This window comes from Shewanella sp. SM101 (genome assembly GCF_025654465.1).
In the GTDB taxonomy this organism is placed as follows: domain Bacteria; phylum Pseudomonadota; class Gammaproteobacteria; order Enterobacterales; family Shewanellaceae; genus Shewanella; species Shewanella oncorhynchi.
The window spans coordinates 57,672-115,342 of the sequence record NZ_JAKKRH010000010.1 but is presented as its reverse complement, the minus strand read 5'-3'; the positions used below and the strand labels follow the sequence as shown (position 1 = coordinate 115,342).

Sequence of the window (57,671 nt, the reverse complement as noted above, 5' to 3'; positions counted from 1 at the left end):
TGCAGTCGCAAGCCGAGGGCTTAAGGATTGATAAATATGGCGGTTTTTTAAGGTATCGACGATCATCGGCTACTCGACATGGTGGAAGTGAAATGGGCGAATGGTAAAGATTATAATCCGATCACCACAGTTAGGACATAAGCTTTGTCGATTGGAAGCAGGTCTAAACATGTCGGCATAAAAAACAGGCCATTGAATGACCTGTTTCTACATCAAGTATTATTAAACTTAGCTAAAACGAGTTTAGTAAGTGTATTTGGCTTCTAAGAAGTAGTAGCCACCATTAAAGCCAAAGGGGGTATTGGTTAATGGGTATACGAAGATACCATTGAAGTTATTGTTATCTGGTCGTTTTTCTGGATACACATCAAACAAGTTTTGCACCCCAGCGGTAAAGCTTAGCGCATCAGTGGCGGCGTATCTTACCGACAGATCCATCACCCACTGATCGCTATAGTTCACATCACCCGTTGAATAACCTTCACTGTAGTCACCAAAGTAGTTTAAGCGGATATTGGTTTTAAAATCCCCGAGTTCATGGGTCAGCCCAATGCTACCCGTGTTATGCGGCGTAGCAGACGTCATGCGGGTTCTTTCTATACCATCAAAGAGTTTCTTTTCTAATCCGCCTAAAATAGACGGCAGATTGATGTCTTGGATCTCGGTTTTATTATAGGCATAGGCTAAGTTCGCCCGTAAATCGCCCCAAGTGCCAATATCAAAGTCTTGGCTAACAACAAGATCGACTCCGCGAGTTCGGCTATCGACGGCATTGACGAAGAAGCGTGCTGAATCAGCATTGGTACCTGCTAGTGCGGTCGCAACCGCGGGGCTATCAGCGGGTCTTAGAGCGCCAGATAAAATGATGCGGTCATCAATCTCTATTTGGTAAGTGTCGAGCGTTACCGCTAGACCAGCGTTATTGGTATAAACAAGACCGAGACTAAATGATTGAGATATTTCAGGTTCTAGCTCGTTAATCCCAAGTGCCTTTGTTACTGGTGATAAGGTGTTGAAAGTACCTGATTCAATAGGAACCAGTTGCCCCGTCACTGGATCGGGATTAAATAACGTCGAGATATTGCTGAAGTACAGCTGTTGTACGCTCGGCGCTCTAAAGCCTGTATTGATAGTGCCACGCAGGGCTAAGTTGTCGGTAAAATCGTAACGACCCGCGAGTTTCCAGCTCGTGTTGCCGCCAAAGTCAGAGTAGTTTTCGTAGCGTAGCGCTGCCGCCCAGTAAAACTCGTTGGTTAATTGGTTTTCAAGTTCGGCATAAATGCCTGTGTTATCGCGCGTTTCATCAACCTCAGACTCAGGGGTAAAACCGGTGAAGCCTTGGCTACCCGCCGCTTTGCCATTATAGCCACCATTGATATACGAATCTTCTTCTCCGGCTTCAATTTCATAGCCGTTTTGGCGCCATGAAACACCGGTCGCAAACAGAATTTCAGAATCGTTTATAAAGGCAAAATAACGGGAAATATCTAAATTGATATTGGCTTCACGGGTCGATAACGTTCCTGCGTCGAACTCGGTAGGAGTTTCAGGGCCTAAGGAAGCATTTAAGGTATTGACGATATTATAGTTAAATGAATTCTTGCCATATCCCACTGAGGCATCAATATCCCAGTCACTCAGGTTGAATTCATAGCCTAGGGTAAGAGATGAATCGATAATTTGGGGGTTAATTTGCGGTAAAAAACCGTCAGGATACACTTCGGGTAAGTTACGGGCATCGAGAGCTAAACGGTAAAAAGCACCCGATTTAGTTTCACGTTGGCTAATACCACCAAAGGCATACAGTTTTCCGTCGGTAGATATTGGCTGAGCCGCATTGATAAATAAACCGACATTATCATATTCGGCATCACCAACGTGGTGGCTCTTACGGTTAAATGTCGCTTCGCGCGGATCTGCTGGGCCATCTGCTAACTTAGGGTATTGCTGTCGTGGATCTAACCCTGCGCGGTTTGTGCTGTCTTTGTGATGCGCTTCGAGGGCGACATTGACAAAGCCATCATTGCTTAAACTGATCCCATGGTTAACGCCTACACGCCATTGCTCACCGTCACCTTGGTAGGTTTGTCCGGCTTGCGCCGAGACGCTTCCCCCTTGATCGCTGTCCTTGAGTACCACGTTAATCACGCCAGCAATCGCATCTGAACCGTATTGTGCCGAGGCTCCATCTCGGAGAATTTCAATGCGTTTTATCGCTGTCATTGGAATCGCATTTAAATCGACGTTAGAGGAGCCTTTTCCCATAGTGCCGCTTAAATGTACTAGGGCAGAACCATGGCGACGCTTGCCATTTACGAGTACTAAGGTGTGATCTGGCGAAAGGCCGCGCAAGCTCGCGGGGCGTACCGCATCTGAACCGTCAGTCACCGAGGAGAATGGGAAGCTATAGCTTGGCGCAGCAAATTGCAGCGCTTTAGCGGTTTCCGTCATACCTGTTGATTCGAGTTGTTCGGCAGTAATGATATCGACCGGCGCAACACTGTCAGTTGCCGTGCGTAGTGCTATGCGTGAGCCTATGATCTCGATTTTTTCGAAGCCTGTTTGTTGCTCTTCGGCTTGGACTGCTGGAATAACCAGTGTGGATGACACTGCCAATGCGATAACGGCTAGACGCATAAAAACCTCTCAATGATGTTTGTGACCCAATACTCGAACTTAGGTGTGCAGATAAAATAACAATCTGATGCCGAGAAGGTTATCATTGTAACAATTGTTACATTTAGACGTAAATGTGCTAACTCAGAGCCTAGTGTTCTAAATAATATTCAAAATGCAGTTGAATATATTGATGAAAACCTCCCTATCGACCTGCGTGCTTTTGAGGCATCGTACGGCACAATACACGTTGTCGCATGCACATTGCGACTGAGTTAAGTTGATGATATGAATTGTTTATTGACGTATACCTTCGTGGTTTACTATTTTATTTTGCTCTAATGGCATTGGTTTTAAGGTACATAGAATTGTCAGCGTTACGATTTCTTGCAGGACCAACTGCATTTAACACCTTGGTAGAACAAGGCCTTAAAGCTGAGCATTTTACCCAGTTGCTTGCCGCCTCTGGTGGACCTAAGTGGCTTGGTATCGCAGGGCTAGATAAGTATTTGTTTGCTGAATTTTTCAAAGACAGGCAAACGCCTTTATATACATTAGGCGCTTCCTCTGGGGCTTGGCGTTTAGCGTGTTTGGCGCAGCAAGATCCCCTCATAGCCTATGGCCGCTTAGAGGATTTTTATATTGGTCAGCGTTACGACAGTATGCCAACACCGCAGGAAGTCAGTGCGCAAGTTAAAGGCGTAGTGCAGGGCATTTTAGGGGCAAACGGTGGCAGGGAAATCGTTAATAACGTTCATATTCACAGTCATTTCGTCGTGTGCCGAGCTAAACATTTAAATCGTTTAACGGCAAAGCTTCCGCTTGCGGCGGGGCTGGCGATGACGGCGGCGACCAACTTAGTGAGCCGCCGGAGTTTAGGTTGGCATTTTGAGCGTGTGGTCTTTAGCCAACAAGCTGCAGCATCTCCCTTTTTGCAACTCAACGATTTACCCAGTCAGCAGGTCGAATTAACCGAGGCTAATGTCGATGCTGTGATGTTAGCAACGGGGTCGATTCCTTTGTTGCTGGCCCCAGTGTCCCAAATTGAAGGCGTTGCCGATGGGCAGTATTACGATGGCGGCATTACCGACTATCATTTTGATTTGCCTTTATCCCGTGCTAAGGGGCTGACGCTGTATCCGCATTTTTATCCGACTATCAGCCCAGGATGGTTCGATAAATCCTTGAAGTGGCGCCAAGGTCGCGCTAATTATCACAATGCGCTAGTGTTGGCGCCATCGGCCGAATTTGTTGCTTCATTGCCCTTTGGCAAAATCCCTGACCGTGAAGATTTTAAGCAACTGGACACGGCGCAGCGGATGCAATATTGGCGCACGTCTGTGGCTTTGAGTGAACGTCTGGCCGAGGAGTTTGCTGAGGTTGTCGTAAGGGGAAATGTGCTGGATCGGCTAGAACACTTTTAGGTTGAATTGATTTTGTCTCGAAAACTGGGTTTGGCATGACGTGGTTGAAATGCCCTGATTCAAAATAGCGGGGTCGCAAATTTCTTTGTGCGCTCAGCGGCTTCAGGAAGGAAATTCTTTCACCTGCTACACTCTACAATAATAGGAAATACGAATGCATTGAGTTCGTTTCCTTCTATTTGGGGCAGGAGGTTGCTATGCAAACACGAGAAATGGCGTTACTCATGCGCGATGCCTTGTTACTGCCACAGGGACGGGTGGAGGTTCGTGTGGTTGACCCCGGTCATCTGCGCATGGTGGCCGATGTATTCAAGGGCAAGTATGTGCTCGCCTTTGCCACCATTAGACCCAGTGGTAGTCCGCCCTGTTATCCCACAGCCACCCAATGTGACATTATCGATTTTAATCAGCTAGAAGATGATTCACTCAGCATAGTGCTCGAAGGGCGTCAACGCGTCAGCATCCTCTCGGCGGCGCAGGCCAAAGATAAGCTGTGGATGGCGCGTACTTTACCTTGCCGTAACTGGCAAGAAGAGCCGATTAAAGGTGAATTTGAGTTGATAAGCGCCGCATTAGAGCAATTTTATGAAGTGAATCCCGATCTGTTTGAGCTCTATTCTCAAGTGCATTTGGAAGACGCCGCTTGGGTGAGCCAACGCTGGCTCGAGGTTTTGCCTATGTATAACAAAGATAAATTAGTATTAGTGAATCAGCCAGATTGCCACAAAACCTTGGACTTCGTGCTGCAACTCATCAAGTCCCATGTGGACTGAAAAACCACAAAAAGGCTAGAATAGCGGCTTTCTATAGCCGCTTTTTTTGTGATATGACTGCATCTGCCCGCGCCGCCCAACCTTCTTACATAGTGCTTCCTGTGAATGTCACAGATAAACCCACAGTGTTTGCCTTTCTTGCACAACATTTTGCCCGTATAGGTGAAGATGTATGGCGTCAGCGGATCCTCGATGGAAAAGTGCATTGGCGGGATGGCAGTTTGATCGACTTGGACACTGAATATCGTCCAGCGGCGCGGGTGTATTACTACCGTGAAGTGCCGGTTGAAGCGAAAATTCCCTTCGAAGAACAGATCCTATTCCAAGATGACAATGTCATTTTGGCCTACAAGCCGCACTTTTTGCCTGTGACGCCAAGTGGCAACTATGTGAACGAATGTTTGGTGCATAGACTAAGATTGCGTACTGGCATTGATACTATCGCGCCCGCTCATAGGCTTGATCGTGAAACCGCTGGAGTGATCCTAATGACGGTCGCGCCTGAAACCCGCGCGCTCTATCATCAACTCTTTATCGACGATGCGATTCGTAAAGACTATCAAGCGATTGCCAAGTTGACTCCTGAGATTATTGAACAATATCAACAGGGCTGCTTAACTTTGCCATTGCACTGGACGGTAACAAACCGTATGCAACCGAGCGACCCGAGTTTTACCATGAAAATCGTGGAAGGTGAGTTGAATACCCATTCCGAAATCAGTTTAGTGGCGGTAAAAGGCGATGTCGGTTTATTTCATTTGAGCCCGATTACCGGTAAAACTCACCAACTTCGTGTGCATATGCAAAGCTTAGGTATGCCATTGTTAAACGACAGATTTTATCCAAGCTTATTACCCAAAGGACCGGATAACTTTGCGACGCCTCTTAAGTTGATGGCACAGCGTTTACGTTTTATTGACCCAGTGAGCGGGATGCACCACGACATGCAATGTCAAGGTTTTGAGTTTTAGTCAGCGGAAAGCATTATTTCCAGTCTGTTTAAAGGAAATAATCGGGTGCAATTGTGTGCTTGGCCCTGTGATGGTATGAATACAATCTGCAGTATCTGAGTCTCTGCCATAGGGAGCCATATTACGATTGTTTAAAGGAAGTCCATTATGACCAAATCTGCGATCTTCTCTATCTTGCTTTGCGCTGCAGTATTAGCGGGGGCCATGTATTTTGGTGACTGGACTAAGCAGCCTTATCTGAATGACATTGCCGCCGAGATCCGTAAGGCGAGTTCGGTGATTGAACCGAAGAAACCGAGTTCGTCTGGCACATCGACAGCAGAAGTCGATGCCGAGCGGGATCAAAGCCCTAAGAGCATTTGGGATCAAATGGCGCATGAAAAACCGTCGAATAAGTCGCAGCCAGAAGCACTGATTTTCAATCAGGCTCAGCCAAAACCTGCCAAAACCGATGAGGCGTTATCCAAAAATACGCCCTTGATGGATTCAGGCTCTGGTGCCACTCAACCTGAAACGGTTAAACATCATAAACCTGTTTAAGCTGTTATTCCTGTTTGGGCGGTTCGAACAAGGTTTCGCTCATATCACCATGTAAAACCGCAATTTTTGTTGGTGCACCATCATCTGCTAATTCCAACATACCTATTCCGCTTTTATTCACTAGACGTTTACTCGGCTCACCATTTGGTCGCCTGCCACGCAGCAACATACGTTTACGTTTTGTCAGTAAGTTAAGTGGTGAAAAGTGGCCATAAAACCAGCCATTGAGTTTATCGAAAATCGGTAACAGCTTCTCGGGGAAGTGATTTTTAATACCGCTGCAGGTGATTTGGTAGATGTTAGGACTACTGCGTCTAAAACGAATACTGATGTCGTAACTAAAGGAGTAATGCACATCGCCGGAGAGGATCACAAACTCCTCAGGGGTTTTTCGGTGCATAAAAATACTCAGCAGTGCATTGGCGGCGCCCGGGTGGGCCATCCAGTTTTCGGCGTCTACTAACAGGGAACCGCCGATCAGAGTGGCTGTACGCTGCACAGCTTCAATCAACTTGACCCCAAACATGGGCGCAGGTGAGACGATAATGACCTTCGACTGGCCGAGTAACTCTTGCTGCAAATCCATTAACGCCTCCCAATCCATCAAGCCGGAAGGTTTTGCAAGATTAGATTCACTGCGCCAGCGGCGGGTACGGGTATCGAGCACGACCAGTTTGGGCGAGGACTCTAAGGTGTAATGCCACTGCTCAAATTTAAGTAATTCATCGATGAGCAGATCCTGACTTTCGCTTTCTTGTCGCGTAAAAAACGCATCGAGCAGCGGGCGGATATCGGCGGCAAATTTATCAGGCGCGTTGCCAAGTCCTTGGAATAAGGTGTAGCCGATTAAGGCATTACCAATAATGCGTTTCGAAAATGCGTGTTCGTAGGCCGCTTGTTCCCATTTAGCAGTCAGGTTCCAATCATCGGTGACGTCGTGGTCGTCAAACATCATGTAAACGGGAATGTGCGCCATAAAGCGCCTCACCTGCGTCAGCCCAGCTTTAAAGCCGAGCAAATGTTGCCATTCATTCTGCCAGCGGGCGTTATTTGCGGGCGTTAAGCCGTCGACATCCTTCGAGATATTCACTAATTCCCACAGTTCAGGTGACCAAGTGAGTAAATACAGGGCGATGATTTCATTTAGGCTCACCAAATGATTTACGGCGATGGAGGAGGTAAAAATGGGGTGATTGCGATACCAACGCCAAAGCGCAGTTTTGGCCGGATATTGGGTATGAGGCAACAGGTTTTTATGCCGTTGATACAAATATGCGGGCTGATAATGAATGTCTTCACTAGTGGTGATGCTCGCGCCTTCAAATTGCTCATGTTTAAGACCAAGCAAATTGATGACTTGCCCTATGGCGCTTAACATAGGTCCCGCAACATCATCAATATAGACCTGATCACCACTCATTATGATAAGTGCAGGGCGATCATCCTCCGCACCCCTGTTGATTATCTTGGCTAAATGGGTATCGGCGGCTACCAGTGCATCGTCACTGTGGTGATGCGGATTGCGGCAGGAACCGTGGAATACTTGGGTTAATTCAGGGGTAAAACGTACACTTGGCGTCGACGCATCGCCGTAGTTTAGCTGGCTTATCGTGGCAAAAATATCACCATGCTGAGCGGCAGACACTTGGTAAGGTGTGACGATATTGGGCGCGAGCAACTCTGGGCGCGACAGTATTATTAGATATTGATGGGCATGTTGCCCAAGTGGCACATAGTGTAAATCGGCATCCTGCAATAGGTTCTCTTGCTCACCAAGACGCAGCTTAAGTTCAGTTAATGGCTCACGACTTACAAACCACAGGGTAAAGTGTGAGGCATCGCAGTGGCGCAGCATGGGGCCAGCTAATATCAGAGGAAGTGTCGTACTCAAATTCTGCCTATGGGTATTTGGGTTAATCTTGCATGAGTTAACCCTAAGTAAGTTTGGTTTAGAAGAGTAAACAAGTGCGTTGAATATGAAAAGCTTTTAGAATTGTTAGCCATAAATATGCGTTGAAACTGAATGGGGCGATATGGCTAAGATTATGGTCACGGGGGCGACTGGGCTACTCGGTAGAGCTGTCGTAAAACAGCTTGAATTAACAGGACATGAGGTTATCGCCACGGGTTTTAGCCGCGCAAGTGAACGAGTGCATAAACTCGATCTTACCGCCCCTTCGGATGTCGAGGCATTTATCGCCCGCGAGCAACCGCAAGTGATAGTGCACTGCGCCGCCGAGCGTCGCCCCGATGTTTCCGAGCAAAATCCGCAGGCGGCATTGGCGCTTAACTTAACCGCGAGCCAAGCCTTAGCTATGGCAGCTAAGGCCAATAACGCTTGGCTTATCTATATTTCCACTGACTATGTGTTCGATGGCACTCAACCTAAATACGCTGAAGATGCAGTCACTCATCCGGTTAATTTTTATGGTGAATCTAAGCTAAAGGGCGAAGAAATCGTGCTAGACACTAGCGCTGATTTTGCCGTGCTACGCTTGCCAATCCTTTACGGCCAAGTAGAAAAGCTGAGTGAATCTGCTGTGCTAGTGCTGGTTAACCAATTGATTGAGCGTCGCGCTCAGGGTGTTGATCATTGGGCGATACGCAGTCCAACCTCGACCGCCGATATTGCCCAAGCCATAGACAAGATGATTGCACAGCATATTGAACATTCTACCGTGCAGGGGATTTATCATTTTAGCGCCGCAGAGACTATGACTAAGTATCAGATGTTGTTGACCTTAGGGGATATTCTCCAACTCAGTACCGCGCACTTAACGCCTGAGTCTACGCCGACAGATAACGCCAAGCGGCCAAGGGATTGCACCTTAAGCTGTGCGCGTTTAGCTGCGCTGGGGATTAGTTCTGAAATCAATTTTGCCACAGGCGTGTGCCAAGCATTAACACTATCGAGTGGTGCACTTGCCACGCTCGGACTCACTCTGTAGGAATCGCCATGGCTAAGATCTTAGGGACCAGTCTACAGGCTGCCGACCAAGTCGCATTACTGCGAACCTTAGGTTTGCTGCTGCAAATAGGCTTAACCACGTTTGCCGCCGATACTTTTGGTCTTAGCCTGCAAATGGAGCCGTTAGTGCATGTGTTAGTGCTAGAGGTGTTATACCTTTCGCTCACATTGGCGCTACGTAAACCCTTATTTGCTAAGGAGCGCGGCCTCTTTATTGCGCTCAGCTTAGACACGCTATTTTGGATATCTTGGTTGCACTTTTCCGGCGGCGCGACCAATGCGTTTATCTCGTTATTACTGTTGCCGATTGCACTTGCTGCTGTGACTTTGCCGATCTGGGCGCCTTGGGCACTGACGGCTATTTCAACCTTTGCCTACAGCCTGATGATCTTTACTGTGCCCGAATCCCCCATGCAGCACCACGGTATGGACATGAGTTCCCACTATTTAGGCATGTGGTTCAACTTTGTGATTTCAGCTTTGGTGATGACAACCAGCGTAGCGTTAATCACTAAGCGTATGCGCCGCCAAGATGCGCAGTTAGCTTATATGCGCGAAGGGCAATTGCGTCAGGAGCAACTCTTAGCCCTAGGTACAGTATCGGCGCAGATGGCGCATCAATTGGCCACGCCGCTCTCGAGTCTGAGGTTATTACTCGATGAAGTAAAAGAAGACATGAGCGATACCTCGATAACGATTGTCGAGATGGAAACTGCGTTAGGTCGCTGTGAACATACCCTTGCCGAGCTGAGATTAGCGACGGAGTCGATCCGCGATCGCCGCCAGCGCCCACTAAAGATCATTGAGCTGGTGGACAGTTTAAAGCAAAAAACCTTGTTGTTAATGCCGCAAACTGAACTGAATTGGTTGATCACTTGTATGCCTGAACAACTGGCAGAGCAAAGTATTCTGACTGATATGAGTTTAACGCCAGCCATCATGGCCTTGATTGAAAATGCTGCCCGCGCTAGCGCCGAAACCATAGGTGCGCCGCAGGTGGATATCAGTTTAGATATAGCGCCAAACGAAGAGCAGATCTACTTGCAGATCCGCGATTATGGCACTGGTATCGCGCCCGATTTATTGCCACAGTTGGGCACCTTACTCATAGAAAGTCCCAAGGGTTTAGGTGTCGCTTTGCTACTCAGTCATGCCAGTTTAGAGCGTTTGGGTGCAGAGTTGATTTTGGCTAATCATCCCCAAGGTGGCACTGTGGCACAAATTCGTTTCACTATATTAAGGGGGCTGGCGTCGTCTGTATCGCACAAGACTAAGGTTAGTGACGAGGTAAGTTCATGAAACGTTTGTTGATTGTTGAGGATGACCTTTCCCTTGCGAGTATTTTAGGCCGCCGATTAACACGCCATGGCTTTGAATGCCGATTAACACATGATGCCAGTGATGCTCTGCTGGTGGCGCGGGAATTTCGTCCTAGCCATATTCTTTTAGATATGAAGCTTGCCGAAGCCAATGGCCTAGGATTAATTGTGCCGCTGCGTCATCTGCTGCCCAAGGTGACTATGGTGTTACTCACCGGCTACGCCAGTATCGCCACTGCGGTGGAAGCGATTCGTCTCGGCGCCGATAATTATTTAGCTAAACCTGTGGATACCCAAACCTTGCTCGCCGCACTGGAAATGGATGGGCATTCCCATACTCTTCAAGAAGATGAAGTCGACGATTCGCCACTTAATCCTAAGCGTTTGGAGTGGGAGCATATTCAGCAAGTGCTCAATGCTAACCAAGGCAATGTGTCCGCCACGGCTCGCCAATTGGGAATGCATCGTCGGACGTTACAACGTAAATTGCTGAAGAAACCAGTGGGTGAAAGTGGACATTTGAAGTAACGATTCATCCACGTGTGGGCAAGGGGCAAGGGGCAAGGGGCAAGGAGCAACAGGCAACAGCTTAAGGCAAACCTTATGAGGTACTGAGGCTGAGCCGTTTGACCATAAAAAATGCCACTCAAAAGGGCTGAGTGGCATTAACAAGAAAACGAGAAGTGAATCGATGAATTAGCGCTAGGATTTTACGCTAGCGCCACTGCACGATTAGGTTATGCGATTAAAAATTAACGGTTTCTTCGTTTGAGCAAGGGCCGTTAGTTTCACACACTTTATAGGTGAAGCTTGCGCCAGCTAGGTCAGTGAAGCGGTCAATAAACGATGAACTGCTTGAAGTACCCACCGCAACACCGTTACGGAAGATAGTATATTCATCAGCGTTGTGACCTTCCCATTCGAGTGCAACACGAATGCTGCCGCGACGAGATTTGTTCGCATTTTTTACTGCCATTTCTAATGCGACTTCAGGGACTTCAACCGCAAATTCTGCCGAAGTGCTTGCTGTTGCGCCATCGTTGTCAGTTACAGTCAGTGTCACTGTGTAGCTGCCTGACTGGGCATACTGATGATTGACACTCGCACCTGCGGCATTTGTACCATCACCAAAATCCCAGTTCCATGACGTCAGGTCGCCATCGCTGTCAGTACTGGTGCTTGTGAAGCTACCGTTACCGTTAGCAAAGCTTGCAGTAAAGCCTGCGGTTGGAGCTTGGTTTGGTGTGTCATCGCCGTCATAAGCACCCACTAGGCTCACACCTGTGTAGCTGCTATAGCCGCTGACCATCACCCAATAAGTTCCCGTTTGAGCAGGATCAATAGCACAGCTTTCGGCATTACCTGACTTGTATGGACGGCAATCATAGCTGCTAGACGTCGGCGCTTGACCAAATTTAACATACATGTCCGCATCACCTGTGCCGCCTGACATATTGAAGCTCAGGTTAGTTGCACCGCTAGCGACGTCTAGTTTGTAGTATTTTTTGCTACCTGACGCACCCGCCAAACCTGTCACAGCAACACCGTTGGCGAGCTCAGTGGCTTCTGGTGGTGGCGGTGGTGGTGGGGTTTCGCAAGGGGTGATACCCACAGCGGCAAACGCAGTGACCACATCGCTAGCATTTAAGCCTAAGTCAGTTGCGGCCGATTTAACACCACAGGCGCCTTGCCAGAATAAGCTGTCCGCCGTCCAATATAATTGGTTAGCGACTACAAATGTTTGGAATGCTTTGCGTGTATCCCAACCCGGTAAGTTAGCTAAAGTGTAGAAAGCTTTATTGAATACACCTGAACTGTGGTGCACATCGATGCCATCATAGTAATCGTCGATATGACCGATTGAGATACCGTCTAAGGTTGGATCTGCCATGTAGCGCAGTGCACCGCTGCCTTTAAAGATATCGGCGCCGACTAACCAGTCGTTTGTGCCGTGCATGTAAAATTCAGCAGCTTCACCCGCCATATCTGAGAAGGCTTCGTTCATGCCGCCAGATTGATCTGCGTAAACCAGCCCTGAGTTTTGTTCAGTGAACCCGTGGCTCACTTCGTGTGCCGAGACATCTAAGCTCACTAATGGGTGGAAGGTTGTTGCGCCATCACCGAAGGTCATAGCGCTGCCGTCCCAGAAAGCGTTTTCGTAGTTGTTGCTGTAGTGAACTCGCATCGTTAACTGGAAAGTTAACGGCGCAGTGTTGTACCACTCGCTATACATCTTGTAGATCACGTTACCGAAGTAGTGCGCATCGTTTAATGGCGAGTAAGCACCGTTGATCTCTTTAACTGTATTGCGTGGGCAAGTATAAGAGAAGGCTGTTGCGCCTGATGTAGCACCGTTTAAGTTAACGGTTTTCACGTTAGGTGAGTTCATGGTGCAGGTGTCACCGCTCACTTCAACGTCTAAGTAAGAGAAATCTGTACCGTATTCGTATTGGCCAGTCTTGATGTTACCGCCAGGACCTGTACCGCTCGCGGCGTGGTTAATCCCTTCCCAACGCTTGAGCACTTCACCTGAGTGTGCGTCAATCATAGTGAATGGACGGCTTGGCTCATCGCCATATACAACAAAAGACGTCACATAAACGAGGCGAGTTTTAGCCGCATCATCAAGGTAAAGCCATAATTTTGCTTGTTTGTTTTCAGCTTTTAGGCCGGCAACAGCTTTCTCTGACTTGCCACGAATGGCAATATCTAACGCTTTGTTAGCCGTTAAAGTGGGTTTGACAAAATCAGCCGACTTTTCAATATTTTTTAATACGCGGCCAGACATGTCGCTGTAGAAGCCCATGCTCGATTGTGACGTTGCAACAGAGAAACCATAAACAGGCACGTCATGGAAATATTGTTGTAAACGTTGTTTCTGCTTGCCTTGACCTAGGTCGAGTTTTTTCTCGACTTTGAGTTGGCTACCTGCGTCTAAGTTGAACTGAGACACTAAGTTATTGCTTGAAGACGCGCTTCTAAGAGTACCGACATCGACAACATCGGCAGCAAATGCGGATGTGCCTAACGTGGCCGACACAGCAATGAAGAGTAGCGACAGTTTTTTGTTTAGCATCATGCTTAAAATCCTTTTTCCGTTTGTCATTAACGTTGGAATGCCATACTGCTTAACTGGCTCGGGCGAGCGTTTTTTTATTGTAATTTCTACAGGGTCGTCGGCATCCCTCTGCCATGGCCGAATAGAATGAGCTGTTGCTCAGGCGGAAATTCTCAGATTTTTATTCTGTGTAAAGCGTGAATAACCGCATGACCTTATATGTTATTTAAATGTAAAAGTGTTAACAATCGTACAAAGGAACTATCTTCAGCATTCATTTAGGTGCTTTTAAATTTGAATTAGGACTTTTGGGTAATAGCGATTTAGCCTAGTCAAATGGCGGGTTTTGTGAGTCGTAAAAAGTGCTTTATTGATGAATTTTCATTGGGTTAGGTTGGAATTGTTAGCGAGGTTAAGCGGGTTGTTTCTAGGCGGGTGATTTTTGAGCGGGTGGCTTTAAGGATTAGTGGTGCTTTTGGGCATAACCCTTTTTTAAGGGCAAAGATCCATCGCTTTGCCGGATTCATTTTGAAAAATGTACTTTGCAAGAGCCATTTGAAAGATGGCCTTTGAAATATGTACGTTGCAAGAGCCCGTACGCATCGCGCGACTTGGCTTACTGTTCAGCTTATTTCACCAAGGTAACTCAGTGCCATCGTAGGCGAAAAAGCACCCTGTTTGTGCCGGAGTGGCATTGGCAATGATCGGCAGCAAGCAGTTGGCGACATACTCAGGTGTAAACAGTTTGCTTTTAGGCACACTCTGTTGAAAGGGTTGAGATAATGGCGTATCTGTGGTGCCCGGATGCATGGCTAATACTACGCAGTGTTTCATATTCCGCTGCCACTCAATCGACAGTGTTTTGAGAAACATATTCAGCGCAGCTTTTGAGGCGCGATAGCTGTACCAGCCACCTAATCTATTATCGGTAATGCTGCCGACTTTTGCCGATATCACGGCAAATCTTGCCGAGTCACTTTGTTTTAAGGCATGGCAGAAGTGCTTCGCCAGCATGACGCTGGGCAGGGTGTTGAGCGTTAAATTGTGCTGGAAAAAGGCGATATCCAATGACTGTAGGCTTTTTTCTGGCCCTTTATCTTGGGTGTGCAAAATCCCGACACAGTTAATCATCCAGTCTAATTCAGTGAGTTGTTCACTCAGCTGTTTAATCTCGGCCTCATTGGTCACATCTAGCGCATGCCATTGGATATTATTCTGCGTGTCTTGAGGAAGATGATGCCTGTAGGTGGCGTGCACGGTTGCGTCGGGATATGTCTCTTGGACTCGCTTAACCATGGCTTGACCAATACCCCCACTTCCACCGACGATAAGTACTTTCATGGCAAATTCTCCCTATCCAAATATCTATATCAAATTCTTTATATCAAACTCTTTATATCAATGAGTCACGCTTAACATTACTCAGCTACAAACGGTTTAGGTGAACGAGGTTGTGTTCCGCTGTGGCTAATATGGCGCTTCTTACGGACTCGTCCATTTTGTCCCAAGTTTGGTATAGCATGCCGATCCTAGGATTTTGCGATAATCGCGCGCGGTGTTTGTCCATAAAGCGCCAATAAAAGCTATTGAACGGGCAGGCGAGTGTGCCGCTGCGCTCTTTTATCTTGTAATGACAGCCGCTGCAGTAATCACTCATTTTATTAATGTAAGAGCCGCTGGCGGCGTAGGGTTTAGTACCGACAATGCCGCCGTCGGCAAACAATGCCATGCCGCGGGTGTTGGGCATTTCAACCCATTCGATGGCGTCAACATACACGCCTAAATACCACTCATCGACTTGATTTGGCTCGATTTCGGTTAATAAGCAGAAATTGCCGATCACCATTAAGCGCTGAATATGATGGGCGTAGGCAAAATCTAATGATTGGGATAAGGCTTGTCGCATGCAGTTCATTTTAGTGTCGCCATGCCAAAAATAATCGGGCAGCGTCCCATGGACATCGAGCGCATTAGTGCTGGCGTAATGCGGCATATTCGCCCAGTAAATGCCGCGAACGTATTCTCGCCAACCTAATATCTGCCGCACAAATCCTTCGACTTGAGCGATATCAATCTCAGCATTCGTTTGATAACTTTCGATGGCCGTATTGATGACTTCTAACGGGCTGATTAATTTACTGTTAAGGCTGAATGATAGTCGACTATGGTACAAGCTCCACTTGGCAGGATGTTGCGCTGTCATGGCATCTTGAAAACGGCCAAAGGAAGGCAAGCAAACCTGACAAAAATACGTTAATAATTCGAGGCTTTGCGCACGGTTTATCGGCCACAGCAATGGCGCATCAATACGACCCATGGTCGGAATTTGATGACGTTCAAGACGTGCGAGAATTTCCGTCACATCGAAGCTAAACATTAATGGCTCAGGCAAGACTTTTATATCTTGAGTTTTAAGTTTCTGACGGTTGCTGACATCAAAGTTCCATTGCCCGCCGAGTGGTTTTGCGTCATGCATCAAGATGTTGTAACGCTTACGCATGCGGCGATAAAAGTGCTCCATCATAATGTGTTTGCCGACGGGGAACTGCGCATCGATTTCGTCAAAGGGCAAGATAAAGTGCTCAGTATCGACACAGTTCACCACGGCTGTGTTGAGTTTAAGCTGACTTAATTGCTCAAGTAAGCGGTATTCATCAGGCCTTTGGTATTCAAACTTGATCGCGCCAACCTGTGTCACTTGATGTTGAATTAGAGTCAGTAGATCGCTATAGCCTTGGGTGCCATCATGAGTGTCATCTAGATTCAAATAAAGCACTTGATGCCCTTGCGCACGCAGCTCTTTGGCAAATTGCGCCATTGCCGCAAAGAAGGCACATATCTTTTGCACATGATGGGTCACATAAGTGTTTTCTTGGTGCAGTTCTGCAATCAAATACAGTACTTGGTCATCAACACGGTTAAACCAAGAATGCTGGGCATTGAGTTGATCGCCTAAAATTAGTCTAACTGTATGGAATTGCTGTAATTGCATTAAGTGGACTCGTTGAATGACTTTCGCGGTTAAGCATTTCGCGATGGGATATTGCCTGACATTACGAATTGGGTTGCAGTGAGGATCACAAAGCAGGGTATTTGTCGTGATTTCGACAAGGAGGTTTATCTAAGCTTGGTTTGATAGCTTTTAAAGCAAAGTCAAAGTCGTGGGGCTTCCCCCCTTGATTTCAATCAAGAGCCCTTGCCGAACAACGTCCATGTCTAACCGCCAGTTCGTCATCTTTGGCTCTCGTTTGTACCGCTGTTTCGCAGCACTCACCCTAGCGAAGTTACATGCATTAACTCTTTATTTATAAGCAGGGCTTCGTGCTTATTCAAAATCGCTAACGCTTACGGTGGTACATCCCTATTAATTAAATAAAGAATACGAAAGCTAACTTGGCATCCATGCCTCGCTCATGCGATTTTCTTCAACGCCCTTCAGCAACTTCGCAGGGGAAGGTAAACTTCTGAAGTTTTAGGGTTGTTTGTTAGTATTTAAAAAGAGTACTAACACTCCATTTTTAAAATTTAACAATGGGAGTCTAAATAACAAGAGCTAATTCATATAATAAGGCTGGTGGAGCACGTTTTATATTACAAAAATGAGATTGGGTATCCTTAGATATAAAAACATCGGCCTAGACCGATGTTTTGGGGTTGTCTGATGCAATAAAATTCACATAAACAGTGAGATAGCTAACCACTAATCCCAATATACTGTATAGACATGATAGCCAGCATACGGCTTAGGGGATAGTTGATGTTCGCCATAGGGCCAGCCTGTCCCCATTCCATCTGCCGCGATTCCTTCAATCCATTCTTCCACTTCCGCCAGAGGCGCACAGGTAAGAATATGAATGTTCTCAGCTGCAGGCCATAGCTCATCATCCTCAAGTGCTTCGGACCATTCATCGTGCATCCCAACATAAACACCTTGCACATCTGACCTATGTTCGATTTCTTTCAAGCAACGATAGATTTCTTTGATGGATGGTCGACCATAACCCCAATTATTGGGTGCGATAGACTCTTCATCTTCGTTTTCTAAAAAGTACTCATTTAATGTCACTACAGGACAGTGCTCTGGATCGGCGGTCGATAAGGCGCTTAATTTATTGAGTAATTCCGTTCTCGTTGTCACTGACAATACTCCATTTCTAAGATTTGTTTCCAGCGAAGGTTTAACTGTTTTATCACATATGCAGGGCAAATAATAAATCTGGCCATCCATTTTAGAGCAACAATATAATGCACTTTCAGGTTGCCTACAAAGAAGCTGTTTTCAAGACACCCAGCTTAAATGGCGTGGTAGTTAACCTCCGACTATAAGCATTAAACAAGGAGGTTTATATGCCGCGTCCTCTCAGAACTCAATAAGCCTTGAAGACATTCCCTATTACCATTGCTATAGCCGCGTTGTGCGGCGTGCTTTTTTATGTGGCGATGATGCCTATTCTGGGAAAAATTATGACCATCGCCGTAGTTGGGTTGAGTCACTACTGTTTGAACTTGAAGCCGTTTTTGCTATCGATGTTGCAGCCTTTGCGGTGATGTCGAATTATCTGCATGTGGTGTTGCCAGCCGATATCGACAGTGCCAATCGTTGGACTGACCGCGAAGTACTTGAGCAGTGACATAAGTTGTTTAAAGGCGATAAGTTAACGCAAAAATCCGTTTAAGGAGAGCTAGTTGAGGCGCATGAGGTCAACCGATTAAAGCATTCAATCGCAATTTACCGCAGCCGATTATGCGATATATCATGCCTAAGTTTTCAAAAGAGTGCGATGTTTGAATGAGCTAATAGCAAGACAAGCAAATCAAGAAGATAACTGTACAGGCCGCTTTTAGGAGGGACGGTTTAAATCACTGGCCTTACTTGATGAAGTTGCTGATTTAAAATGGTAGGCCTGATAATTTTCATTCCATTATCCTTGACCATGTGATCGCAGTGTTCGCGCTTCCTTATGCTGCAAATGGCGCCATCAAGCGCTTAGGGATAACTCATTTTTAAATCAAAGTTGGCGAGTCACTGGCGTAATAGTCTTAATCGTTGGGTGCATTGATCAAAAAGTTATTATTTTATAGTATGTTACTCAATTTTAATGCGTCACTTAACGCAGCAGGAGCTTAGTTTGTATGCGGGAATATGATGGAATTGAAAAGCGTTACCAAAGGCCTGATGCCGATTTAGCTAAAAGTTTGATGATTATCGAAAATTTATTGGGTTTTACGCCGCTAGAGGATAGGTTGGAATTTGATTTGTCTTTTTGGGCTGGCGGCTCAGGTGTATTCGATAAGTTGGCGGTTTCATGTTCTGTGACTCCAGAGCAAATGGTACTCGCGCAAGATAAGTTGAAACTCTATTCCCCAGAGGCGGCGATAGCATTGGATGAATGGCGTGATGATTTTATTTGGTTAGTGGAGGATGAAGACGTTTGTACCGATGTGCTGGTTAGGTCGGCGCATTTTATTAATGAGAATAAAGCGCCATTTCAAGATGTTTGTCTTAAAACGCAGTCCATTTATTTCGCTTACATGAGTGATGTGAATGGCTGGACTGCGGTATGGGGTCAGCAAGATAGGCTCAATTATGCTTATTTCTGCCAAGGATAGCCTTTATCTTTAAGTGATTACCGACAATCGCCAGTTAAGTCTTATTTACCAGTCCGTAATCAAGGGCGTAGCTTTTAAGCTTGGCATCGAGATCATCTAGATCTTTATAAAACTCGTCATCGAGCTTATCGAGTACGCTGTACAGGTCTTGGTTATCGGTTGCGGCTAAACGACGATCTCTGTCTATTGGTACTGGCTTTTCGCCAAACACGGCCTGTTTTGCTTGGTGTAGTAAGTTTAACGAGTGGCTTGCTCCCATTTGGATAAGTCCACGTTCAGCAAAGGCGTAATGCTCACCTGAAGAGTTGTCGAAATACTGAATAAATCCACCATTATAGACTTCGCCAGATAAGCAGTTCACCGCATAGTAGTTTTGTTCCTCTGGTCTAAGCGTATAAAAACCTTGATCTTTGTTATGTACCCTTACAACAAGATCTCGCCAAAAGGCTCGAAAGGGACAGGTTTTATCGAGTTCACGCTCTTGTTGGTAGTATTCCTTCGCACGCTCGAGATTTGCACGTATGCCATGTTTGCAGGGCATGCATAAACCCTCATTTTTCTCGGCGGTACTCGGAAGGATTAAGGTTTTACATTCTTGGCAGGGGATTTTTTCCGACATGGTCTTTCCTTTGATACTCAAGTCAGTAAGAGAAGTCACAGCTTCACAAGCTACCCATTGTTAAATTCTCTGTTTCTAGAGTTTACATCCCACAATTAAGTGTCCATTTACCTAACGTACTAGTTGTACTTTATGTTCATCGCAATCAGCGGTTCGCGTGAGGCTTTTTCGGCGCGTAGGCGGGCGAGGTATTTTTCCCATAGATCCACTTGGTGGGTGGCGAGATCGTAGAGTACTTTCCACGAGAATAGGCCTGTGTCGTGGCCGTCATCGAAGACGATTTTCACTGCGTAATTACCGACGGGTTCTATGGCACTGATGTTGACGTTTTTCTTGTGGGTGACCAGCTTGGGGTTGCCGTGACCATGCACTTCGGCTGAGGGCGAGTAGACTCTGAGCATCTCGCAGCTGAGCTGATATTGCTCACCATTATCGAAACTGATTTCTAGAATGCGCGATTTACGTTTCAGTTTAAGATCGGTGACATTGGGCGTTGCTGTGGTCATAGGTTGGCTACCAAGAAAATGCTAAGGATAGGATAACGACTCATTAAAATAACACCTGACTAATGTAACCACTCGCGGCCAAGGATACAAAGGGTAAGCTAGGGTCGCCTAGCGTTTGGAGTCGACTTTTCGGTTGAGTCACACTTTTGCATTTGAGTCGCCGTTCACCGCCAAGTCGTTTGGGCTTGGCGGTGAACGGGTTTTGCACTAGAGGATAAAGCGGCTGAGATCTTCGTCTTGGACTAAGTTATCTAAGTGGGCGCTGACATAGTCGGCGTCGATAACAAAGGCGGAGCCCGATTTTTCCGATGCCTCGTAGGAGATGTCTTCCATCAGCTTTTCCATCACAGTGTGTAAACGACGGGCGCCGATGTTTTCGGTGCGCTCGTTCACTTGCCATGCTGCTTTCGCAATGCTGTCGATACCCGATTCGCTGAATTCAACTTTCACGCCTTCTGTGCCCATCAGCGCGATATATTGCTCGGTGAGCGAGGCGTGTGGCTCGGTTAGAATGCGTTTAAAATCATTGGCTGATAATGCATCTAGCTCGACACGGATCGGTAAACGACCCTGTAATTCAGGAATTAAATCCGATGGTTTAGACATCTGGAATGCGCCCGAGGCGATAAACAGTATGTGGTCGGTTTTTACCATGCCGTGTTTTGTGGTGACAGTGCAGCCTTCGATCAGCGGCAGTAAGTCACGTTGCACGCCTTCACGGGAAACGTCTGGGCCTGAGGTTTCGCCGCGCTTACAGATTTTGTCGATTTCGTCGAGGAACACTATGCCGTGTTGCTCAACCATTTCAATGGCTTGTTCTTTTAAATCTTCTTGATTAACCAGTTTGGCCGCTTCTTCTTCGATCAATAGCTTAAAGGCTTCTTTGATCTTCATCTTGCGACGTTTTGCTGGTGCTTGGCCCATGTTTTTAAACAGACTTTGCAGCTGGTTGGTCATTTCTTCCATGCCTGGAGGCGACATGATTTCGACACCAATTTGCGGTTGGGCCACATCGATATCGATTTCTTTATCGTCTAATTGGCCTTCGCGTAGCTTTTTGCGGAAGACTTGACGGGTATTTGAGTTGGAATCGGTTTCAGTGCTTTCCCAGTCGTTTTTCGGCTTAGGCAACAGGGCATCGAGAATGCGCTCTTCGGCATTTTCTTCGGCGCGTTGGCGACATTTGCCCATTTGCTGTTCACGGGTCAGCTTGATGGCGATATCGGTCAAGTCGCGGATGATTTGCTCGACTTCCTTACCGACATAACCCACTTCTGTGTATTTAGTCGCTTCGACCTTGATAAAAGGCGCGTTGGCAAGCTTAGCTAAACGGCGGGCAATTTCAGTTTTACCAACGCCTGTTGGGCCAATCATCAGAATATTTTTTGGGGTGACTTCTTGACGGAAATCCGCGTCAAGTTGCATCCGGCGCCAGCGGTTGCGCAGGGCGACAGCAACAGAACGTTTGGCCTTTTGTTGGCCAATAATGTGTGCATCCAGCTCGTGGACAATCTCACGGGGGGTCATTTCAGACATAATATTCCTCACGGGCTGTTTAGTAATTGAGTTCTTCAATCGTTTTGAATTGATTGGTGAATACGCAGATATCCGCAGCAATAGTCAGGGATTTTTCGGCGATTTCTAGGGCTGACAGCTCAGTATTTTGCAATAGTGCAAGGGCCGCCGCTTGGGCATAGTTGCCGCCTGAACCAATGGCGACTAAGTCGTGTTCTGGCTGAACGACATCACCATTACCTGTGATGATAAGCGAGGTTTCCGCATCGGCCACGACTAATAGGGCTTCGAGTTTACGCAGCATACGGTCGGTACGCCAATCTTTGGCGAGCTCAACGGCCGAGCGCAATAAATGGCCTTGGTGCATTTCAAGTTTGGCCTCAAAACGCTCGAATAGGGTGAAAGCATCGGCGGTGCCGCCTGCAAAACCTGCCAGTACCTTGTTGTGATATAAGCGACGCACTTTTTTGGCGTTACCTTTCATGACGGTATTGCCTAGGGAGACTTGGCCATCGCCGGCGATGACAACTTGATTATTACGGCGTACTGATACGATAGTGGTCACAATGAATCCTCTTCTGGCCCGCAGCAAAAGTTGCGGTGGATGATGGGATATATATGGGGATGGATGACAATAATTCAAGTAATCGAAGAAAAAGCCACAGGGAGCGGGGGATTTTATGTCCTGTGGCGAACATTGATGTGCAGTGCGTTAAGGCGCTGATAAGGTGGAGCGACCGACAACCGTACGACCATCGATGGGATAATATTTAAGATCCCAATGTTCACTGTCTAAACGGCGATCATCTGATACATAGTTGAAATAGCAGTAGGTGTTTGGATCGCTTATAGCCCCGCCACTATACCAGTAGACGATGTCGATATTAGGTGCTTGCTGTTTTTCCCAATCAGTGTGTGTGGTAAGGACAAAGTTCTGATTATCGAGTAACGATTGCCACAGTTCTCCGCAGTAAGCGCCTTGTAATTGAGTGCCTTGGCTGCTGCTTTGAACCGTGTCTTTTCCGAGTGGAAAGCCCGTGGTGGTTGAGTCTAAAGTGCCGTCACCATAACAGGCGAGATCTTGGGTATAACCTGAGTGACCGCCCGCAAGCCAGCAACTGTGATAAAGCTTAACACCAGAGGTAAAGGCCGCAAATGTGGTTTTGGCTCTGGCATCGTGGGCATCTTGGCCTAGGTTTAAAAACCGTGGTGCTGCGACGACGGCCAAGATCCCAAGGATGATAATGACCACAACCAGCTCAATTAATGTAAAACCCTTCGAGGACTGCAAACGACTCATATTACTCACCTATCTGTTAGAGGACAATATTCTAACGGAACTTTGATTTGCAATCAGTAAGCCATTGATAATATTTAGTTGTTTAACATTGCTGTTACATGGTTATGCAGCAAGATGGTAAGCCATCACTTCACACTTCAATGCAATCAGCCGAATGTAAACGGCTTATAAAGCCATTTTGTCTATAACACGATAGCGGGTTTGTACGTAGCCATTGTCGTACTGCTGCGCGTGAATTGGCATTAATTGAATCGCTTGAGCTAAGTCGCCAAAGAGGGGAATACCTTTACCCAGTAAAGTGGGGATACGAGTGAGCGTGAGTTCCTGAATTAGCCCCGCCGCTAAAAAGCCTTGGATTGTTTGGCCGCCATCGATATAGAGATGTTTGAAGCCACGCTCTCTGAGTTGTTTGCTGATATTTACCGCATCGCCATTAAGCACTTGCACGTGCTCACTTAACGCCGCCGGTACTGTTACACCGCTGCGACTTAATACAAACACTGGGATATTTACATAGGGCCAATCGCAATCGAAGGAGAGGACTTTTTCAAAGCTTTTTCGTCCCATTACAATCGCATCGATAGTGTCGATAAAGGCATTATAACCAAAGTCTTCATCGGGATTAGTACTGGGGTGCTGATTTAAAAAGTCGATATCCCCATTGGGCGTTGCGATATAACCGTCGAGGGTCGCGGCAATAAAAACGGAGGCTTTCATTCATCTTCCTTAATGCTATTTTCGAGCGTGTTTCTCTAATGATTCTTTCAGTGCTTGTTGTTGAGCTAGGCAGTCTTGTTTTGCTTTGCCCGACATATCGTTACACGTTTGACCTTTATCTGGGCCTTCCAATATGGCCGCCGCAACATAAACTGCGGCATCGGCTGCATTGCATTCTTGTTTGCTGTAGGGGGAATTTGTATCACATTTTGAATTAAGTGGCCCAACGCAGCCACTCATACAGGTTAAGACTAAGGTGCTAAAGCTGAGTAATATTAAAGGTTTGAACATTCGCTCTTCCATGATTCATATTATTTTAGATGGTTGGGAAGTATATAACTGCTTTGCAGACGGAACTAGAACTGGATCGTTCTATTTCTACTTTAGTGGTCCTCTCGGAGGAAGGGATTCGCGGATGGAAGCAAAAAAATCCCCGAGGGTATACTTACCCTCGGGTGGAGGTTCAAAAAGCAGTGGATTTCTTGAGCGCCTGCGGGGCACAAAGGAAGGAACCTATGGCGTGATTGTGCGGGCTGCTACGATATTTAACAAAGCAAAATGCACAAACTGCGACAGCTTGTCGCAGGTAGGATGAATTTGTTATGCAGTAAGCCCACCCTACAGGGTAAATTTATATTGCAAACTGAAGATTCACACCTGTGATATTGCTTCATTTAGCTATAGGGTTCTCTTCTTGCTATCGTGATGTTGCTTATACTTTTAGGTATTTGTTTTTAAAAGGCAAATTGCGGCTGGCACACTGTCTATTCCACATTCCTCTAATGTTTTACTCATACTCTCTACAAATTCAGTTTTATGCTGTCTAGCAACCTGGTAAATCTGAAAACACAACACAATATCACTTTCAGATAGTCCTTTATTTTTAAAGGCCATTGCAGATAAATAGCAGCGGATCATAAAACAATCGAGTACGAGTAAACGGAATGCTTCCCAAGATAATTGTTGTGAGTCCGTTAAGGGGAAATGGTGGTGGTAAATTGAATATAAAATATATCGTTCAAAAAGATCCGTATGATTAATCAGTGCAGGTACTGCATGCTCAGTCCAAGCTTGATTTATTCCATCAATTTGATAATTATTTTCCTCATTACACAATAGACCAACTGCTTGGTTTAGTGAGGTAAATCGTGCGCGTGTACCTCTGGAATGAGTTTTACACAACTCATTGTGGACTGTCATGAAGGCATGCATCTGTGGCTGTGGTGTATAAGGTAAATTTTTATATTGCTCCGTCAGTTCACCTGATTGGGCATATAGTTTCAATTGCTGTAGGCGCTTATCTAGTTCTTCTATTGGTAAGATGTTTTGACGCACCTGGTCACTGGCCTTGATTAATAGCCCTATGGCTAGCAGTACTTGTTCCCAATTAACGTCCATACTGACCAATAGGTCAAGACTGTACTCATGGGTTTTTTCTAGCCACATAGGACTTGGCGTTGAATGTTGTTTTACACCACTGATGCTAGAGTGAAATTGAAATGAGTCAGGGCTAAATAACACCAAACGAGCGACTTCTGGGCAAGATAAATAGAGGCTTTCATATTTATTACCGCCAATGACTTTGTGGATCCTTGGATAAGTTTTACATGTGTGACTTAAGGCCTGTTCACCCGCTTTTGCATGTATATCACAAAGTTTATGTTTGTTAATAAATGGGCATGCACCTTGCGCATTAAGTCTAATGTCGGCCCAATCGCTTGTACTTTTCTTTGTTTCAATAAAAGCGGTCTTTGCAGTTGTTGCGAGCAATGGGTGTTTAATTGTGTTTTTATAGCTCTTTTTATCGAATGAAATTTGCCAATCGTAACAGCAACTGTCTTCGCATTCAGGTCCAACACATTGGAATAGAGTGACATAACTGGGTTTTATAATGAGATTGTCCATCGATAATTTCGTTAAATTCACAGTGATTTAGAACAAATGTAGCAAATCAAGCTCGCTCATGCCAGTTTTGTTAAGTTGAGGTTGGATGTAAGTCAGTTTGGGTAAATTAATATTGAGACCTCATCTAAACAGTGTCGCAGAAATATTTTTTAATTAGATCTTACCTCTTATTAGGATGACTTTTTATTACGCACTTGATATTGGTTCATTATTTATAAGACAGAATTCAGATTGCCTAAGTGCTGCACTAGCTCTGCCATATTGTTCACTTCGAGCTTTTTCATGATTTTTGCGCGGTGTACTTCAATCGTGCGCAGGGATAAAAACATCGCCTCCGATATTTGCTTGTTAGTCATGCCTTGGATCACATGGGCTAACACTTGCTGTTCGCGCTCGGTCAGTTGGTCAAACTTATGCTGCAGACTTTGCTGCTCGAAGGCCGCTTGGCTTTCACGCTGTGCCTTTTCAATCGCTTGTACTAATGCTTTACCCGATACGGGTTTTTGAAAAAAATCGCAGGCCCCCTTACGAAAGGCGCTTAACGCCATAGGTAAATCGCCGTGTCCAGTGAGAAATATCACGCCTAGCGGGCTGTGGGTTTCCAGTAATTTTTGCTGCACTTCTTGGCCGGTGATTTCCGGCATTCGACTATCTAAAATCACGCAGCCCGCCTGTGATAATGCACAGTGCTCAAGGAAGTCGCGGCCGCTGTTGAAGGTTTGCACTTGATAGCCAAATTGTCCGAGCATAAAGCCCAGTGAATCCAGAATCGCTTCATCGTCATCGACTAGATAGAGTGGCAATTTTATCGACATGGTGTTCCTTGTGGGGCGGTAAGCATGCTATCAGCTTAAGCTGGGTGCAGAGTGGGCTCAATTTTAAGCCTAGGTCTTGGGAGATACATCACTAAATTAGCCAATTCCCTCTGGGCATAAACCAGAGTTTGGCGGCATTTCACAACTTGATTTTTATCTGCGAGCTAAAGTCGTTCCATGACAATGGCATATAAGAGTGGGTAATAGAGGCGATGACGATTGACTCTTGGTGTAAAGCGATATTGATGGGATTCTTGCTGAGTATCATTGGGCTTAATCCGTCCTATGCCAACGAAGCGACAGAAGTTAACCATTTTAGAGTCGGAGTGCTGGCAAATCATGGCGTGTTACAGGCCAAGCAGCGTTGGCAACCTATGATGGATTACCTCAGTGAGCAAGTGCCTAATAGTCATTTTGAAGTCGTGCCTGTGGATTTTAATGGCATGCGTAGTCAGTTACTTGAGCATGATTTGCAGTTTATCGTCACTAACCCTGGGCAATATCTGCATCTAAGTAACAATTTCCCGTTGTCTTGGCTTGCGACAATGAAGAGTCGTAAGCATCAAGGCAGTACTTTTACCATAGGTGCGACCATTATTGTCCGCGCCGACAGCCCTATCCGTACCTTGCAGGATTTGCGCGGGCGCAATGTGGTCGCCAGTGATCCGCAGGCCTTGGGGGGGTATCAAGCGGCAATGGGGTTACTGCATAAAATGGGTTTTTTACCCGAACAGTTTTTTGGGCAAGTGCGCTTCCTCGGGTTCCCGTTAGAACCGCTTATCTATCAAGTCAGAGATGGCAGTGCCGACGCCGCAATAGCGCCTTTTTGTACCTTAGAGGAAATGATCGCAACGGGTCTTGTTAATCAGGTCGATTATCGGGTTATCCATCCTGCCACGCCTGCAGGATATGATTGCGAGGTGAGCACTCAGTTATACCCAAACTGGTCATTCGCTGCGGCGGATACGGTTTCTCCTAAGTTGACGATGGCGATTACCCGTGCCTTATTCGATTTACCCGCCGATCATATTGCAGCAATTACCGCCGATACTTTGGGCTGGACTGCGCCCGTGAGTCAGTTAAAAGTGATTGAGTTATTTAAAGAATTACAACTACAGGGAGCATCACCACCACTTTATCAAACCGTATACAAATGGATGGCAAAAAATAAAGAATGGGGTGGTGCACTGTTGTTAATTTTCATTATTTCCACCATTTATCACCTGTGGCTTGAATATAAGTTTCGCCAGAAAAGTGAGTTTTTAGTCAGCACTGAGCGTCAATTAAAGGACAAGGCACTGCAGCTTGAGCGACTGCAAAGTGCGGCGATTCTTGGGGAAATAGGTGCAGGACTTGCCCATGAACTCAATCAACCCATAGCCGCCATTACCCAATACAGCGAAGGTGCCATGCTACAACTGGAAAGGCTTGGGCAAGATAATCCGGAACTCTATGATGTACTCGGTAAAATTAATGCGCAGTCGATTCGCGCCGGAGCGGTTGTGCATCGTATTCGCGGTTTACTCAAGCGGCGTCAGGCCAAGACCGAACCTTTAGATATAGTGCCAGTGGTGAAAGAAGCTTTAGCTCTGTTGCGGCGCGAGCTAGACCGCGCGAATGTGCAAGTGAATGTGCGAGTGCAGGGTGAGCCCTTTGAACTGATGGGCGATAGCGTTGGTTTAAGTCAAATGTGGGTCAATTTAGTAAAAAATAGCTTAGATGCGTTAGAAACCTGCGGCGATAATCGTGTGCGTCAATTATGGATCGATATCTATTATCATCCAAATGAAATCAAAGTGTTAGTTATTGATAATGGCGAAGGGCTACAGGGGCAGGCGAGTGAGTTGATGGCATCTTTTGCCTCAACCAAAGATGCAGGATTAGGGCTTGGCTTAGCCATCTGTAAGGATGTGGTCACCCGCCATCACGGCAGCATTCAAATCGAAAACTGTCAGCAATCCACGCAAGCGTTACTCCCTTGGCAACAGGGCTGTGTGGTGACAGTCGTGCTTCCCAAGGAATAAATTACCATTAGGGCAGTGGATAGTTTTGGGCGAACTGACCAAGCTTTTCTACTAAAAACTCTATGGTGCGACGGATCTTATGGCTGGGATAATCGGTTTGTAGGTATACCAATTGCAGTGGGATCGGTGGGGCTATTTTATCGGCTAGCACTAAGTGGAGTCTGCCTTCGGTCACATCTTGCGCCACATCGAGCCAACTCTTATAGGCAATTCCACGACCTGAGAGTGCCCAGTCGCGGATCACTGCGCCATCGTTACAGAAACGTTGGCCTCTGACTTCGATTTCAACGGGCGCGCCGTTATGACTTAACTTCCATTTCTGCCACGGCTCACCGCCGCGATTTAAGATCAGTACTGCGTGTTGGCTCAATTCATTTAGCGTGCTTGGTGTGCCGTGTTGTGCCAGATAAGCGGGTGAGGCGACCAGTACCCTTGGGGTCATGGCGAGCTGACGCCTTTTAAGGTTTGAGTCGTCAAGTTGGCCATAGCGCAAAGCCAAATGGATATTTTGGTCGATTAAGTCTGTCATATGATCGCCAAAATACAGCTGCACTGTCAGTTCTGGGGCGCTGTCCATCAATTCATCGAGCCAAGCACGGATCTGGCTGCGGCCAATATCCGAAGGTAAGGCGAGGCGTACTTCGCCCTTAAGCTCACCCCTGTGTTCGGCTAAATTGGCGCTGGCGGTTTCGAGAATCGCCAGTGCGGGTTTCGCCGAATCGAGAAAGATCCGCCCTTCTTCTGTGAGCTGTAAGCGCCGCGTCGAGCGAGCAAATAGCTGACATCCTAGCTTTTTCTCTAATCTTTGCAGCGCGGCACTTGCCGCTGCCGGCGTCATGCCTATTTCTTTACTGGCTGCCGAGAGACTTTCTAAGGCTGCGATACGCAGCGCTAATTGCAGATCGTTTAAATGATACATATCAAATTATTTTTGAAAATGATTTTAATAATAGCCTGATTATCAATATAGATTAACTAATGCACAATTGCACCACTGATGTTTCATCTTAATTTCTGGTTCGGAGTGTGTATGAGTCTATTCATGTCTTACAAATTAGCGTCACTGGCATTAAACAATCGCATTGTGATGGCCCCTATGACTCGGGCGCGTACTACGCAGCCAGGCAATATTCCTAATGATCTGATGGCGCAATATTATGCCCAGCGCGCCTCGGCGGGGTTAATCATCACAGAAGCGACACAAATCTCCGATGACAGTCAAGGCTATTCATTTACGCCGGGCGTGTATACCGCGGAGCAAATTGAGGGTTGGAAAAAAGTCACAGCGGCAGTGCATCAGGCTGGTGGTAAAATCTTCAATCAAATTTGGCATGTTGGCCGTGTATCGCACCCGATTTTTCAGCAGGGTAATGCCCCGATTGCGCCATCGGCCATTGCGCCCGTTGGCACTAAAGTATGGATTGTGGATGAAGCGCATCCTGAAGGACAAATGGTGGATTGCCCAGAACCTAGGGCTATGGTGCAAGCCGATATCGACCGCGTTGTGGCCGATTTTGCACAGGCGGGAGTGAATGCGGTTGCGGCGGGTTTTGATGGCATCGAAATTCACGGTGGCAATGGTTATCTAATTGACCAGTTTTTACGCACCAATTCAAACCACAGAACTGATGCCTACGGCGGTTCTCAGGAAAATCGCATTCGTTTTTTACTCGAAATTGTCCAAGCCGTGAGTGCGAAAATTGGTGCCAATAAAGTCGGGGTTCGCCTCGCCCCTTACGTGACGTTTAAAGATATGGCGTGTCCTGAAATTGTAGACACTATTCTGTTAGCAGCTAAGCATTTATCGGCATTGGGCGTGGCATATTTACATCTTTCTGAGGCGGATTGGGATGATGCGCCACAGGTGCCAGAGTCCTTTAGAGTCGAGCTGCGTAAAGTCTTTAAGGGCAGCATTATTGTTGCGGGTCGCTATGATGTGGCGCGTGCCAATGAAGTGATTGATAACGGTTATGCGGACTTAGTTGCCTTCGGTCGACCTTTTATTGCGAATCCTGATTTGCCTTACCGTTTAATGCATCAATTGCCTTTATCTGCATTCGACAAAGGGCCCTTGTTTGGCGGTAGTGCGGCGGGTTATACCGATTATCCTACACACAACGAAGCATTGAGAGCCGTCATCCGATCCGCTGACGATGAGGTGGCATAATGGATCGGGTTAACACTTTGTATGTTCAGCGCTTACCCGCTTGGCTTAGTTTAAGCCTATGGTTTTCAGGCTTTATAGGTATCGCTATTGTGGGTTTTAGCTTAGCAAGTCTGAGCATGGATGCGTTAGCCGCTCAAGGGGCAACAACACAGGATAGTGCTAAAGTGCGAGCGACATTAGTGCCAAAAGTGGCTGCAATGGAAACGATTTCTGATGAATCACCGCAGGCACTAGCTATCGCCCGCGCCGCTTTGTTATATGCCAGTTTTTGGCACACGGGCGATGCAAGTTTTGCCCACGGCGCATTGGCGACTGGGTTTATCGACCGTACTCTGCCCGCTGGCCGCGCACAGGGAATCACGGGGCCACTCGAAGCCTCAAAGGCATTTAGGGCAGCGGTCCCCGATCTCTCTGTTTCAGTTGAGCATTTGCTAATAGTTGGCGATCGTGCAGTGGTACGTCTGCGTTTTAATGGCCGCTTCACTGGTGTCTTTGGTGAGCAAAAAGGCCAAGGGCAGAAAATCGATTTTCGTGCTGTTGACATGTATCGAGTACGGGATGGTTTCATCACAGATAACTGGCACCTCGAAGATTATCAAACGCTATTTTCTCAATTAGCTACAGGGACTCAATCATGAATCAACGTCGACGATTTTTAATGGCAGGTGGCGCCATCGCTGCTGGGTTCGGCCTAAGCCAAACGGCGCTTGCTATTGGTTTACCATCATTAGATACCTTAGAAAATGACTCCAAAAGTTCAGGTGGCAGTGGTATGAACAAAATATTTTGGCCAAGTGGTGAGCAGTTAGTGATTTCAATCTCAATGCAGTTTGAAGCAGGTGCTCAAGATAAAAATGCCGAAGGGCCGTTTCCGCCGATGGAAAAGGGCTATCCAGATACCATCACCCCGACTTGGTACGATTACGGTATGAACGAAGGCATTCCAAGGCTGCTGCGCTTGTGGCGTAAGCACAATATCAAGGTGACTTCTCACATGGTTGGGCGCGCCGCTGAACTACATCCTCAACTTGCCAAACAAGTTGCAGATGAGGGGCATGAGATTTCGGGCCACGGACAAACGTGGACGCCACAATACAGCATGTCGCCAGTAGAGGAACGCGCCTCCTATGTGGCGAGTATTGAGACGCTGCAAAGGATCACAGGTCAGCGCCCCTTAGGTTTTAATGCCTTTTGGATGCGCCACAGCACTCAAACCCTCAATATTTTGCAGGACTTAGGTTTTATTTATCACATTGATGACCTATCGCGGGACGAACCTTCAATTATCCCAGTAGGAAATAAGCCTTTTGCGGTTGTGCCTTACACATTACGTAACAATGATATCGGACGTTTTGGTGGCAACACTGCTATGACGGCCACGGCCTTTTTGCAGGAACTAAAGGATGAGTTCGATATGCTCTATCAAGAAGGTTCGACGCAGCGACGGATGATGTCGATCAGTGTGCACGACCGTATAGGTGGTGCTCCTGGACTTGTGACCGCTTTAGATAAGTTTATTCAGTACGCTAAAGGTCACACTAACGTAGGCTTTATGCGTAAAGATGCCATTGCTAAATGGGCGCTGGCGCAAAAGGACACACCGACCAATCCTGCAAGAACATTTTAGCCTGCTGTAGCTTTGTTAGAAGAGGTTTGAATGGTTAACAAAAAGCGCGTTGTATAACGCGCTTTTTGTTTTTGGGAACCCTTATTACAGCGAGTCGGAAGTGATTAACGCATGGCCAGCATGGCCCAAGTGCGGCGACCCTGCTCCAGAATAATCCCTACGGCAAGCCCTGCGGCGGCGTTGATGGCAAGGCAAGTCACTGCTGTTGATAAAATCACAAAGATACAGAAGGGCTTACCATCGATTAAGCGTTTTGACCAGGCGAGTTGCAGCCCCGCTGTGGTGAGTAAGCTGCCAAGAATTGCCATAGGAATAAGGCTTAATAGCCAAGCGATATTAGTACCCCAGCACAGGGCTATCATTAAGCACGTACTGCCAAAAATTAACGGCGCCAGATAAGTGCGAGCACCAAAATGGTATTGCACCGCAAGTCCGCCCGCACCGTGGCACATTGCCGAGGCACCAAAGGGCGCGAGCAATAAGTTGGCAAGACCAGAGCTAATGGCGAAGTTTTTGGGCGTGAGTTTGGCGGCATCTTCAGGGAATTTCTCCTGTGCCATTACAGACGTGGCAATGACCGCATTGGTTAAAGTTAATGCCAGTTGTGGCAAAACCAACAAAAGGGCGGCAGAGGTCCATTCAACTGATGTCGGCCAAGCCAATTGAAATGGAGCTGTCACTGCTTGAATATCAAAGTTAGTGGCTAAATTAGTTTGTGTACTTGCTTGCCAAATCATCCCCGCTGCTATGACTAAGGGCATGGCAAGGTAGCGCAGCGGCAAAAATTTACTGATAAATAACAGTACAAATGCCCCCACGCCAACCAGCCAAAATTCACTCATCATCTTAGTGCCCATCCACATCAGTTGCAGACCTATGGCGAGTTGAATGCCAACACTCACAGCTTGGGATAACTGTTTGGCTAACCAAGTGATAGCGCCGCTAAAGGCGAGAATTAACAGGATAATGCCCATTAACATGGCGCTTGCCTGCAACATGCCTGGGGTTAAGCCCTGAGCAATCACCAGTGCAGCGATGACTTTCATCGGTTGTACCGGAATCGGGCGACGGTAAAACAGCGCGCTGAGAATAGCGAATAGACCAAACCCCAAAAATATCCCTTGGGGTGAAAATTGATTGAGGGCAATTAGCCCTAACACCAAAGGTAAAAAAGTGCCTAAGTCGGCAAAAGCGCCACTGGTTTCACCGAGTAAACGGTTGAATGAAGGATTGGATACTGTTTGGGAAATTTTGCCCGAGGTCATACTGATTGCCGTAATTGAACACGCTATGACTACGCAAAATAAATGCCATAAAAATCAGATGATTTGGGGGGTAAACAGAGTCAAACTACCGTATTGAGTCACTCAATGAGACAAACTGGGGCAAGGTCGAAGAATGGCTGAGTCTAATTGTCTTTTTGAGTGAGAGTAACAAGATAATAAAAAGAGAGATCTTAGTGAACACTAAGATCTCAAAGGGTATTACTGGGAACTCGATTTGGTTCATCAGTTGTGTTCACTTCGATGCCTTACTAAAAGTAAGATATCTGTGATGCTCAAATCAGTGAACGATTCAATCAAGGCTGTTTGTGTTTTGGCCCTTGTTTATTTTTCATCGGGTCACCTTGATAACCTAGGGCTTGCCAATCGAGTCTTGTGCCTTTGTTATGGCAGTCGTTACAATTTAATGCTTGCTCCTTTGGTGACACCATATGGTTTATCCGCCACCACATTTCAGTGGCTGCAAAGTCATATTCACCACTGTATTTGATGCCTTTCTCAAGCATAGTCGTGTTCGCTTCCATTCCTAGTTTTGCCGCTAAGTTCCAATCAAACTCGCTCCAGAATCCCCCTTTGCCATAGGTTTTCGGTGTGATAAAAATATTGAGTTTTTTATCGTAAATTTGTTTACCCGTGTGCACCTTGAAAGGATAGATTTTTGCTTTGACATCATTTATATCGCCAATGGGATAGGTCAATTTAGTGACTGTACTTGGATCCATTTTATCACCTGCCATATAAGCATTGGCTGTGCCGTTGTACCAAGCGTATTGGGGTTTGACCATTTTTTCCCAAACAAAATCTCCTTTTTTCTTTTGGTAGGTATGCTTACCGTATTGGTCGAGTGTTTCTTTTTTATCATCTCCAGCTGTTGACCAGTCCCAGCGCATTTTTGTCGGTTCGTTTTTAGCAAAATACGGAATATGACAGGTTTGACAGGCAACTGCCGCTGTATGAGTATTGAGTTTTTTGTTCGCGTGCGGCGCTGATTCGTGGCAGTTTTCACAGCCAATATGGTCGACACCACCGGGTGAAACCCCCATAGCATTACCTGAGATCATGTGTTTCTCAGTGGTGTGGCAGTTCTGACATTGAAAGTCATTACCGTCGCTATCCATATGCACATCCGTCGCTTTGTCTGGATAAGACATGGATGAGTCTAAGTCCCCATGTTTTACCGCGTCACCACCGCCACCATAGAAGTGGCAACTACCGCAGTTATCCCGTACAGGTTCGCCAACGTTTTGAGCTATTTTAGTCAGATCGAGCTTTGCCATAGGTTCACCTGCGCCAGCGGGATCTTTAACATAAGTTCCTGTAGTGTCGTGACAAACTAGGCAGTCGACTTTGGTTTTATCTTTAAAGTCAAAGTTACTGTCTTTCCAACCATAACCCGCGTGACAACTGGTACAGCGGGGTTCATTGCTGGAAATGGCAACGCAGAAGTTATTAATGCTGTTTTTCTTACCTCTTACTACTGTCCTATCGGGAAGTTTTTGTTCTAACTCCCAAGTCCAATGGGAGGTTTTCATCACGTCAGTCGCTTGATTTTCATGGCAGACTAAACATTGTGTGGTCACCTGTGAGCCTGTGGTAAACGGGCCTTTAAGTGCCTCTTTATGGGGATTAGCGGCGTAGGCATTTAATGTCATGCCCGCTAAGGCAATGAGGATGAGCTTATTCATTTTGTACTCCCGCCCTCGATGTAACCGAGGGCTGATCGTTGTTATCAATGACGGATTAGAAGTTGATGGTGAGTGAGGCGTTGACATCAAACGCGGTATCAACCACTGGCAACATGGAATAAGCAGAGCCAGCTAGCACATCGTCGATTTTTTGTGGAGCACCCACAGGTGTACCGCTGCCTGTGTACTCGTAGTCGTAATAAAGGCCAGCAAGTTTGATAAACATTTTGGGGTTAATATCAAAGATGTAATAGGCTTCTGCTACATGTCCTCGGGTAGCTAACTTACTACCAATAGGGTCATCCTGTGCCTGGGTAAAAGGCGTCCAATATTCGGAGCCATAGTTATATTCCAGACCCAATTTGCCGTAGGGAGCAGGAATTTGTACGCCGACATAAATACCATAACCGTCTTTGGCTTCGGTATTGTCACTGGTTTTTGGCACCATAATAATCTCAGTACCAGTGCTGTTTAGCTCGGCTTCAAATATGGCATCGGATAACATGCCGCCAAACATGCCTGCGTTACCGTTAGGCTCGGCGCGAGTCCAGCCGAATGATGCAAACCATTTGATATCGTTTGCTTCTTCGCGCGCAAAACCAATTCCTCCTAGATACATGTCGCCGATAACCCCGCTGGGTTGTACTCGGGTAACAAAGTTAAAGTTGTCGAACTTTTGCATATCTTGATACATGGTGGGGGCGAAAATGCCTGCAAGCTGGGTAGGGAAGGCCATGGTGCCTTTAAAGCCGTCATTAACATCTTTGGCGCCAAACAGGGTGAACTGGAGGAAGTTGGTGCCATCGTTGATCGCATCGATATTAAAGCCACCAAGGTGAGTATCCTTGGTGACAATATCACCAAACATTTCGCCATTTCCCCATTGTGATTCAAAGCCTTGGCCGTAACAGAAACGGACGACTTGGCCTTCGATACCTGTGATTTCGCCTAGGTTGTAGCCTAACGTGGCGCCATCGAAGTTGAAGTTGACTAAATGTCCTGAAGGTGTGCCGCCACGCATTTCATTCTCGCGGTAGTGGCTGGGTGGACCATAGGTGGAAGGGCGACGACCTATGGAAAGATAAAACTCTGATCCATTAATGTTTTTCCAATCGAAATAGGCGCGTTCAACCCGCAGCCAGTCACCACTGGTATTGCCGCTACTGGTACCATCCATAGTGAAAGACCGCCAAGAATCAAATACTTGAACTCCGGTAGAATCACCCCAGTTTTTATACATACTGAGGCGGCCAGCAAAACTGACGTTATCCCATACCTTAGCTTTCAGATTTAACCGCAGGCGAGTGGTGTAAAAAATATCGTTATCTATGTCCTGTACACTTTTGGGCGCGAGCACATAGGGCATCACGCCCTGTAACATGCCATTTTGGAAGGCTGCAGCAAGGTCTGGATTAGCTTGCATCATTTTCCCTAGTGGGGAGTTGAGATCGTTGGGCATACCGAAAGCGCCGGACATGGCTTTGGCACCAAAGTCGTTGAAATTGACTTTGATGGCAGGATTCCAGACAACATCGCGGTAATGTAGTGAATGAGCTTTAGTGCGGAAATCACCTGTAATTTCAAGGCGGTCTAACGATGTGTGCCGCTCGGTTTTGTCGACGCGATTATTGAGATCATCCAATTGCTCGGTAATATCAGCAAGCTTCTGTTTTAACTCGGTAATTTTTTGATTTTCCTGTTGTACATCATTAGGTGTAGCAAAAGATTGGCCTGACATAAACAAGGCATTGGCAACGAGGATTGAGATAAGAGTACGCATAAGGTTTCTCCCAGAGTTGTTCTGTTGGCATTATTGCGCTAAGTGCATTTCGCCAAATTTACCCAATAGGAGTCCCTGAGGTGTGTTCCCCATTTTTCTCGAATTGGTTTTTTAATTTTTAATTCAATGTGTTAGTGAGCAGTTGCAGGGGAGCTCTCTACCATTGTCTTAGGCCATAACGTTTGCAGAGATCAACCGCAGGTTTGGGGTTGGTCCGAGTCGGCGGCGTGGTCATACAAAAATTGCTGTATATCCTTGAGGTCTTGCTCCGAGAGGCCATTGAATACCTCTGGTTTGAATTTGTGCTTATCTTTATCAAAGAAGCGATCCCACTGGCTCATCGTTTTGGCCATTGGCGTGAGTTCACCACCTTCACCGCCTTGGCTATGGCAGGCTTTGCATTCTTTTTTGTACAAATGTTTACCTTTCTTTGGATTACCTCCCTCTGCGGCATACGCATTAATACTCAAGCTGCCGATCACTGCCATGGCAATTGCTATCTTAGTTGACGTTTTCATCATCTCATTCCTTACTTTTGTGATCATTTACATTTATTTGTTGGTTAAGTGTTTTTATTGATTCCACTTTGTAAATTAATTTATCAAATCCTACGGTGTGTAAATTTGAGGTACATCACTTTCATTAAAAAAATCTAATTGATAAAAGTTTCATTGATAAAAATCTAATTGATGATGTTATAGAGCGGTATGATTATTTTTTTCTTATTTAAAAACAATGAACTAGTCCACGTGCTAAATTAACTCTGATAACTTTGAGTTTCGAGTTTTGCGCCTAAAGCACAAAAAATGGACTGTGATTAAGCTAACACTTTGTAAAATATGCACTCACTAAAGTAGTGATGTTGAAACTTAGCAACTGTTTGGCGGGCTTTATTGGGAAGTAAATAATGCCAGAGTTGACTCTGGCATTATTGATTTTGGGGATAGGTTTGGTTGTCTTTCGAAGCAAGATAACTTAGATAAAAGTAGACTCAGAACGGATTAAGGTTGCTGGCGCGTTGGTGCTAGAACGATTTCGCGTACGCACACATTTTGCGGTTGTTGCCATGCAAACAGCGCAGCAGCGGCGACGTTTTCAGGGGCGATAACGCCGCCCATTTCTTCTTTCCAGTCATGGTAACCCGCTTTAATGTCATCGCTGGTGGTATGGCTCAACAACTCGGTTTCTACCGCGCCTGGGGCGATAGTGATAAGGCGTACGTCATCCATGGCGACTTCTTCACGAATGTTTTCTGTTAAGGCGTGCACGGCAAATTTAGTGGCGCAGTAAGCGGCGTGGTTTGGAAAAGTTTTACGCCCTGCCACTGAGCTGACATTAATGATAGTGCCAGTTTTGCGAGCTTTCATGTCGGCTAATACCGCATGAATACCATTAAGTACGCCCATCACATTGATATTGAGCATGCGGCTCCATTCCTTGGGATCTTGCACATCGATTTGGCCCAGTAGCATGATTCCCGCGTTATTGATAAGACAGCCGACCGGGCCAAATTGCGCTTCTGCTTGGGTTATGGCTGTTTTAATAGCTGCGCCGTCGGTGACATCGACGCTGATAGAAAGGCTGTTTGGTAATTCAAGCGCTTGCATTGCTTCAACTCGGCGTGCCAGTAATAGCAGCGGATGGCCTGCAGCGCTAAAGCTTTTAGCCATAGCGGCGCCAATACCCGATGAGGCGCCTGTGATGACAACCAGTGATTTAGTAACTTGATTCATTAGTATTTCCTATTAATTGGAGCCAATGTAAGCCGTAAACAAACTGTTGTTCGGCATCTTGAACTTGTTAACCAGTATAGGCTGGGGATTTTCAGTCGAAAAATACTTATTCCAGCTGGATATGATAGGCTCAGCCTATGGCACTATTGTTGAAATTTTGTGCTGAACTCGTCGGTTGTCGGAGAAGATTAAATGGTCGATTTGCGTTTGCTGCGTTTCTTTATCGCAATTTTTGAAGAGAACAATATTACCTCGGCGGCTAACCGTTGCTTTGTGAGCCAGCCTTCACTGTCTGCTGGGTTAAAGCAACTCGAAGAAGAGCTTGGTGGTCAGTTATTTGAGCGCAGCAAAAAAGGCGTTAAACCTTTGGACAGCGCGCACTATCTATACCCTTTGGCAGTTAAATTAGTCGAGGAGGCGAGTAAGTTACCAGGCTTGTTTATGGCGAAGGCAAGTCGGCAAAAGCTACGTTTGGCTGTGATGCCAGACTTAAGCCAGCGGCGTTTGGCAGGATTTTTACAGCAGGTGAATCAAGCCATTGATAAGCTAGATCTGGAGCTGGTGGATTACCAAAGCCCCGCAGATTGTCGTTTAACTATCGACAGTTTACGCCATGAAGATGAAGTGTTTTTCCCGCTATGGGAAGAAGATTATGTGCTCTGCGTCCCCAAGGATCATACCCTCGCCCAAGTAGATAACCTACGCCCCGAGCAGCTCAATGGCTTTGACTTTATTGAGTGCCCACCCTGTGAAGCCCATCAGCAAACGATAGGTTTATTGGCGTGCAGCAATATGTCGCTTAATTTGGTCGCTAAGGCTGAGTCAAAATCTCTAGTGATGTCGCTAGTGTTAGCCGGATTTGGCGTGAGTTTTTTACCCGATGGTTTGATTGAAGATGAGCCTAGGCTCAAGCAAGTGAAATTTGATGGTCCGAGAATGTTCCGTCGTATTGGTTTGTGTTATCCCTCCCATCAGGCAGTTGCGCCAACATTGGCGACCTTGTTACGGCATTTAGCCGCTCGATCGAATTAATTCCAAGTTAGTTTTGGGTTATCAGCATTCAGATTAGTGAGTCGCTAAGGGCGATTCAGTGAGATTAAGTGGAGGCTCGACGCCGTAGGATTTAAATAGTTGAGTAATTTCACCTGAGGTACGCATGTCGTCGACTATCTGGTGAACTTGCTTGGCATATTGATGCTGCGGCGACATGAGCGGAATACTGAAATAGCGGCCATTTTTGCTGATATCTACGTATGCCATCTGCTTAAGCTGGGGATCTTTAGCAAAAAATTGCATCTCATGCTGTTCGGAGGTGATGGCTAAATCGATACGCTCAGCCTTCAACATATTGATTAACTGACCGTTATCATTAACAAAAGACACTTTTAGTTGGTTTTGATTGTCATTGAACTGCGGACAGTAAAAAGCGCCTCTAAGTGCGCCAATGATATGAGGTTTTAGTTCATCGAAATGTTTGACTTCAAGTTGTCTATTCGCAAGGGCAAAGTAATAGACGTAGCGCTTGTCGTATCCCAGTAGCATAGGGTCTAGAAAATCGTTGCGCTCTGGTGTCATCGAATGGACAGGGATTAGGTCGACTTGTCCCATTTCTGCCACTTTAATTGTGCGTGCCCAAGGCACATTACTCCAATTTATCTTGTGACCTAGGCGGGCGATGACTTCATTGATGACAGCTGCACCTGGGCCTTTGCACTCACCATTTTCGACATAAATAACAGGATGCCTATCGCGGCAGTGTGCTTGCCAGACAACGGCAGAGGTTTCTGCCCTTGCTTGGGGCAGAAATAAGCATGAAATGACAATGATCAGTATCAGCCTCATACATCTTGCCTATTAAAATGGTCAGTTTTAATTATCGGGCTGGACAGTTAATTCGACTAGGTTTTATTTTTGAGTCGTGTAGCTGCGCAGGTTTGGTCAATAATTGATTGTAGTGCTTATACATCCACTGTGCTTTTTAAGTAATTAAAAATTCACTCTATTTTGTAACCAAACGGTTTGGCCTGTTAAATCTGACCAAACCTTTTCTGGGGCTCATTCGCTGCTAGGAAACTTACCTATCCGACTCAAGATAGGGCGTTAATTGGGTTTCAATAGCCTCAATTTGAGTTTCGGCGTAGGCAAGTTCGGATTCGGTTAAACATGATTTTGCGGTGTTTTGATGGAGTCGTTGAGCGCTATTCATCCCGTATTTACCAAAATGACGTAGCAATAAACTAGACCAAATAAACATTTGTATAGGTTTATTTAATTGTTCTGCGCCGTAAATATTGACCAGTTCCCGCATAGCAATTTCATGACCTAGCTCTGCCGATTTGACGTACCAAGCTTCTGCCGCTTGTAGAGCCTCTTGAGTGGGTTTTTCATCACTTAAAAATGATTCAGCCTTATAGAAATAAAAATATTGTTGTTGCTCAGCGGGGATTGGATGCTGATGCAAGAAACTGTCACGTAGACGCTCAGCCTCTCTTATCTCTAAGGTACCTAGTTGCTGACTGAATCTGGCTAATTCTTTTAGATGATCGGCTCTATTGCTCATGGCCGCGAGCTGGTAATACATTAACGCTTTAATCGGTTGGCGACTCACGCCTAAACCTTGCTCATAAATCTTGCCTAAGCCTAGCAGTGCGTCTTCATTCCACTTAAGTGCGAATTCTTCAAAGTCAATTTTAGCCTGTTGGTAATCACTCTCATTTTGTGGCGCTTTCAGTAAAAGATGAGCAAATTCAATCTTAGCGAAGTCATTACCTCTAGCGACAGATTGGCTTAACCAATGGCGCGCCTTGTCATAGTCGACAGCCAAATCTTCACCGTAGAGGAAACGTTTACCAAGATAATACTGGCGGAAATCATCGTCTGCGGCGCGCTCGCTAAGTAATGCCTCTGCACGCGCTAAATCTTTAGGTCCACCTTGGCCAGCAGCAAGCATATGTCCTAGATCATCTTTTGCTAATTCATCACCAGCGGCGGCGGATTTCTCAAAGTATTCCCGTGCTTTGATATAGTCCGAAGTGACGCGCTCATCATGCCAGTAGAGTGTGGCTAAATGGTAATAGGCTCTTTGGTTTTCTTGTGCGGCGGCTTTTTCGAACCAGTAAATTGCTTGGCTAGCATCGGGATCGAGAAAGGGCTGGCTTAGATACAAGTAAGCAAGCTCATATTGAAACTCGGCTTGCCCCGCTTCGGCATTAGGTTTGAGCTGTTCTGCCTGTGCGATTAACTCATCGAGTGTTTGCGACTCAGAAGAGAGCAAATTAGGTAGTGTGAGCATGGGTAAATATTGAGGCTCTATTTCCGCGGCTTTTTTATACCAATCGTTAGATGCTTTGGGATCGGCGGGAACTTGTGGGAATCGACCGGAATAAAGTTCGGCCATAGCAATGGCGGCAACGGCTAAGCCTTTATCGACTGCCTGCTGAATATAATCTAGGCCAGAGTTGACTTCGCCTTGATTAATCAGTGTTAAGCCATGATTGAGTAGCGCAGTAGGATCACCTGCGGCAAGTGCTTTAGCTTGCACTTGTTTTTTTTGATATTTAGCGAAAAAAATAAACAGTACAATAAAAGCAATAATTATGAGTATCAACAACATAGTAGTCCATCACTATCGATATTTGGGAGTATAGTAAACGTAAATTTTTACAAGAATGCAAGTTTACAATTTGGGCTAGGCTGATCGACTAAGCCGATCAATCCCATGGGCATTAGCGTTATTTATCTTGCAGATGGATCTCCCTAATGGGGCAGGCAATCTCGATTCCCGCCTGCTTAAGGGTGTTATAAAGAGCGAGGTTCACCTTATATTTATGCTGAAAATAGCTTTGTGTGGGCACCCAGTAACGAACCCCCATTTCAATTCCATTAGCATTAAAACCATTGATGCCAATATTAGGTGTGGTCTCTTGATAAACATAGGGATTATTGCTCAATAACTCAGTAATCACACTAATGGCTCGTTCGGGATCTGTGTTGTAACTGAGATTGAACTGGGTTTCGACTAGCTTATTGCTGAAGGAGTTGTGCAGAATTTCGCCGACGATATGCTTATTAGGAATGCTGATTTGCTCACCTTCCTCATTGGTCAGTATGGTCATGCCTAAGTGGATACGTTTAACAACGCCGCTTTCCCCTTTAATTTCAATAGTATTGCCTACCACAAAAGGGCGGGTGACGATAATAGTCACGCCTGCGGCATAGTTCGCTAGCATACCTTGTAAGGCTAAACCTGCGCCGAGGGAGGCGGCACCAATTGCTGCAACCATAGGGGTAATACTGATGCCGATTTTGCCGAGGGCGATAATCCCGACCATGACGATGATCAGAATGCGGATAAGATTGCTGACAAAATTGCTTAGGGTGATATCGATATTGTGTTTGTCGAATTGCTTAGCGACTAAGCGTGATACTTTACTGGCTACCCATAAACCTAACAAAAAGATCAGCAAAGCACCTACGAGTTGGAAGCTGTAGGTGACTAAAAACTCGGTGATGAGTTGATAAACGCCTTGTAGTTGCTGCAATTCTTGATCGAGTCCAGGTGTTATCATTATGATATCCTTGTAATAAAATTAACTGTGCGATTATAGCGTAGAAATTCCACCAAATACTTTTCGCCCTTCATGTGTGAAGCGTATCATGTAATCGTGGTTGGTTTAATGAGTCGATAGGGGGAGTCAGGTATGCTGTTCGCCTATCCAATAATGGAGTCGAGTGTTTATGAAAACGCTGTTGTTATGTTTGTCTTGTCTGTTAACCCCAATCTGGGCGTATGCTGCGAGTTATGTTGCCGGAGATGCGATTAATCCCATTTCACTTCTCGACCAAAATGATAAAACCATTAATGTGACTGATGAGACTCAAGTGCTGCTCTTTAGTCGCAGCATGAAAGGCGGTGATGTGATTAAGGATGCACTTACGCCCTTGAGCGCGACTCAAATGCCAACGGGTTTAGTTTATGTTGCCGATATCAGTGGTATGCCTTCTTTGATCGCTAAATTTGTGGCTGTGCCACAGATGCAAGATTTACCTTTTGCGATTGGGTTAGATAGGGATGGTGAGATCAGTCGTTTATTACCTGATAACAAAGATATGGCCACTATGATATTACTCAAGCAGCGTAACATTCTGGACATTGCCTATTTTGATTCCAGTGAAGCCTTGAACCAAGCCCTCGCAAAACTCAATCAGCCGCAGTAACAACTCGATTTAACGGACGTATTTTAAGGCATCCATTCGTCTTCTTTTCGCTGTGTGATTGTTACTTCAAGATAACTGTTTTTAGATGGATATTTTGGCTCCAGCCAGTCTATCCATCTCCCTTCCGATAACGTCGTAAAAAATTCACTTTTTATTCTGATAATGAACACAAATTTACCTTAGGGTTTGTGTGCATAATTATTTGTTTTATAGCGCCTTTTTCTGATGGTTCAGTTCCTTAAAGAATTGGGGAATAAAAAGTTATTAATTCAGCATAAAAATTCGTTGCGTAAAGCGAAAAAATATCGTTTACTGCGCACGTTTTTAATACATCACACTTACTGTTATCTATCTGACCCAAAGGAGACTCTGACCCAATGAGCCAATTTCAATCTATTGATGTTGCTGACTATTATGATATGGACACATTCAAGCGTATTGAAGCGTTTGCCAAAGACAAAGCAACCCCGTTCGTAGTGATCGATACCAGTATCATAGCGAAACAATACGATGACATGGTTAATAGTTTTCCTTACGCCAACGTTTATTATGCAGTTAAGGCAAACCCCGCGGCCGAGATCTTATCTTTACTAAAAGATAAAGGGTCAAACTTTGATATTGCCTCGATTTATGAGCTAGATATGGTCATGAATGTCGGTGTGACAACCGATCGAGTCAGCTATGGTAATACCATTAAAAAGCGTCAAGATGTGCGTGCATTTTATGAGCGTGGCGTGCGTATGTATGCATCTGACTCAGAAGCTGATTTGCGAATGATCGCTGAAGAAGCACCGGGTTCACGTATTTATGTGCGCATTCTGACCGAAGGTACAGATACCGCTGATTGGCCGTTATCCCGTAAATTCGGCTGCCAAAACGAAATGGCCTATGAGCTATTAGTATTGGCACAGGAATTAGGCTTAGAGCCTTTTGGTATTTCTTTCCATGTGGGTTCTCAGCAACGTGACATAGGTGCTTGGGATTCCGCTATTGGTAAAGTGAAAAGTATTTTTGATCGTTTGCGTGATGAGCACAATATCACCTTGAAGATGATCAACATGGGTGGCGGTTTCCCTGCTAACTATATTGATAAAACCAATCAATTGGGTGTGTATGCCGAGCAAATCACTCACTTCTTGAAGGAAGATTTTGGTGATGATTTACCACAAATTATTTTGGAACCAGGTCGTTCGTTGATCTCTAACGCGGGGATTTTAGTGTCTGAAGTGGTACTGATCAGCAAAAAATCTTACACAGCGTTAGAGCGTTGGGTGTTTACCGATGTGGGTAAATTCTCTGGCTTGATTGAAACGATGGACGAGGCGATTAAGTTCCCGATTTATACTGAGCGTCAAGGCGAGCTGGATAAATGCGTGATTGCCGGCCCAACCTGTGACAGTGCAGATATCATGTATGAGCACTATAGCTATGGCTTACCAAATGACTTAGCCATTGGCGATCGTATGTATTGGTTAACCGCAGGGGCTTATACGACGACGTATTCAGCAGTATGCTTTAACGGTTTCCCACCGCTGAAGGATTACTATCTGTAAGCGATTGTGATGACATTAATAAGGGCGCTTAGGCGCCCTTATTTGTCTTTAGAGTAATAGTAGGATTACTCGTGGGATTTGAGGATCTGATAAATTTCCTCTTTTAAGTGTAACTTTCTGCTTTTGAGTTCTTTCACAGTGGGATTGAAATCACTGGCGACACGTTTTTCCAGTTGTTTGATTTCCTCGTCTAACTGATTATGCTCATTAAACTTACGTTGAAAATGAGCATCTTGGGTTTTCAGGGTGGAAATTAATTCTCTGTACTCTGGAAACATCGGCATTCTCCTTGTCGTCATTTACTACACTTCAGGTTACGCCTTAACCCTAACCTTATACCAAGTCGTTAAACGTGACTTAGATCACCTTTAGCGGTCACTTAGATTAATACTAATGGATGATTTATTTTAATCTATTTTAAATCAGTGCCTTAGGTATTTGTTGCCACAGACTCTGGCATGAGTTCAGGATCTAGTTCACACTTTGTTTGGTATAAATCAGACTGACATTCGAAATATGGGCAAATTTGCTATCTTGTGAGCAGATGCTGGTGTAGTTGGTAATTTCATTACGACTAAACAATTACTTCTTGCCGATAATTCTGTGATCAAGTTAACCTTCACCGCTTCGATACTAGGTTAAAGTCGATTTTATAAGAATTTAATTATCAAAAATGAAAGGGGTTTTCACAATGGCTGATGTATTTCATTTAGGTTTGACCAAAGCGATGCTCGATGGTGCAACCTTAGCAATCGTTCCTGGTGATCCAGAGCGTGTAAAACGTATTGCCGAACTAATGGACAATGCGACGTTTCTTGCTAGCCACCGCGAGTATACAAGCTATTTAGCGTATGCCGATGGCAAGCCAGTAGTAGTTTGTTCAACCGGTATCGGTGGTCCATCTACTTCTATTGCAGTAGAAGAACTTGCACAATTAGGTGTGAATACCTTCCTGCGTGTAGGGACTACAGGCGCAATCCAACCTCATGTTAATGTGGGTGATGTGATTGTGACTCAAGCTTCAGTACGTTTAGATGGCGCGAGCTTACATTTTGCACCTATGGAATATCCAGCGGTTGCAAACTTTGAATGTACCACTGCTATGGTTGCAGCGTGTCGCGATGCTGGTGTTGAGCCACACATTGGCGTAACAGCTTCTTCTGATACTTTCTACCCAGGCCAAGAGCGTTATGACACTGTCACAGGCCGTGTAACGCGTCGTTTCGCGGGTTCAATGAAAGAATGGCAAGATATGGGCGTACTGAACTATGAGATGGAGTCTTCCACTTTGTTCACTATGTGTGCTACTCAAGGTTGGCGTGCAGCCTGCGTTGCTGGTGTGATTGTAAACCGCACCCAACAAGAAATTCCTAATGAAGCCACAATGAAGAAAACTGAAGTGAGTGCGGTTTCTATCGTGGTTGCAGCAGCGAAAAAATTGTTAGCTTAATTTTTAGTAAGCTAAGCAACACTCCCCTGCAAAGTGAGTGCTCAGAATAGAAAAGGTGCCAATGGCACCTTTTTTGTTGCTTTAAAACTATGCCGATGCCGATTAGAAATGGTATTGAGCAATCACAGAGTAGGTGTCTTGATCGACGCCTTTCACACCGTATTTATTGGTCCACAGATCGTATTCGATACCCACCAATAATTTATTGGCTTGATGATCCCCGAACAGACTCTTACCGAGATCGTATTTTAGCTGTGGGTTGAAATGGAAGTTTTCCTCGTAGCCGTTATCGTCGCTGGCAAATACCCAGTCGATAAAGCCATCGAGTACTATGTTGGCAGATCCAACAGGGATATCGATACGAAATACAGGAGTGAACTGCCAGCCGTCACTATTGTTACCAGTGCTCATACCATCGCGGCGATAGGTATTAAAGTTAAGATAAGTAAAGTATGGTACTGCTACGTCGACCCCTAGACCGTAAAGTAGGCTATGGACTGGGCCTTCACCTTCTTCATAGGTTAACGCCAGAGACAAGTCTGTTATTGGGCCAAAGGCTATTTTTTCGCCAAGAATTTTACTGGCACTAAAACGTGGCGAAATTTCACCATAGGTAGTGCTTTCCATGCCCGTGTCGTTACCTTTGAAATAGATAAAATCTTGGAAGGCAAACCAATCACCGTATTTCCAGCCGCCAGCCGTTTCCAAGGTGATAGTGGCTTGTTTGTCCGATGGCGCTAAATCGTAGTCTTCGCCATAGAGGGCTGTTGCACTGAAATCCCACCACTGTACTAAGTCACCCGCAAATGCTTGAGGAGAAAGCATTAGTGCTAGGCATAGGCATGTTTTTTTCATTGTTATTTCCTGTTGTATAGGTCGAAGTTAATTCGTGTCTTACTCAATCCGCTCTCTGACCTATGGCATGGTTTGATGGGTAAGTTCAAACCTAGCGCGAGTGTACGTCAAAGGACTTGCTCAAAAGTGGGGGCAATATATGCAAAAATTTACATTTATTCAAAGTTTTTATCGAATGTTGTTGTCAAAATCACATAATCATTAGTGAGGAGTTTTATTTTTAGATAATTGATTTTTAATGTTTTTATTGTCATTGCGCCGCTTGTGGATTGGGGGCTTGCTATCTTTTTGAATTGATTATGCTTAATTTTAAAACAACCTGACGGCTTTCGTGGGCGGATATGGGAGAATGAGGATTAAGTCATAGGTGATTGAGTGTGCGTTTTGACAGGGTAAATTTTGACATATTATGTCGATTATCCGAAACTCTGCTGTTATAGTGCAGTAAAGGACACTCTCATTTCAGGGGGAAATATGGAGTTTTCAAATCCGATTTTAGTGTGGGCAGTGATTGGTTTAGTGTTAATGCTCGCCGAAATAGTGGTTCCAGGTGGCATAATAGTGTTGCTGGGTGCGGCTTGTTTAGTCGTGGCAGGTGCGTTAGGCATAGGACTGGTCGAAGGTGTCGTGCAGAGCATGACTCTGTGGTTTATCTCTGCCATTGTGCTGTTATTGGCTTTCAGACAAGTCACTCAGAGGCTCGTTGGTGGTGATTCCCATGTGGATAACACGGATGAAGCAATCGAACTATACAATCAAATTGTTCGCGTAAAGCAGACCATAGGTCCCGGGCAAACACCTGGGCGGGTGGAGTTTCAAGGTAGTGAATGGCCAGCGCTTGGCGATGGCAGCATTATTGAGGCGGGTACCGAAGTCAGAATTATTTGTCGTGAAAATATCGCTCTAGTCGTTGAGCCTATTTCAATAGAAGCTTCCAAAAACTAAAGGATGGAATCTATGTTTGTATTTACCTTAGTCATTTTATTTATCTTTTTTATTCTTTATAAGTTGATGTTAATTGTGCCGATGCGTGAAGTGCATGTCATTGAGCGTCTTGGCAAATTCCGCGCAGTATTAGAACCTGGATTTCATATTTTGATCCCTTTTTTCGATCGCGTCTCCTATCGTCACGATACCCGTGAGCAAGTATTAGATGTGCCGCCACAGAGTTGTATCTCCAAAGATAACACTCAACTTGAAGTGGACGGCTTGGTCTACCTAAAAGTGATGGATGGCAAATTGGCGAGTTATGGTATTGAAAACTACCGTAAAGCAGCGGTGAATTTAGCCCAGACCACTATGCGATCTGAAATCGGCAAGCTGAGTTTGAGTGAGACTTTCTCTGAACGTGATAGCTTAAATGAATCAATCGTGCGGGAAATAGATAAGGCTTCCGAGCCATGGGGAATCAAGGTATTGCGCTATGAAATTCGTAATATCACGCCTTCACGCCATGTGATCCACACTCTTGAGAAGCAGATGGAAGCTGAGCGTCGTAAACGTGCCGAAATTACCTTAGCGAATGCCGAAAAAGCCGCGATGATCAATATGTCTGAAGGTGAGCGCCAAGAGGCCATTAACCTGTCAGAAGGTCAAAAACAGAAACGGATTAATGAAGCTAAAGGTACAGGTCAGGAGATCGCTATTATAGCCAAAGCAAAATCCGAAGGTATGGCAATGATCTCGCAAGCATTAGCCGTCAATGGCGGTACAGATGCGATGAATATGCTATTAAAAGAACAGTTTATTGCTCAAGTTGGCAAGATCCTCAATGATGCACAAGTCTCTGTTGTTCCCGCTGAAATGGCAAAACTTGAAGGTTTCTTCGAAGGCATGGAGCAAGTCACTCAGACTATGAGTGGCCAGAATAATCTTGGCAAAGGAGCGCGATAATGAATATTCCAGTAGATACAGATTTGATTGTGATGGCGATTTGGGGCCTGATATTTGCCATTTTTGTGATTAAACTATTTCAATCGATCCGCCTAGTACCCACTAAATCGGCTTTTATTGTTGAGCGTTTAGGTAAGTATCACAGTACGTTAGATGCAGGGTTCCATACCTTGATCCCCTTTGTGGATAAAGTGGCTTTTATTCATGATTTGAAAGAAGAAACCATTGACGTACCACCGCAGGAATGTTTCTCGAGCGACGAAGTAAACGTTGAAGTGGATGGGGTGATTTATATCTCTGTGACTGATCCAGTGAAGGCCAGCTATGGTATTACTGATTATCGTTATGCAGCAATTCAGTTGGCGCAAACGACGACGCGCTCTGTCATAGGGACACTTGATCTTGATCGTACGTTTGAAGAGCGTGATGTGATTTCAGCCAAGGTAGTGCAAGTCTTAGATCAAGCGGGTGCCCTGTGGGGAATACGTGTGCATCGTTATGAAATTAAAAATATCACACCACCTGAAACCGTTAAAAATGCCATGGAAATGCAAGTAAATGCCGAGCGTGAGCGCCGTGCATTATTGGCTAAGAGTGAAGGTGACAAACAGAGTAAAATTAACCGTTCTGAAGGGGTTAAAGCTGAAACGGTAAACCGTTCTGAAGGTGAGATGCAGCGCCGGATTAACGAAGCCGAAGGTAAGGCTGAGGAAATTTTAACCATTTCCCGCGCAACGGCAGAATCGATTGAACGTCTCGCCTCTGTTATTGCCGCGCCGGGTGGTCACAATGCCCTGCGGATGCAACTCGGTGAGCAATACTTTAAACAGCTCGATGGCTTAAGCCAGAAGAATAGTCGAGTCGTATTGCCGGGTAATATGGTGGATTTCGATTATTGGATGAATAGCATAGGCTTAACGGAAGAAAAACCGAGCTAAGGCTGTGGTTAAAATCTGAAACTAGCTAGTTCATTAAGGTCAAATACTCAGGTGTTTGGCCTTATTTTTTGGCTGAAATTTGATTCTGTGTGATGGAGAGTGGGTGGGTTAGACAGCTTCTGTTGAATGAACCGCCAGAAGCTGCAGTTGGGCATAGTTAAATTTTTCATTGAATGGAAGGCTAATAAGCTAGGCGTTCATGAATTTGGGAATGGGCGTGGGTTTCAATGAGCTTGGCAATTTGGTTTTGTTCTAATTGCTGAAGTGCAGAAATTTCGTCATAAATCTTGTCTTGAACATCCAGTGGCATGCGCACATGTTCCATAAACATCCTAATTCCCAGCATGTCGCCACTCTTGAACAATTGGCTGAATTCGGTGGCTTCTATCTCGATTAATGCATTCATAATACTTCACCCTGAGGTTGGATTTGACACAGATACAGCGGTCTTGCTGTTAATTAAGAGATACGCCTAAGTTTGATCTAGGTCAATTAAACTGCATATTAATCTTTCTTAATAAAGGATTTTGTTGTTTACAAATAATGGGTTATAAATTTAGTAGATCAGCAAATTTGAAATGAGTTGTTGTTTAAAACTGACTTTTTATGGGCGGGCAGAGTCAATGAGTGAGTCATGTTATACGGACAAAAAAATAGCGACGAGCGATAAAACGCTGGCCGCTATTTATTCTTAATAGTCTATCAGGAGTAGGCTAAAGCCTTATTTAGGAATCGCCAGAATCTGGCAACCATTAATCCCCGCTTTTTGCAGTGTGTGACGTTTACGCTCTGCATCACGTTTACGCTCGAAGGGGCCTAAAGCAACCTTGTACCATACGCCAGTCGTACCTTCGACTTGTCTCACTTGCGCCTCTAAACCTTGGAAAGCGATGACGGCTTTCATCTCGTTCGCCTGTGATTCTTGGCGGAAAGAAGCACACTGCAACTGATATTGCATCGGTGTTCTGCTCGCAACAATATCGGGAATATCGACCTCAACATGCTTATTTTCAAGCTCGTTGAGATAGGTCCATTCTTCCTTTGGTTGTGGTGGCAGAGCATTAGGATCCTTCTTTGGCGGAACAATAAGCTCAGCAGTTTCAGTTGTCTCTACTGGGATAACGACCGCTTGGCGTTCAGGTTCTTTGACCTTAGGAGTAAGCACCGCTGTCTCTTGAGGCTTAACTTGTACTTCCGTTTTCTTGGCTGGAGCGGGTATCGGTTTCACTTCTTGCTTAGCATTATCTTTAATGCTTGACAGGAAATAGACGAAACAACCCACAGCGAGTATGACAAAGCCTATCAAGGTCAGCGGCAGCTTCTTACGCGGCGCCGATTTAGATTGTGAAGGCTTTGCTCGAGTTGGGCGAGTCGCGCGGATTGGGCGCGGTTTAGCGCCCGACTGCGGCCTTCTATTGGCATAATCGCGATTACTCATGGCTTACATCCGCTCTAAGGTTTCAATACCGAGTAGATTTAGGCCTTTTTGTAACGTACGAGCCGTCAGTTGCGCGAGTAATAAACGGCTGTTCTTTTGCGCGTCATTATCGGCGGCAAGTACTGGACAAGCTTCGTAAAAGCTAGAGAAAGCACCCGCTAATTCATATAAATAAGCACACAGTACGTGCGGCTGACCTTTATCGACAACACGATTGAGGATCTCACCGAACTGCGCCAACTTATTACCGAGATCTTTCTCTTTTTCATGCTCAAGCACGATTTTCGCTTGGCTGAGATCTAGATCGGTTACTCGCTTGAATATGCCCGCAACACGGGTGTAAGCGTACAGCAGGTAAGGTGCGGTATTGCCTTCGAAGCTGAGCATTTGTTCAAAGCTGAAAATGTAATCGCTGGTGCGGTTTTTTGACAAGTCAGCATATTTAACGGCGCTGATCCCAACGACACGGGCGATTTCAGTTAGTGTGGCCTCATCCATATCAGGATTTTTGCTACGAACGAGTTCTAGCGCGCGCACATTGGCTTCTTCTAACAGGTCAACTAACTTAACGACACCGCCGCTACGGGTTTTGAATGGACGGCCATCTTCGCCGTTCATAGTGCCAAAACCTAAGTGTTCTAACGACATATCTTCACGGACAAACTTAGCCAGTTTCGCTAGGCTAAAGACTTGTTGGAAATGCAGTGCCTGACGTAGGTCAACAAAATACAGGACGCGATCGGCCTTTAACACGTTCGAGCGATAGCGCATTGCCGCAAGATCTGAGGTGGCATACAAATAGCCGCCATCGGCCTTTTGGATGATCACAGGCAGTGGCTCACCTTCTTTGTTGCGGAAGGCTTCTTGGAATACGACTTTAGCGCCGTTACTTTCGGTTAATAAACCTTGGGCATCTAAATCTTTAACCACTTGCTCGAGATCGGCGTTATAAGCACTTTCGCCGTGTACATCGGCGCGGGTCAGGCTCACACCTAAACGGGCGTAGACTTCATGGCAGTGGCTTAACGAAATGTCGTTAAATTCGCGCCACAGTTTGTTGCAATACTCGTCGCCAGATTGCAGTTCGACCACTAACTGACGAGCGCGGGTTGCGAATTCTGCTGATTCGTCGAAACGCAGTTTAGCGGCACGATAAAAGTTTTCTAAATCAGACAGTTCAAGTTGAGCTTCTTCACCATTTTTGGCGCGCAGCTCTTCCATATAGGCCAGCAACATACCAAATTGTGTGCCCCAGTCGCCCACATGGTTTTGACGAATAACCTTGTGGCCTAAAAATTCTAACGCACGCACAACACTGTCACCAATGATGGTTGAACGCAGATGGCCTACATGCATTTCTTTGGCGAGGTTGGGTGAAGAGTAATCGACAACAACGGTTTGTGGGGTCGGTAACTTAATGCCTAAATGCTCATCGTTGACGGCATTTTGCAGTTGATCTGCTAAGGCGCTGTCGTTGATGAAAAAGTTGATAAAGCCTGGTCCTGCAATTTCAACCTTAGCTACAAAAGCCGAAGCCGGTAAGGTATCTATGATCAGTTGGGCTAATTCGCGTGGATTCTTGCCTGCGACCTTGGTTAGCATCATGGCTAAGTTGGTTGCCAAGTCGCCATGACTCTTATCCTTGGTTCGATCTACCTGAATGCGTGCTTCAAAGTCAGCAGGCACAATACCTTGTTGTTTAAAGGATTCTAGAGTTTGTTCAAGTAATGATTGGATATGTGATTTCATGGGTTCTAATCGGCACTAACTTTAAGAGTGAATACAGGGAATAACCGCATATTTTAGCCGTTTGTGGTTAACAATTGCTATCTTCCCGATGATTTTTTATCAAATGGCGCTTAAATACTTATCAAATACTCGACTCAGAGGAGATCCTGTGGATCTCTGTCTAAGCTCCATCGGCAGCGTTTAGCTTCGATAAGTTGTTCTACAAGCGGATGAATACGTTCAAACTCTTGTTGCAAGCGATTGCGGTTTTTAGCTTGGAATAAGAGTTGGCGGCGGAACTTGCCGGCTTTTTTATCTAAGGGCGCTGGCATAGGACCAATCACCTCAAATTCTTTATCTTGCGGCAAAAGCGCGGCAAAGGCGTTGAGAAAGTTATCGGCATCACTGGCTAAATGTGCTTCGGCGCGCACCAACACCATGTGCCATGCTGGCGGCAGCAGTGCTTGTTGACGTTCTTTGAGCTGGCTGCGAGCAAACTCGCCATAACCGCGGTGCAGCAAATCCCGCAAAATGGGATTGTCGCTCTGGTGAGTTTGCAATAATACCGTGCCGGGTTTACTGGCGCGCCCTGCGCGACCTGCAACTTGGGTATAGAGTTGTCCAAAACGTTCGGGCGCGCGGAAGTCGGCGCTAAATAAAGCGCCATCGACATCGAGTAACCCAACAAGCGTCACATCAGGGAAGTGGTGGCCCTTAGCTAGCATTTGCGTGCCGACGAGGATTTTATATTCCCCCTTATGAATCGCATTTAAGTGGGTTTCTAATGAACCTTTAAGGCGGGTCGTATCACGGTCGATGCGCACTACTGGATGTTTAGGAAACTCTTGTTGCAGCGCTTCGGCGAGCTGTTCTGTGCCTATGCCTTGGCCCATCAACATAGTGCTGCCACATTTGTGACACTGCTTGGGGATAGCGTATTGATTGCCACAATGGTGACAGCAAATTTCGCCAAGGGATTGATGTACTGTGAAAAACGCGTCGCAGCGGTCGCATTCGTGTAAGTGCCCACACTCGTGGCAAAGCAGGGCTGGTGCGAAGCCGCGGCGATTGAGAAACAACAAGACTTGGTTGCCAGCGTCTAAATGCAGGCGGATTTCGTTCAGTAGCGGCACTGACATACCGGCTTTCAGCGGCATATTTTTAATGTCGATAATGCCTTGGCGCACTTTTTTAGCCGCACCTGCGCGTTCACCCAATTGTAAATGATGGTAACGGCCGCTTAAGGCATTTTGTAGACTTTCGAGTGAGGGCGTCGCTGTGCCCAAAATCACCGGAATCGCTTCTAAATGGCCACGCATGACTGCCAAGTCGCGGGCATGATAACCAACGCCTTCCTGTTGTTTGAAACTACTGTCGTGTTCTTCATCGAGTATGATGATGCCGGGATACGCCATAGGTGTGAACAATGCTGAGCGGGTGCCGATAATGATTGCAGCCTGACCACAGCGGGCCTGGCGCCATGCTTCGAGCCTCTGATTGTCGGTTAACCCTGAATGCAAAATGGCAACATTGACTTTGAAACGGCGCTTAAAGCGATTGATTGTCTGGGGGGTTAAGCCGATTTCAGGCACTAAAATTAACGCTTGTTTGCCTTGCTTGAGGATTTCTTCGAGTACAGCAAGATAGACTTCCGTTTTACCCGAACCGGTAATGCCTTCTAATAAAGTACAGTGATATCCTTGTTGCAGATTTAAAGTGGCAACGGCGACGGCTTGTTCTTTATTGAGTTTATGTGGCGTTTCGTCCATTTCGAGTGTGGTGCGCCAGTCGAGGTTAAGCTCTGCAATTTTTTCATGGCGTGCCACCCAACCTTTATCTTCTAGGGCTTTAAGCGCCGCTTTACTGATGTCTAAGCTGATAACCTCTTCTTGGGTTAAGCTGGCGGTTTTGAGTAACTCGAGTAGTTTTTTCTGTGCGGGTGCGCGTTTAACCGCTTCGGGCGCAATATTTTGGCCTATTTCAGTTAATTGCCAGAATTGGATTTTTTGTGGCGCGGCATCGAGCCCTTTACGCAGGGCCACAGGTAAGGCTTGGGTTAGCATCTGCCCTTGGCTGCAAAAATAGTATCTCGCAGCCCAAAGAGTTAATTTATAAAGTGATTCAGGCAGTAAAGGTTTATCGTCGATAAACTCGAGCACAGACTTAATTTGCTTTGGGGCTAAGCTGCAAGACTCAGTGATATCAGTGACTAACCCGATCAATTGTTGACGACCGAAGGGAACTTTAACGCGCACACCTATTTGCGGTGTACTAGGATAGGATTCGGGTACGCGGTAGCTAAAGGTTTGCCGCATAGGCACAGGTAACGCAACTTCGACAAACAATGACATATGCAGGCAAGTCTTAGACAAGAATGTGGTTTAGTGTACTCAGCGCGGCTGGCTAGGGCTAGCCCTAATGATGGTTTACCAAGGATAGTTGAGAGTAAATAAATGGCTAATATAGTGAAATCATTAGGTCTACTTGCTTTGGTGTGCAGTGCACCTAGCATGGCACAAGTCTCCCATGTGAGCATTAATAGCCGGATGTTTGAATTAGGCGCTTACCCTAAACTCAGGGTGAATGTGATCGCAGACAATCAAGATATGTCGCGCTTAGAGTTTGTTGTGCAGCAAGCAAGCGGCGAAGAAAGGTTAATGGTTGAGGAGATTAATCGCTTTTTAGTTTTACTCACTGGCGTTGAAGATGTGAAGGATAGTAGCGCTAAACTCTTAGTGAGAGAGTATCGTCTTGACCGATGGTATGACGTCAAAAGTATCAATTTATTCGGCACAGCTAAACCGGCCTCTGCTGCGTTAACGACAAAAGCGGTTTCGGACACTAAAAATACCACCATAGCGGGCGCCCCAAAAAGTGCGGATAAAGTGGGCATTAAGCCTGTAAAAGTGGTGGCAGAACCAAAGCCAGTTGCAGAGGTAACGCCCGCAGCGACTGTTGCTACTGCTGCAAATACCCAATCCAAAGTACCAACGGTAGAAGTGGTGACTGGCTTTAGATTTCCTGAAGCCGCGAACAAACAAAATACGTCGGCTACTGAGATAAACGCCTTCGCTAAAACCTCTGAGACGATTGCTGTTGAAAAAGGGGCTGTTGAAAACGCTGCAACTGAAACTGTGGTTCCAGAAATAGTGAAAACGGCAAATAATGAGCAAAAACAGAATATTGCTGAAACGGCCTCACAGACGCCCGAACATTGCCAGTTAACGTATCTTGCTGGCGAGACGTTGTGGCGTATCGCCAATCGATATGCCAAGGATTGGGGTGTGAGTGTATATGGCGCTATGTTGGCGATTTACGAGGCAAATCCTGTGGCTTTCTCGAAGAATAGAATCAATGCACTCAAGAGCAATGCGGTGCTATCTTGTCCTTCGAAAATGATTTTGGATCAGCATTCTGATGCTAAAGAGGCGCGGGCGGTATTTGAGGCTAAAGAAGCGGGAAAATAAGCCGCTTAACTAAAGTCAAAATAGACACAGATTAACCAGCAAACGCTCAGATAATCTACTTGTATCCCTTGTAGGTATGCTGTACCATTCTGCGCCCTAAACATATTGTTATTAACATGCATGTGGTGTCCGACTACGGGTTGGAAGAGCGACATGGCCTTACACTTTTGAGGTAAC

Annotated in this window: 51 protein-coding genes and 1 pseudogene (1 of these 52 only partly in view); 21 read left to right on the top strand and 31 right to left on the bottom strand. The window is 45.8% G+C overall.

Going from position 1 to position 57,671, the window contains the following annotated elements:
• A protein-coding gene (locus tag L5M38_RS07670; protein ID WP_105251222.1) for a YhcH/YjgK/YiaL family protein crosses the window boundary here: on the bottom strand, nucleotides 1-66 show its 5' portion. The gene continues 396 nt to the left of window position 1, outside the view; the window shows 66 of its 462 coding nt (coding positions 1-66); it begins with the start codon at nucleotides 64-66; its stop codon lies beyond the left edge, outside the window.
• 177 nt (nucleotides 67-243) lie between these two features.
• Complete coding sequence (locus L5M38_RS07665) at nucleotides 244-2,637, bottom strand: TonB-dependent receptor plug domain-containing protein (RefSeq protein ID WP_263178711.1); 2,394 nt, start codon at nucleotides 2,635-2,637, stop codon at nucleotides 244-246.
• Nucleotides 2,638-2,984: 347 nt separating this feature from the next.
• Between L5M38_RS07665 and L5M38_RS07660 the strand changes: the two genes are divergently transcribed.
• The 4 genes from L5M38_RS07660 to L5M38_RS07645 all read left to right on the top strand — a co-directional run bounded on the left by L5M38_RS07660 (nucleotide 2,985) and on the right by L5M38_RS07645 (nucleotide 6,324).
• Nucleotides 2,985-4,040, top strand: a complete 1,056-nt coding sequence (locus L5M38_RS07660; RefSeq protein ID WP_263178709.1) for an alpha/beta hydrolase — start codon at nucleotides 2,985-2,987, stop codon at nucleotides 4,038-4,040.
• A gap of 197 nt (nucleotides 4,041-4,237) precedes the next feature.
• The gene (locus L5M38_RS07655; protein WP_105251225.1) at nucleotides 4,238-4,813 is read left to right on the top strand and encodes an LON peptidase substrate-binding domain-containing protein; all 576 of its coding nucleotides are present in this window, start codon (nucleotides 4,238-4,240) and stop codon (nucleotides 4,811-4,813) included.
• Nucleotides 4,814-4,866: 53 nt separating this feature from the next.
• Nucleotides 4,867-5,784: a pseudouridine synthase gene (locus tag L5M38_RS07650; protein WP_263178708.1), complete on the top strand. Its 918-nt coding sequence runs from the start codon at nucleotides 4,867-4,869 to the stop codon at nucleotides 5,782-5,784.
• A 147-nt stretch (nucleotides 5,785-5,931) separates the two neighbouring features.
• Entirely contained in the window at nucleotides 5,932-6,324 is a 393-nt protein-coding gene (locus L5M38_RS07645; protein WP_263178707.1) for a hypothetical protein, read from the top strand.
• A gap of 4 nt (nucleotides 6,325-6,328) precedes the next feature.
• Here L5M38_RS07645 and L5M38_RS07640 read toward each other — a convergent pair whose 3' ends face one another.
• A complete protein-coding gene (locus L5M38_RS07640) occupies nucleotides 6,329-8,179 on the bottom strand; it encodes an alkaline phosphatase D family protein (RefSeq protein ID WP_263178721.1) in 1,851 nt (616 codons plus the stop codon).
• Between the two features lie 178 nt (nucleotides 8,180-8,357).
• Between L5M38_RS07640 and L5M38_RS07635 the strand changes: the two genes are divergently transcribed.
• From L5M38_RS07635 to L5M38_RS07625, 3 genes are read left to right on the top strand one after another with little or no spacing between them, the layout of a single operon-like run.
• Nucleotides 8,358-9,272: a dTDP-4-dehydrorhamnose reductase family protein gene (locus tag L5M38_RS07635; RefSeq protein ID WP_263178706.1), complete on the top strand. Its 915-nt coding sequence runs from the start codon at nucleotides 8,358-8,360 to the stop codon at nucleotides 9,270-9,272.
• An 8-nt stretch (nucleotides 9,273-9,280) separates the two neighbouring features.
• Entirely contained in the window at nucleotides 9,281-10,591 is a 1,311-nt protein-coding gene (locus tag L5M38_RS07630) for a sensor histidine kinase (RefSeq protein WP_263178705.1), read from the top strand.
• A complete protein-coding gene (locus L5M38_RS07625; protein WP_105251231.1) occupies nucleotides 10,588-11,139 on the top strand; it encodes a response regulator transcription factor in 552 nt (183 codons plus the stop codon). The genes L5M38_RS07630 and L5M38_RS07625 overlap by 4 nt, the downstream gene beginning before the upstream one ends.
• Nucleotides 11,140-11,356: 217 nt before the next feature.
• Here L5M38_RS07625 and L5M38_RS07620 read toward each other — a convergent pair whose 3' ends face one another.
• The 4 genes from L5M38_RS07620 to L5M38_RS07605 form a co-directional block, all read right to left on the bottom strand.
• Entirely contained in the window at nucleotides 11,357-13,690 is a 2,334-nt protein-coding gene (locus tag L5M38_RS07620; protein ID WP_263178704.1) for a M4 family metallopeptidase, read from the bottom strand.
• 612 nt (nucleotides 13,691-14,302) lie between these two features.
• On the bottom strand, nucleotides 14,303-15,010 hold the full coding sequence (locus L5M38_RS07615) for an SDR family oxidoreductase (protein WP_263178703.1): 708 nt from the start codon (nucleotides 15,008-15,010) through the stop codon (nucleotides 14,303-14,305).
• 85 nt (nucleotides 15,011-15,095) lie between these two features.
• The gene (locus L5M38_RS07610) at nucleotides 15,096-16,661 is read right to left on the bottom strand and encodes a cryptochrome/photolyase family protein (RefSeq protein WP_263178702.1); all 1,566 of its coding nucleotides are present in this window, start codon (nucleotides 16,659-16,661) and stop codon (nucleotides 15,096-15,098) included.
• 708 nt (nucleotides 16,662-17,369) lie between these two features.
• The gene (locus L5M38_RS07605) at nucleotides 17,370-17,807 is read right to left on the bottom strand and encodes a hypothetical protein (RefSeq protein WP_113940113.1); all 438 of its coding nucleotides are present in this window, start codon (nucleotides 17,805-17,807) and stop codon (nucleotides 17,370-17,372) included.
• Between the two features lie 209 nt (nucleotides 17,808-18,016).
• On the opposite strand from L5M38_RS07605, the pseudogene L5M38_RS07600 reads away from it, so the two are divergent.
• Both L5M38_RS07600 and L5M38_RS07595 read left to right on the top strand, forming a co-directional pair.
• A pseudogene (locus L5M38_RS07600) lies at nucleotides 18,017-18,511 on the top strand (transposase); the annotation flags it as partial.
• A 291-nt stretch (nucleotides 18,512-18,802) separates the two neighbouring features.
• Complete coding sequence (locus L5M38_RS07595; RefSeq protein ID WP_113940112.1) at nucleotides 18,803-19,279, top strand: hypothetical protein; 477 nt, start codon at nucleotides 18,803-18,805, stop codon at nucleotides 19,277-19,279.
• A gap of 34 nt (nucleotides 19,280-19,313) precedes the next feature.
• On the opposite strand, the gene L5M38_RS07590 is transcribed toward L5M38_RS07595, so the two are convergent.
• From L5M38_RS07590 to L5M38_RS07550, 9 genes are all read right to left on the bottom strand, one after another.
• Nucleotides 19,314-19,898, bottom strand: a complete 585-nt coding sequence (locus L5M38_RS07590) for a DMP19 family protein (protein WP_263178700.1) — start codon at nucleotides 19,896-19,898, stop codon at nucleotides 19,314-19,316.
• A 119-nt stretch (nucleotides 19,899-20,017) separates the two neighbouring features.
• Nucleotides 20,018-20,404: a gamma-butyrobetaine hydroxylase-like domain-containing protein gene (locus L5M38_RS07585; RefSeq protein WP_063883307.1), complete on the bottom strand. Its 387-nt coding sequence runs from the start codon at nucleotides 20,402-20,404 to the stop codon at nucleotides 20,018-20,020.
• A 207-nt stretch (nucleotides 20,405-20,611) separates the two neighbouring features.
• On the bottom strand, nucleotides 20,612-21,940 hold the full coding sequence (gene hslU / locus L5M38_RS07580) for an HslU--HslV peptidase ATPase subunit (RefSeq protein ID WP_263178699.1): 1,329 nt from the start codon (nucleotides 21,938-21,940) through the stop codon (nucleotides 20,612-20,614).
• 19 nt (nucleotides 21,941-21,959) lie between these two features.
• A complete protein-coding gene (gene hslV, locus L5M38_RS07575; RefSeq protein WP_006083300.1) occupies nucleotides 21,960-22,484 on the bottom strand; it encodes an ATP-dependent protease subunit HslV in 525 nt (174 codons plus the stop codon).
• Nucleotides 22,485-22,631: 147 nt separating this feature from the next.
• Nucleotides 22,632-23,219 carry a type II secretion system protein gene (locus tag L5M38_RS07570; RefSeq protein ID WP_263178697.1) on the bottom strand — a complete coding sequence of 196 codons (588 nt, stop codon included), beginning with the start codon at nucleotides 23,217-23,219 and terminating at the stop codon, nucleotides 22,632-22,634.
• A 165-nt stretch (nucleotides 23,220-23,384) separates the two neighbouring features.
• Nucleotides 23,385-23,936 carry a dihydrofolate reductase family protein gene (locus L5M38_RS07565; RefSeq protein ID WP_263178696.1) on the bottom strand — a complete coding sequence of 184 codons (552 nt, stop codon included), beginning with the start codon at nucleotides 23,934-23,936 and terminating at the stop codon, nucleotides 23,385-23,387.
• 15 nt (nucleotides 23,937-23,951) lie between these two features.
• The gene (locus L5M38_RS07560; RefSeq protein WP_173247249.1) at nucleotides 23,952-24,227 is read right to left on the bottom strand and encodes a hypothetical protein; all 276 of its coding nucleotides are present in this window, start codon (nucleotides 24,225-24,227) and stop codon (nucleotides 23,952-23,954) included.
• A gap of 429 nt (nucleotides 24,228-24,656) precedes the next feature.
• A complete protein-coding gene (fliB, locus tag L5M38_RS07555; RefSeq protein ID WP_263178695.1) occupies nucleotides 24,657-25,841 on the bottom strand; it encodes a flagellin lysine-N-methylase in 1,185 nt (394 codons plus the stop codon).
• 212 nt (nucleotides 25,842-26,053) lie between these two features.
• Nucleotides 26,054-26,656 carry a response regulator transcription factor gene (locus tag L5M38_RS07550; protein WP_105251242.1) on the bottom strand — a complete coding sequence of 201 codons (603 nt, stop codon included), beginning with the start codon at nucleotides 26,654-26,656 and terminating at the stop codon, nucleotides 26,054-26,056.
• A 212-nt stretch (nucleotides 26,657-26,868) separates the two neighbouring features.
• Between L5M38_RS07550 and L5M38_RS07545 the strand changes: the two genes are divergently transcribed.
• Nucleotides 26,869-28,680 carry a PhnD/SsuA/transferrin family substrate-binding protein gene (locus tag L5M38_RS07545; RefSeq protein WP_263178694.1) on the top strand — a complete coding sequence of 604 codons (1,812 nt, stop codon included), beginning with the start codon at nucleotides 26,869-26,871 and terminating at the stop codon, nucleotides 28,678-28,680.
• A 7-nt stretch (nucleotides 28,681-28,687) separates the two neighbouring features.
• Here L5M38_RS07545 and L5M38_RS07540 read toward each other — a convergent pair whose 3' ends face one another.
• On the bottom strand, nucleotides 28,688-29,599 hold the full coding sequence (locus L5M38_RS07540; RefSeq protein ID WP_006087077.1) for a LysR family transcriptional regulator: 912 nt from the start codon (nucleotides 29,597-29,599) through the stop codon (nucleotides 28,688-28,690).
• A 111-nt stretch (nucleotides 29,600-29,710) separates the two neighbouring features.
• Here L5M38_RS07540 and L5M38_RS07535 point away from each other — a divergent pair, with 111 nt between their 5' ends.
• From L5M38_RS07535 to L5M38_RS07525, 3 genes are read left to right on the top strand one after another with little or no spacing between them, the layout of a single operon-like run.
• Nucleotides 29,711-30,847 (top strand): alkene reductase, encoded by a 1,137-nt coding sequence (locus tag L5M38_RS07535; RefSeq protein WP_263172956.1) that lies wholly within the window; start codon nucleotides 29,711-29,713, stop codon nucleotides 30,845-30,847.
• Nucleotides 30,847-31,485: an ester cyclase gene (locus L5M38_RS07530; protein ID WP_263178692.1), complete on the top strand. Its 639-nt coding sequence runs from the start codon at nucleotides 30,847-30,849 to the stop codon at nucleotides 31,483-31,485. The genes L5M38_RS07535 and L5M38_RS07530 overlap by 1 nt, the downstream gene beginning before the upstream one ends.
• Nucleotides 31,482-32,474, top strand: a complete 993-nt coding sequence (locus L5M38_RS07525; protein WP_263178691.1) for a polysaccharide deacetylase family protein — start codon at nucleotides 31,482-31,484, stop codon at nucleotides 32,472-32,474. Before L5M38_RS07530 ends, L5M38_RS07525 begins: the two co-directional genes overlap by 4 nt.
• Nucleotides 32,475-32,578: 104 nt before the next feature.
• On the opposite strand, the gene L5M38_RS07520 is transcribed toward L5M38_RS07525, so the two are convergent.
• The 5 genes from L5M38_RS07520 to L5M38_RS07500 all read right to left on the bottom strand — a co-directional run bounded on the left by L5M38_RS07520 (nucleotide 32,579) and on the right by L5M38_RS07500 (nucleotide 38,955).
• Nucleotides 32,579-33,739 carry a putative sulfate/molybdate transporter gene (locus tag L5M38_RS07520; RefSeq protein ID WP_263164304.1) on the bottom strand — a complete coding sequence of 387 codons (1,161 nt, stop codon included), beginning with the start codon at nucleotides 33,737-33,739 and terminating at the stop codon, nucleotides 32,579-32,581.
• 314 nt (nucleotides 33,740-34,053) lie between these two features.
• Complete coding sequence (locus tag L5M38_RS07515; protein ID WP_263164305.1) at nucleotides 34,054-35,442, bottom strand: tetrathionate reductase family octaheme c-type cytochrome; 1,389 nt, start codon at nucleotides 35,440-35,442, stop codon at nucleotides 34,054-34,056.
• 55 nt (nucleotides 35,443-35,497) lie between these two features.
• Complete coding sequence (locus tag L5M38_RS07510) at nucleotides 35,498-37,222, bottom strand: DUF3373 domain-containing protein (RefSeq protein WP_263178690.1); 1,725 nt, start codon at nucleotides 37,220-37,222, stop codon at nucleotides 35,498-35,500.
• A gap of 191 nt (nucleotides 37,223-37,413) precedes the next feature.
• Nucleotides 37,414-37,743, bottom strand: a complete 330-nt coding sequence (locus L5M38_RS07505) for a c-type cytochrome (RefSeq protein ID WP_105251249.1) — start codon at nucleotides 37,741-37,743, stop codon at nucleotides 37,414-37,416.
• 480 nt (nucleotides 37,744-38,223) lie between these two features.
• Entirely contained in the window at nucleotides 38,224-38,955 is a 732-nt protein-coding gene (locus L5M38_RS07500; RefSeq protein ID WP_263178689.1) for an SDR family oxidoreductase, read from the bottom strand.
• A 192-nt stretch (nucleotides 38,956-39,147) separates the two neighbouring features.
• On the opposite strand from L5M38_RS07500, the gene L5M38_RS07495 reads away from it, so the two are divergent.
• Nucleotides 39,148-39,987: a LysR family transcriptional regulator gene (locus L5M38_RS07495; protein ID WP_263178688.1), complete on the top strand. Its 840-nt coding sequence runs from the start codon at nucleotides 39,148-39,150 to the stop codon at nucleotides 39,985-39,987.
• A gap of 33 nt (nucleotides 39,988-40,020) precedes the next feature.
• Here L5M38_RS07495 and L5M38_RS07490 read toward each other — a convergent pair whose 3' ends face one another.
• The 3 genes from L5M38_RS07490 to L5M38_RS07480 form a co-directional block, all read right to left on the bottom strand.
• Nucleotides 40,021-40,797 (bottom strand): substrate-binding periplasmic protein, encoded by a 777-nt coding sequence (locus tag L5M38_RS07490; RefSeq protein WP_173247210.1) that lies wholly within the window; start codon nucleotides 40,795-40,797, stop codon nucleotides 40,021-40,023.
• A 232-nt stretch (nucleotides 40,798-41,029) separates the two neighbouring features.
• Nucleotides 41,030-42,568, bottom strand: coding sequence for a tetratricopeptide repeat protein (locus tag L5M38_RS07485; RefSeq protein WP_263178687.1), 1,539 nt, complete (start codon nucleotides 42,566-42,568; stop codon nucleotides 41,030-41,032).
• A gap of 118 nt (nucleotides 42,569-42,686) precedes the next feature.
• A complete protein-coding gene (locus L5M38_RS07480; RefSeq protein ID WP_105251254.1) occupies nucleotides 42,687-43,523 on the bottom strand; it encodes a mechanosensitive ion channel family protein in 837 nt (278 codons plus the stop codon).
• Nucleotides 43,524-43,692: 169 nt separating this feature from the next.
• Between L5M38_RS07480 and L5M38_RS07475 the strand changes: the two genes are divergently transcribed.
• Together L5M38_RS07475 and L5M38_RS07470 are read left to right on the top strand one after the other, a co-directional pair.
• Nucleotides 43,693-44,172, top strand: a complete 480-nt coding sequence (locus L5M38_RS07475; protein WP_105251255.1) for a hypothetical protein — start codon at nucleotides 43,693-43,695, stop codon at nucleotides 44,170-44,172.
• A 377-nt stretch (nucleotides 44,173-44,549) separates the two neighbouring features.
• Complete coding sequence (locus L5M38_RS07470) at nucleotides 44,550-45,725, top strand: type III PLP-dependent enzyme (protein ID WP_105251256.1); 1,176 nt, start codon at nucleotides 44,550-44,552, stop codon at nucleotides 45,723-45,725.
• A 65-nt stretch (nucleotides 45,726-45,790) separates the two neighbouring features.
• Here L5M38_RS07470 and L5M38_RS07465 read toward each other — a convergent pair whose 3' ends face one another.
• A complete protein-coding gene (locus tag L5M38_RS07465; protein ID WP_006083288.1) occupies nucleotides 45,791-46,003 on the bottom strand; it encodes a YdcH family protein in 213 nt (70 codons plus the stop codon).
• Between the two features lie 413 nt (nucleotides 46,004-46,416).
• Between L5M38_RS07465 and udp the strand changes: the two genes are divergently transcribed.
• On the top strand, nucleotides 46,417-47,175 hold the full coding sequence (gene udp / locus L5M38_RS07460; protein ID WP_105251257.1) for a uridine phosphorylase: 759 nt from the start codon (nucleotides 46,417-46,419) through the stop codon (nucleotides 47,173-47,175).
• Nucleotides 47,176-47,277: 102 nt separating this feature from the next.
• Here the strand turns inward: udp and L5M38_RS07455 are convergent, their stop codons facing one another.
• Complete coding sequence (locus L5M38_RS07455; RefSeq protein WP_168825703.1) at nucleotides 47,278-48,030, bottom strand: outer membrane protein OmpK; 753 nt, start codon at nucleotides 48,028-48,030, stop codon at nucleotides 47,278-47,280.
• A gap of 474 nt (nucleotides 48,031-48,504) precedes the next feature.
• On the opposite strand from L5M38_RS07455, the gene L5M38_RS07450 reads away from it, so the two are divergent.
• From L5M38_RS07450 to L5M38_RS07440, 3 genes are read left to right on the top strand one after another with little or no spacing between them, the layout of a single operon-like run.
• Entirely contained in the window at nucleotides 48,505-48,975 is a 471-nt protein-coding gene (locus tag L5M38_RS07450; protein WP_113940097.1) for an NfeD family protein, read from the top strand.
• A 12-nt stretch (nucleotides 48,976-48,987) separates the two neighbouring features.
• Nucleotides 48,988-49,923, top strand: coding sequence for an SPFH domain-containing protein (locus L5M38_RS07445; protein WP_263178686.1), 936 nt, complete (start codon nucleotides 48,988-48,990; stop codon nucleotides 49,921-49,923).
• Nucleotides 49,923-50,861, top strand: a complete 939-nt coding sequence (locus L5M38_RS07440; protein WP_168825701.1) for an SPFH domain-containing protein — start codon at nucleotides 49,923-49,925, stop codon at nucleotides 50,859-50,861. Before L5M38_RS07445 ends, L5M38_RS07440 begins: the two co-directional genes overlap by 1 nt.
• A 181-nt stretch (nucleotides 50,862-51,042) precedes the next feature.
• Here the strand turns inward: L5M38_RS07440 and L5M38_RS07435 are convergent, their stop codons facing one another.
• The 4 genes from L5M38_RS07435 to priA all read right to left on the bottom strand — a co-directional run bounded on the left by L5M38_RS07435 (nucleotide 51,043) and on the right by priA (nucleotide 56,378).
• Nucleotides 51,043-51,267: a hypothetical protein gene (locus L5M38_RS07435; RefSeq protein WP_006083282.1), complete on the bottom strand. Its 225-nt coding sequence runs from the start codon at nucleotides 51,265-51,267 to the stop codon at nucleotides 51,043-51,045.
• 315 nt (nucleotides 51,268-51,582) lie between these two features.
• The gene (locus tag L5M38_RS07430) at nucleotides 51,583-52,299 is read right to left on the bottom strand and encodes an SPOR domain-containing protein (RefSeq protein ID WP_168825699.1); all 717 of its coding nucleotides are present in this window, start codon (nucleotides 52,297-52,299) and stop codon (nucleotides 51,583-51,585) included.
• Between the two features lie 3 nt (nucleotides 52,300-52,302).
• Entirely contained in the window at nucleotides 52,303-54,048 is a 1,746-nt protein-coding gene (gene argS, locus L5M38_RS07425) for an arginine--tRNA ligase (RefSeq protein ID WP_105251263.1), read from the bottom strand.
• Between the two features lie 134 nt (nucleotides 54,049-54,182).
• A complete protein-coding gene (gene priA, locus L5M38_RS07420; RefSeq protein ID WP_263178685.1) occupies nucleotides 54,183-56,378 on the bottom strand; it encodes a primosomal protein N' in 2,196 nt (731 codons plus the stop codon).
• Nucleotides 56,379-56,480: 102 nt separating this feature from the next.
• On the opposite strand from priA, the gene L5M38_RS07415 reads away from it, so the two are divergent.
• A complete protein-coding gene (locus L5M38_RS07415; protein ID WP_263178684.1) occupies nucleotides 56,481-57,494 on the top strand; it encodes a FimV/HubP family polar landmark protein in 1,014 nt (337 codons plus the stop codon).
• The last annotated feature ends 177 nt before the right edge of the window (nucleotides 57,495-57,671 follow it).

Excerpts from the sequence above, each read along its gene's own strand:
- L5M38_RS07465 (WP_006083288.1), bottom strand. The coding sequence starts at position 46,003 with ATGTTTCCAGAGTACAGAGAATTAATTTCCACCCTGAAAACCCAAGAT.
- L5M38_RS07540 (WP_006087077.1), bottom strand. The coding sequence starts at position 29,599 with ATGTATCATTTAAACGATCTGCAATTAGCGCTGCGTATCGCAGCCTTA.
- L5M38_RS07520 (WP_263164304.1), bottom strand. The coding sequence starts at position 33,739 with ATGACCTCGGGCAAAATTTCCCAAACAGTATCCAATCCTTCATTCAAC.
- L5M38_RS07550 (WP_105251242.1), bottom strand. The coding sequence starts at position 26,656 with ATGTCGATAAAATTGCCACTCTATCTAGTCGATGACGATGAAGCGATT.
- L5M38_RS07475 (WP_105251255.1), top strand. The coding sequence starts at position 43,693 with ATGAAAACGCTGTTGTTATGTTTGTCTTGTCTGTTAACCCCAATCTGG.
- L5M38_RS07640 (WP_263178721.1), bottom strand. The coding sequence starts at position 8,179 with ATGCTGCGCCACTGCGATGCCTCACACTTTACCCTGTGGTTTGTAAGT.
- argS (WP_105251263.1), bottom strand. The coding sequence starts at position 54,048 with ATGAAATCACATATCCAATCATTACTTGAACAAACTCTAGAATCCTTT.
- L5M38_RS07665 (WP_263178711.1), bottom strand. The coding sequence starts at position 2,637 with ATGCGTCTAGCCGTTATCGCATTGGCAGTGTCATCCACACTGGTTATT.
- L5M38_RS07495 (WP_263178688.1), top strand. The coding sequence starts at position 39,148 with ATGGTCGATTTGCGTTTGCTGCGTTTCTTTATCGCAATTTTTGAAGAG.
- L5M38_RS07510 (WP_263178690.1), bottom strand. The coding sequence starts at position 37,222 with ATGCGTACTCTTATCTCAATCCTCGTTGCCAATGCCTTGTTTATGTCA.
- L5M38_RS07505 (WP_105251249.1), bottom strand. The coding sequence starts at position 37,743 with ATGATGAAAACGTCAACTAAGATAGCAATTGCCATGGCAGTGATCGGC.
- hslU (WP_263178699.1), bottom strand. The coding sequence starts at position 21,940 with ATGTCTGAAATGACCCCCCGTGAGATTGTCCACGAGCTGGATGCACAC.
- L5M38_RS07485 (WP_263178687.1), bottom strand. The coding sequence starts at position 42,568 with ATGTTGTTGATACTCATAATTATTGCTTTTATTGTACTGTTTATTTTT.
- L5M38_RS07545 (WP_263178694.1), top strand. The coding sequence starts at position 26,869 with ATGACGATTGACTCTTGGTGTAAAGCGATATTGATGGGATTCTTGCTG.
- L5M38_RS07625 (WP_105251231.1), top strand. The coding sequence starts at position 10,588 with ATGAAACGTTTGTTGATTGTTGAGGATGACCTTTCCCTTGCGAGTATT.
- L5M38_RS07615 (WP_263178703.1), bottom strand. The coding sequence starts at position 15,010 with ATGAAAGTACTTATCGTCGGTGGAAGTGGGGGTATTGGTCAAGCCATG.
- L5M38_RS07530 (WP_263178692.1), top strand. The coding sequence starts at position 30,847 with ATGGATCGGGTTAACACTTTGTATGTTCAGCGCTTACCCGCTTGGCTT.
- L5M38_RS07440 (WP_168825701.1), top strand. The coding sequence starts at position 49,923 with ATGAATATTCCAGTAGATACAGATTTGATTGTGATGGCGATTTGGGGC.
- L5M38_RS07560 (WP_173247249.1), bottom strand. The coding sequence starts at position 24,227 with ATGTTCAAACCTTTAATATTACTCAGCTTTAGCACCTTAGTCTTAACC.
- L5M38_RS07650 (WP_263178708.1), top strand. The coding sequence starts at position 4,867 with ATGACTGCATCTGCCCGCGCCGCCCAACCTTCTTACATAGTGCTTCCT.
- L5M38_RS07585 (WP_063883307.1), bottom strand. The coding sequence starts at position 20,404 with ATGACCACAGCAACGCCCAATGTCACCGATCTTAAACTGAAACGTAAA.
- L5M38_RS07430 (WP_168825699.1), bottom strand. The coding sequence starts at position 52,299 with ATGAGTAATCGCGATTATGCCAATAGAAGGCCGCAGTCGGGCGCTAAA.
- priA (WP_263178685.1), bottom strand. The coding sequence starts at position 56,378 with ATGTCATTGTTTGTCGAAGTTGCGTTACCTGTGCCTATGCGGCAAACC.
- L5M38_RS07450 (WP_113940097.1), top strand. The coding sequence starts at position 48,505 with ATGGAGTTTTCAAATCCGATTTTAGTGTGGGCAGTGATTGGTTTAGTG.
- L5M38_RS07415 (WP_263178684.1), top strand. The coding sequence starts at position 56,481 with ATGGCTAATATAGTGAAATCATTAGGTCTACTTGCTTTGGTGTGCAGT.
- fliB (WP_263178695.1), bottom strand. The coding sequence starts at position 25,841 with ATGGACAATCTCATTATAAAACCCAGTTATGTCACTCTATTCCAATGT.
- L5M38_RS07525 (WP_263178691.1), top strand. The coding sequence starts at position 31,482 with ATGAATCAACGTCGACGATTTTTAATGGCAGGTGGCGCCATCGCTGCT.
- L5M38_RS07455 (WP_168825703.1), bottom strand. The coding sequence starts at position 48,030 with ATGAAAAAAACATGCCTATGCCTAGCACTAATGCTTTCTCCTCAAGCA.
- L5M38_RS07445 (WP_263178686.1), top strand. The coding sequence starts at position 48,988 with ATGTTTGTATTTACCTTAGTCATTTTATTTATCTTTTTTATTCTTTAT.
- L5M38_RS07435 (WP_006083282.1), bottom strand. The coding sequence starts at position 51,267 with ATGAATGCATTAATCGAGATAGAAGCCACCGAATTCAGCCAATTGTTC.
- L5M38_RS07535 (WP_263172956.1), top strand. The coding sequence starts at position 29,711 with ATGAGTCTATTCATGTCTTACAAATTAGCGTCACTGGCATTAAACAAT.
- L5M38_RS07610 (WP_263178702.1), bottom strand. The coding sequence starts at position 16,661 with ATGCAATTACAGCAATTCCATACAGTTAGACTAATTTTAGGCGATCAA.
- L5M38_RS07630 (WP_263178705.1), top strand. The coding sequence starts at position 9,281 with ATGGCTAAGATCTTAGGGACCAGTCTACAGGCTGCCGACCAAGTCGCA.
- L5M38_RS07470 (WP_105251256.1), top strand. The coding sequence starts at position 44,550 with ATGAGCCAATTTCAATCTATTGATGTTGCTGACTATTATGATATGGAC.
- L5M38_RS07590 (WP_263178700.1), bottom strand. The coding sequence starts at position 19,898 with ATGTCGGAAAAAATCCCCTGCCAAGAATGTAAAACCTTAATCCTTCCG.
- L5M38_RS07645 (WP_263178707.1), top strand. The coding sequence starts at position 5,932 with ATGACCAAATCTGCGATCTTCTCTATCTTGCTTTGCGCTGCAGTATTA.
- L5M38_RS07595 (WP_113940112.1), top strand. The coding sequence starts at position 18,803 with ATGCGGGAATATGATGGAATTGAAAAGCGTTACCAAAGGCCTGATGCC.
- L5M38_RS07570 (WP_263178697.1), bottom strand. The coding sequence starts at position 23,219 with ATGAGTCGTTTGCAGTCCTCGAAGGGTTTTACATTAATTGAGCTGGTT.
- udp (WP_105251257.1), top strand. The coding sequence starts at position 46,417 with ATGGCTGATGTATTTCATTTAGGTTTGACCAAAGCGATGCTCGATGGT.
- L5M38_RS07515 (WP_263164305.1), bottom strand. The coding sequence starts at position 35,442 with ATGAATAAGCTCATCCTCATTGCCTTAGCGGGCATGACATTAAATGCC.
- L5M38_RS07635 (WP_263178706.1), top strand. The coding sequence starts at position 8,358 with ATGGCTAAGATTATGGTCACGGGGGCGACTGGGCTACTCGGTAGAGCT.
- L5M38_RS07655 (WP_105251225.1), top strand. The coding sequence starts at position 4,238 with ATGCAAACACGAGAAATGGCGTTACTCATGCGCGATGCCTTGTTACTG.
- L5M38_RS07620 (WP_263178704.1), bottom strand. The coding sequence starts at position 13,690 with ATGATGCTAAACAAAAAACTGTCGCTACTCTTCATTGCTGTGTCGGCC.
- L5M38_RS07565 (WP_263178696.1), bottom strand. The coding sequence starts at position 23,936 with ATGAAAGCCTCCGTTTTTATTGCCGCGACCCTCGACGGTTATATCGCA.
- L5M38_RS07500 (WP_263178689.1), bottom strand. The coding sequence starts at position 38,955 with ATGAATCAAGTTACTAAATCACTGGTTGTCATCACAGGCGCCTCATCG.
- L5M38_RS07480 (WP_105251254.1), bottom strand. The coding sequence starts at position 43,523 with ATGATAACACCTGGACTCGATCAAGAATTGCAGCAACTACAAGGCGTT.
- L5M38_RS07490 (WP_173247210.1), bottom strand. The coding sequence starts at position 40,797 with ATGAGGCTGATACTGATCATTGTCATTTCATGCTTATTTCTGCCCCAA.